We start from the raw sequence: 45,289 nt of genomic DNA, 5'->3' as shown, positions 1-45,289 counted from the left end.
GTCGTCCTCTGTCATCTTCGTGCTCATGTCGACCTCCAATCAGTCGACATCCCATGAATCAGACAACGCTCAGCCGGGGAATCCCATTTCTTCAAACTGCGGCAATCCGTCCACACCGCCTAGTGTGCCCGGCGATGTTTCATATTCTCCATTCGGGCGATCCCGTTGGGTTTATATTGCAAGCGGCGAGAGGACGATGAGAAACCGTAAGCCTCGGAGGCTAGAGCGACGTCAGTCCTTGAGGAAGGGAGCCGCTTTAAAATAAACTATTGAGTATGGGATAACTCCCACGCCGCCCATAAAGACAACAGCCTTTGCCATCGCCGAATAAAAAAGTGTAAAACCTCCAACCCAAATGTAGCAATAAGCCTCGTACACGCAGTTTCTGGATTTAAAATACGGATCATCGACTATGTCTGGATCAAATCCGCCCCAGCCGAAATAGACAGAGGCAGACATTAAGAGAAGAACGATCAGTATAAAAAAAACATGCCAGCTTCGCATACTGCGTCCGCGTTGACGATAGTGATTTACATTGGCAGCAAATTCGTCAACTGGCAAATATAGAACATAGAAAAACACAACCACGCTGCTTGCCAAGGCAGCCAGCAAAAACGCTGAAGTGACGACTTGGCCTTGAAGAATAATTTCAGGTGGATAGTCGATAGTTCCGAGCCGCCGTACTGATGGAAAGAGGAATTCACCCAGGTAGACAACGGCCTGTTTTGTCTTGTTAACAAATGGAAGACGCAATGTGGTGTGGGTTGCCGCAACGGCAATAGTCACTGCTGGCCACCAAAAAAGCAGCAAAAGCGACGCCGCTCGAGCTCCCTGTTTCTTAACGTAGGCGCCCGGTTCCGCTTCCTTCTTTTCTGCATCTGGTCGCGCAGCCTGAAAAACGGAAGCAATCATGACTCCTAAGCCCAGGAAAACAGTGACCGTTATGCTCAGCGCGGTCGTATTGTCTTTGATGCCCCATACCGGAAGCAGTATCAAACCGGCGAATCCTAGCCTTCTGAATACCTTGCCCAACGCTCTACAACCTCAGATGTATTTTCCCTTATGATCTGAGGCAAAGACGCTGCAAAAAGCAACCCGGTCTTGATGAAGACACCTTGAGAGCGGCCGTTCTGACGAGAGAGAACTCACACCGTCGCGATGCCCAAATTCTTGCCGGTGAGCTTGGAAAGCTGCTGCATGCGGCCTTCGACGCGTTCGCCGATGAAATCGGCATATTGGGCCGGCACCACCAGTTCGAGGTCGACATTGCTGTCCTTGCCGGGGAGGAAATCGAGCGCGCCGACAATGCCCGGCATCGAGGCGGAGAACAGATAGGCGACGCGCAGCAGCCCGCCCAGCAGTTTGGCGCGTTCGATCAGCTCCGGCGTGGCGATGGTGCCGAGACCATTGGTGTGGTCGTCGTCGCGCAGGCCCTCGAAGCGGTAGTAGTTCGCAAGCGCGATAAAGGCGCGGCCGGGATGGGTAATGCCCGTCAGCGAGGAATGCGCGATCACGTTCAGCGATTGCGGCCCGCGAAAATCGGGATGGGCGCGCCAGCTGATATCGGCCAGAAGACAGGCGGCCTGCCGGTAGCGCGCCTCCTCCGGCGTTTCCTCGATGCCGAAACGGCGCAGCATCAGACCGGTCCAGGCGGCAATCTCAGCGGCGTGCTTGGGAGAACGCGCGCGCAACAGCGCCAGCTGCCGGGCCGCAACCAGAAGCGGGTCCTGCTGCTGATCCTCGCTGCTGAGCAGCGAATACAGCAGCCCCTCGCGCACCCCTTGCGCGGAAAAACAGATCGACTTCGGTTCCATGATGCTCAGCACCTCGCGCATGGCGATGGCGCCGAAGGGGAGAAGCATGCGGCGATTCTTGGAAACGGCCTGCCAGGCCGGGTCCTTCTGTTCCTCGTCCTCGCCGATCCGGTCGAGGAAAGACATCATCTCCTCATAGCCGATCTCGTAGCCCTGCATCATGGTCAGCGGATAGCCGGTCATTTCCATGTGCAGGCGGGCGATGTTACGCCAAGTGCCGCCGACGGCATAAAAGGTGCGGCCGCGTCCCTTTTCGAGGAAGCCCACCTTCTTGACCTGTTTCTTGGCGAAATTGCGCGCCTTTGTCAGCGAGCCTTCCGACAATTCGGACAACCGGATACCGCCGAGCGGCAGGGTGATGCCGTCGCCATAGGTCTTGTCCTTGATATCGATGAGTTCGAGTGAGCCGCCGCCGAGGTCGCCGGCGATACCGTCGGGCTGATAGAAGCCGCTGATGATGCCGTAGGCGGAATAAAGCGCCTCCTCGCGCCCCGTCAGAACGCGGATTTCCTGGCCGAGGATTTCTTCGGCAGCGGCGATGAAAGCCGGACCGTTCTCGGCCTCGCGGGCCGCCGCCGTCGCAAGCACGTGCATGGTGACGGAACGGGCCTGAACGGCAAGGGCCTTGAAGCGCTTGAGCGCGCGGAGCGCGCGCTCGACCCCTTCCTCGTTCATCTTGCCGGTAGCGGCGATGCCGCGCCCGAGGCCGCAGAGAACCTTCTCGTTGAAAAGCACCGTCGGCGCGCGCGACAGGCCCTCATAGATGACGATGCGAACCGAGTTTGACCCGATATCGACCACGGAGACAGGGTTGATGCCCGGAAGGCGCCCCTGTGCTTCTGATTCGACCATAAATTACCGGCTTATTTATTGTGGCCGGACAACAGCCCGGCGATGAGCTTCGGCGCACTCGACTTCAGGGCTTCACCACGGCCGGAAAGGCTCGGATTGGTCATGAAGTACTCCTGCGCGTTGAACGGTTCCTCACCCTCGCGCGGCTCCACCCGTCGCGAGGTTCCGTCGGGCAGTATCTCGTAGCTCTGCTGGTTGTCAATGATATTGCCCAGCATGATCTGCGAAAGCACCTGCTCATGCACAGTCGGATTGGTCAGCGGCACGATGGTTTCCACGCGCCTGTCGAGATTGCGCGGCATCAGATCGGCCGAGCCGACATAGACATGCGCGTTTTCCGACGGGAGGCCGTGGCCGTTGCCGAAGCAGTAGATGCGGGAATGTTCGAGGAAGCGACCGACGATCGACTTGACCCGGATATTTTCCGAAAGTCCCGGCACCTGCGGACGCAGGCAGCAGATGCCGCGCACCACGAGATCGATCTGCACGCCCTCGCCGCTGGCGCGGTAGAGCGCATCGATGATCTTCGGGTCGACGAGCGAGTTCATCTTCATCCAGATTGCGCCCGGCAGGCCGTTCCTGACGTGCTCAATCTCCTCCTCGATATGCTGGAGGATGCGCGGGCGCATGGTCTTCGGCGAAACGGCCAGCTTCATGTTCTGCTCGAGCTCGCCATAACCGGTGATGAAGTTGAACACTTCCGCCACGTCATGGGCGATCTTCGGATCGCAGGTGAAATAGGACAGGTCGGTATAGATCTTGGCGGTGATCGGATGGTAGTTGCCGGTGCCCATATGGCAATAGGTTCTGAGGTTGCCATCCTCGCGGCGCACCACCATGGACAGCTTTGCATGGGTCTTCAGCTCGATGAAGCCGAAGACAACCTGAACGCCTGCGCGTTCAAGGTCCCGCGCCCAACGGATGTTCGCTTCCTCGTCGAAGCGCGCTTTCAGCTCCACAAGTGCGGTCACCGACTTGCCGGCCTCCGCCGCATCGATCAGCGCGCGCACGATCGGGCTGTCGTTCGAGGTGCGGTAAAGCGTCTGCTTGATGGCGAGCACATTCGGGTCGCGGGCCGCCTGGATCAGGAACTGGACGACCACATCGAAGGATTCGTAAGGGTGGTGAACGACGAAATCCTTCTCGCGGATCGCGGCGAAACTGTCGCCGACATGCTCGCGCACGCGCTCTGGGAAGCGCGGGTTGAAGGACTTGAACAGAAGGTCGGGACGCGGCGCCTTGGTAATTTCCGACAGCGTGTTGAGCGCCAGAAGGCCCGGCAGAACGGCAACGCGATCTTCCGGCACGCCGAGCTCGTGGATGACGAAATGGCGCAGCGACGCCGGCATTTCCGAGTCGGTCTCGATGCGGATCACCGAACCGCGCCGACGCTGCTTCAGCGCCGTCTCAAAATAACGCACAAGATCTTCGGCCTCTTCCTCAAGCTCGATATCGCTGTCGCGGATGACGCGGAAGGTGCCGTGGCCCTGCACTTCGTAGCCCGGATAAAGCCGGTGGATGAACATGCCGATCACATCTTCCAGCGTGATGTAGCGGATCGCGCCGTCAAGATCCGGCATGCGCACGAACCGGTTCATGGAGGGCGGCAGGCGCAGCAGCGCATTCATCGGCTCGCGACCGTGACGGCTGACAAGCTGCAGCCCCATGGAAAAGCCGAGATTGGGAATGAAGGGGAAGGGATGGGCCGGATCGATGGAGAGCGGCGTCAGGACCGGGAAGATGCCCTGCTCGAATTCATTGGTCAGCCAGGCACGGTCCTCATCCGTCAGCACGGTCGGCCTGATAATCATGACGCCTTCATTCGCCATATATTGCTGCAGCACGGCAAGGGCTGCCTGCTGCTCCATCTGAAGGTTGTCGATTTCGCGCAGGATATCGGAAAGCTGCTCGGCCGGCGTCTTGCCGTCGGCAGACAGCATGGTAACGCCCTGGCGCACCTGGCCCTCGAGACCAGCGACACGCACCATGAAGAACTCGTCGAGATTGGCCGCCGAAATCGACAGGAATCGGACGCGCTCTAACAACGGATGGGCCGGATTGAGCGTTTCCTCCAGAACCCGCCGGTTGAACTGAAGCCAGGAAAACTCACGGTTGATGAACCGCTCCGGGCTCCGGCTCAGGTCCTCGGCACCGTTGAGATCGCTTGCACCATCCATATGCGACGACAGATTTTCCATGATTTCAGCTCTTCCCTCTCATAGGCCTGGACACGATTTGCGGCGGGCCGCATCGGCGAGCCCGCTCTTCCTGCCGGACTATCCGAATTTGGCAACGAAACTGTGACAGGCGGCCAGAGTTGCGCAGTTTACAGGCGCTTGCAAGCACGCGCTTGCGTTTTTCGCAGGTGCGATGACGAGCCGTTTACACTGTTGCATTTTCGCGCCGGGCAAGAACCTCGGCGGCCAGTGCGCGCGTAATCCGCCGCCCGCGCGAAAGCGCGAGCCGGTCGATCTCATCGACGATCTGGCAGGCGCTGTCCAGCGACCGCTCCATGCGCGAGACAAGGTAGGACACGACGCGAGAATCCACCTCAAGTTGCCGGTCGGCGAACAGCTTGAAGATGACCTGCTCGAGAAGTTGATCGTCCGGCGCGCCGATTTCGACCACGGTCGCCGCCAGCAGCCGCGAGCGCAGATCGGCAAGCGCAACGGGCCAGAGGCCGGGTAGGTCACGCGCGGTGATCAGCAGGCTACCGCCGTTCTGGCGCACCGTGTTGATCAGATGAAAAAGCGCCGTCTCGTCAAAACCCGCGCGGTCGGCGTCCTCGAACAGGAAGGCGCCCTGACGATAGGGCACGGGCCGGCCGTTGCGCAGATTGTCGGTCACGTCCCGCGCCTGGCTCATCCCCCTCCAGATGGTGGCAAGGTGGCTCTTTCCCGAACCCGGCGGGCCGACCAGCACGACCATCGGCCCGCGCCAGTCCGGCCAGCGGTCGACGAGATCGACGGCGGGCGCGATCGAGGCCGAGACGAGAAGGTGCTCCCGGTCCGCGACGGGATCATGGCCAAGGGCCAGCGGCAGCTGAACGGTTTCGGTCTTCCTGGCCACGGCTCAGCCTTCTTCTTCCTTCACCGGCGTTGGCTCGTCGGTGTGGTGCTCGATCCCGTCCCAGTAGAGATCGCTGGTGAGATAGCGGTCGATGGCAAAGCGCACCAGCACGCCGACGGCGGCGGCCACCGGCACGGCAACGAGCAGGCCGACAAAGCCGAACAGCACGCTGAAGGCAAACAGGGCAAACATCAGCCAGACCGGATGAAGCCGCACGCTGCCGCCGACAAGTTTCGGCTGCAGGATGTTGCCTTCCAGGAACTGGCCGAACAGATAGATGCCGAAGACCAGCGCGATCATCCAGAAATCCGGCCAGAACTGGAACATGGCAACCCCCATGGACAACACGAGGCCGGATGTGGAGCCAAGATAGGGAATGAAGCTGACGAAACCGGCGAAAAGCCCGATCAGCGCGCCAAAATTGAGCCCGGCAAGGCTGAGCGCCACGGCATAATAGACGCCGAGGATCAGGCAGAGTGAGCCCTGCCCGCGCACGAAGCCCGAAATCACGCTGTTGATCTCGCGGGCGAGATAGCGCACGTCGTCGACCTGGCCGCGCGGAATCCACTGGTCGACCTTGGCGACCATCCGGTCCCAGTCGAGCAGGAGGTAAAAGGCGATCACCGGCGCCAGCACCACGAAGGAGACGACGTTGACGACGGCCATCGACGAGCTCCAGATGCTGCCGAACAGCGAGCCGGCGATGGAGGCGCCGCCTGACAGCATCTTCCCGACATTTTCGCTGAGATCGGTCAGCTGGCCGTTCGCCCAATCCACCAGCTTGCTCAATTGCGTCGTCTGTACATAGTGCTCCAGCGCAGCGATATATTTCGGGAATTGCTGGACCACCTCGGAGGCCTGCGAAACCAGAAGCGGAATGATGAGCAGCAGGACCGCGATGACGACGATCAGGAAGGTCAGCATGATCGTGGTTGTTGCCCACAGCCGGTTCATGCCGATCTTTTCCAGCCGGTCGGCGACCGGATCAAGGAAATAGGCAAGCGCCATGCCCGCCACGAAGGGCAAGAGAATGCTGCGGAACACATAAAGAAAGAGCGCCACGAAGGCGGCGAACAGGAGCCAGAAAATGACCTGTCTTCGAAGGCCTGCGCCGCTGATGCGTCTCGTCATTCACCACACTCCGTCGCAGGCAATGCTCGGTCGTCGAAAAAGCGATTGCCGTTCCTGTTGATCAAACCTCGTCCGGCCGGAACCCTGTCTCGGACAATTCAGGGATTACCGGCGCGCTTTGTTTGTTGGGCATTGCGGCTGCAGCGTCAAGGCCGAAGAATGGGGGGAAACAGTCCCCTCCCCGATATCCACTGAGGCAAGACGCCCCGAAAAGCTTGATTTCGGACTTCAACAACTGGCTTTATTGTCGATATCCCAAAGGGCGCCCGGCCTAGCCGCTTGCATCGGGCAACGACCCGTGCAATGCCCTCGTTTCGAATTGGCATGAGGACTGGCCCCATGAGCGACACCCGTAAGATGAGCGAAACCCGCAAGAACGGACTGACCTATTCCGATGCCGGCGTCGATATCGATGCGGGCAATCTTCTGGTCGAGAAGATCAAGCCAGCCGTGAAATCGACGCGCCGGCCCGGCGCCGACAGCGAGATCGGCGGCTTTGGCGGGTTGTTCGACCTGAAGGCCGCCGGTTTTACCGATCCCGTTCTGGTCGCCGCCAATGACGGCGTCGGCACCAAGCTGAAGATCGCCATCGAGGCGGCCAAGCATGACACGGTCGGCATCGATCTGGTCGCCATGTGCGTCAACGATCTGGTGGTCCAGGGCGCGGAGCCGCTGTTCTTCCTCGATTATTTCGCCACCGGCGCGCTCGACCCGGAGGAGGGCGCCACCATCGTCGAGGGCATCGCCGAGGGCTGCCGTCAGGCCGGCTGCGCGCTGATCGGCGGCGAGACAGCGGAAATGCCGGGCATGTATGCCAAGGGCGACTACGATCTCGCCGGTTTCGCCGTTGGGGCAGCCGAACGCGGCGGGCTTCTGCCGGCGGCAAACCTCGAGGAAGGCGATGTGATCTTCGGCCTTGCCTCGTCCGGCGTGCATTCCAACGGTTTTTCACTGGTCCGCCGCGTTGCAGAGATGAACGGTCTCGGCTGGCAGGCTCCGGCCCCCTTCGCGCCGGGCAAGACGCTCGGCGAAGCGCTGCTTGAGCCGACCCGCATCTATGTAAAGCCGCTTCTCGCCGCCATCCGCGAGACGGGCGCCGTCAAGGCGTTGGCCCATATCACCGGCGGCGGTTTCCCGGAAAACATTCCGCGCGTCCTGCCGAAAACCTTGTCGGCCGAGATCGACCTCGAAGCAATCACCGTGCCGTCCGTCTTCTCCTGGCTGGCGCGCGCCGGCGGCGTCGCGCCTGCGGAAATGATGCGCACCTTCAACTGCGGCGTCGGCATGATCGGCGTGTGCAAGGCTGAGGATATGGATGCCGTTCTCGAGGTTCTGACGCGCGAGGGCGAGACAGCCTTTGCCCTCGGCCGCATCATTGCCCGCGGCGAAGACATGGCGGGAACGGTCTACCAGGGCATGATCAACCTATGACGAAGAAGCGCGTCGCCGTTTTCATCTCGGGAAGCGGCTCGAACATGGTGCGGCTCTCAGAGGCGGCGCAAGCGGATGACTTTCCCGCCGAGATCGTCGCCGTGATCTCCGACAAGCCGGACGCGAAAGGGCTGGAAAAGGCCCGCACGCTCGGCATTCCGGCCCATGCCCTCGCCCGCAAGGATTACGACAGCAAGGCCGCGCATGAGCGGGCCATGCTGGACCTGCTCGCCGAGGTGAAACCGGATTTCATCTGCCTTGCCGGATTCATGCGGTTGCTCTCGGCCGATTTCATCCGCGCCTATGAGGGCAGGATCATCAATATCCACCCCTCGCTGTTGCCGCTTTTTCCGGGCCTCAACACCCACCAGCGCGCCATCGACGCCGGCATGCGGCTTGCTGGCTGCACGGTCCACTTCGTCACCGAAGGCATGGATGAAGGCCCGATCATCGGACAGGCCGCCGTCCCGGTCCTGCCGGGAGACGACGCGGAAAGCCTCGCCGCCCGCATCCTGACCGTCGAGCATCGGCTTTATCCGGCGGCTCTGCGTCGGCTCGCCGAAGGCGGTGTGCGGATGGAGGCGGGCGAAGCCGTCTTTTCCGATGACGCCGGTTTCGAAACGGATCAGACGATCGTTTCAGGCTAGCAGGCCCTCTCAAAGCCCCTGAATGAACGGATTGGTGCGCCGTTCCTCGCCGATGCGCCCGCCGGGGCCGTGGCCGCAGATGAAGCCGACATCATCGCCGAGCGGCAGAAGCTTGTTCCGGATTGAATTCAGGAGGGTCTGATGATCGCCGCCCGGAAGGTCGGTGCGGCCGATCGAACCGTGAAACAGCACATCGCCGACATGGGCGAATTTCTGGCGGCGGTTGAAGAAGATCACATGGCCCGGCGAATGGCCGGGCGTGTGGAACACCTCGAATTCATGCTCGCCGAAGCTGAGCACCTCGCCCTCGCTCAGGAACCGGTCGGGATAGGCGTTGCGGACCATGCCGGTCATGCCGAAACGCTCCGCGCTCTGCTCGATCGTCTCGAGGATCGGCTTGTCGTCTTCGTGTGGGCCGATGATCTCAAGCCCGAGCTGTTCCTTCATCTCCATCGCACCGCCGGCATGGTCGAGATGGCCGTGAGTCAGCCAGATCGCCTGCAGCTTGATGCCGTTTTCCTCGACCGTCTGGATGATCACCTCCGCATCGCCGCCCGGATCGACCAGCACGCCTTCGCGGCTTTCCAGATCGAACAGCACGGTGCAGTTCTGCTGCAAGGGGGTGACGGGAATGATCCCGGCCTGAAGCTGTGCCATGGTCTGAATGTCTCTCCCGTTTGCCGATCGTCCGCCGCGTCTTCCATTTCGCGGTGAACCGCACTAAACCTATTGCAACACCTATGTCAGACTTGATTTGATTGCAAAACCCCAAGCCGCCGGGAAATGCAAAACGGCGAAAGGACGCAAGGCTCCGTGCCGAAGAGCGAAGCGATAAGAAGAGAGGATCCGGCCGAGCCCGCCCGCAATGACGGCGAGGCGGCGTTCGAGATTGTCGAGCTCCTGTTCTTCGCCTACCGCGATTTCATCTCCGATCCGGACGCAATTCTCGACGAGATCGGTTTTGGGCGGGCCCATCACCGCGTGGTCCATTTCGTCGGCAGCCGGCCGGGCATGAGCGTTGCCGACCTGCTGGAGACGCTCAGCATTACCAAACAGAGCCTTGCCCGGGTTCTCAAGCAACTGATCGATGCCGGCTATGTGCGCCAGACGACGGGGCCGGACGATCGCCGCCAGCGCCGGCTGTTCCTGTCGGAGAAAGGCGAGAGCCTGCGCCAGGAACTACTCGCGCCACAGCTCGAACGCATCGAGAAAGCCTTTGGCGGCCTCGACGGCAACGCCCGCAGTTGCGTGAAGGCCTTCCTAGCGCGGATGTGCAATGACGACCCCGCGGCGCTGTGCGGCGCCCTGCTCTCCGCCCATGACGGAGAAAACCCATGACCAGGGATATCGCAGACGACGCGCCCCACCTTCTGATCGTCGACGACGACACCCGCATCCGCACGCTTCTGAAGCGCTATCTCGGCGAACAGGGCTATCGGGTCTCGACTGCCGGAGATGCGGCCGAGGCGCGGCGCAAGCTCGAGGGCCTCGATTTCGACCTTTTGGTGCTCGACGTGATGATGCCGGGCGAGGACGGCGTGTCGCTGACCCGCGACCTGAGCAAGGTCCGCCCGATCCCGGTACTGCTCTTGACCGCCAGGGCCGAGGCGGACGCCCGCATCGAAGGCCTCGAGGCCGGCGCGGACGACTATCTCCCCAAGCCCTTCGAGCCGCGCGAGCTTCTGCTGAGGATCAGCAATATCCTGCGCCGCGCCCAGGCGCCGAAGACGCCGGCGATCGAGCAGATCATGTTCGGCCCCTACACGTTCTCGCTCGCCCGCCGCGAGTTGAAGAAGGGCGCAACGCCGATCCGGCTCACCGAGCGGGAGCAGGACATCATGTCGATGCTGGCGCAAAAGGCCGGCGAGACCGTCGCGCGCTATGATCTCGTCAGCTCAGACGCCGAGATCAACGAGCGCACGATCGACGTGCAGATCAACCGACTGCGGCGCAAGATCGAGAGTGATCCGGCGAACCCGCGCTACCTGCAGACGGTGCGCGGCATCGGCTATCGTCTGAACCGGGAATAACGGGCCTTGAGACAGCTCAGCCAAAGCCTGAAAGAGGCCTGTGAGAAAGTGGCCGACAGCCTGCACGCTGCGTTTCGCGCCGTGGTCCGGCTGCCGGGGCTCAGGCATCTCTACTACGCCTACAAGACCGTGGCCCGCTGGACGCATCACCGCCTGCCCCGCGGGCTCTTTGCCCGCTCGCTGCTGATCATCATCATCCCGATGCTGCTGCTTCAGGCCGTCGTCGCGACGGTGTTCATGGAGCGACACTGGCAGATGGTCACCCATCGCCTTGCCGACGCGGTGACCGGTGATATCGCCGCCATCATCGACCTGATCGACACGACAGATCCGGACTATGAGGACGAGATCGTGTCCATCGCCGCGCGCGACATGGGGCTGAGGGTCGCCATCGAGCCCGGCGGCAAGCTGCCGCCGCCCCTGCCGAAACCCTTTTTCGGCCTTCTGGACCAGGTTCTGGCGGAGCTGATCTCGGCCAAGATCGGCCGCCCCTTCTGGATCGACACGCTCGGCGATTCGCGCTTCGTCGAAATCCGCATCAAGCTCGATGACGGCATATTGCGGATCTTCGCCCGCCGCTCGATGACCTATGCGTCGAACACGCATATCTTCATTCTGTGGATGGTCGGCACCTCGCTGGTGCTGATCGGCATTGCCACGCTGTTCCTGCGCGGCCAGATCCGGCCGATCCTCAGGCTCACCCAGGCGGCGGATGACTTCGGCAAGGGGCACCGTTCCTCGCGCCCCTTCACCCCGCGCGGCGCCATCGAGATCCGCCGCGCCGGCCTTGCCTTCATCCTCATGCGCGAGCGCATTGAGCGGCAGATCGAGCAGCGCACCACCATGCTGAACGGCGTCAGCCACGACCTGCGCACCATTCTGACGCGGTTCAAGCTGCAGCTTGCCCTGATCGGCGACAGTCCCGAGGTCGAGGCGCTCAACCAGGATATCGAGGAGATGCAGAAAATGCTGGAGGGCTATATCGACTTTGCCCGCGGCGATGCCGAGGAAACCACCGGCACGGCAAGCCTTACTGCCCTGTTCAAGCGCCAGCAGGAGGATTTCGAACTGTCCGGAAAGTCGCTGGACTACGTCATCGTCGGCGATGATGCGGTGACCGTGCGGCCCAACGCTTTCGCGCGGCTCGTCGCCAACCTGGCTTCAAACGCCAAGCGCCACGCAAACCGGCTCGAAATCACCGCCGAGCACGGCGATAAATGGCTGACGATCTCCTTTGACGACGATGGGCCGGGCATTGCCCCGGACATGCGCGAGGAAGTGTTCAAGCCGTTCCTGAGGCTCGACAATGCCCGCAACCTCGATTCTTCCGGCACCGGCCTTGGCCTTGCCATTGCCCGCGACATCGCGCGCGGACACGGCGGCAATGTGGTGCTCTCGGAAAGCCCGCTCGGCGGGCTCAGGGCAACCATCCACATTCCGTGCTGAATTGTTCAGTGAAGCTTCGCGCCGTTTTCGACCGGCTTGTCGATTGCCGCCAGCACGATGTCGCCATTAGCGTCGGCCATGCCCAGCGTCAGCACTTCCGAGCGGAAGGGCCCGATCTGACGCGGCGGGAAATTGACCACCGCCATCACCTGCCGTCCGACGAGGCTTTCCGGGGTATAATGCACGGTGATCTGAGCGGAGGATTTTTTTACGCCAATGTCAGCGCCGAAATCGATCTTCAGCTTGTAAGCCGGCTTGCGGGCCTGCGGAAAGGTCTCCGCCTCGATGATCGTTCCGGCACGGATATCGACCTTCAGGAAATCGTCAAAGGTAATCTCGTCTGTCATTCAGCCTGCCAGTTCGCGTGATCGGTTGCAGGCGGCTTCCAGCGCCCGGTCAAAGACCGGCTGCAGGCCGTCCTCGGCCATCAGCTGTTCGAGCGCTGCCGCCGTCGTGCCGCCGGGCGACGTGACATTCTTGCGCAACGTGCCGGCGTCATCCTTCGAGCCGTCCATCAGCGCACCCGCGCCGATCACCGTTCCGCGCGCAAGCCGCATCGCAAGCTCTTCGTCGAGCCCGAGCTTGCGGCCGGCCTCGGCCATGCACTCGACCAGATAGAAGGCATAGGCCGGACCACTGCCCGAAATCGCCGTGACGGCGTCGATATCGGCTTCCTTTTCCACCCACTCGACCTGACCGACGGCTGAAAGAAGCGTGTCCGCCTTTTCGCGTCCGACCTCGGTGACGAGGCCATTGGCAAAGGCGCCAATGACGCCGCGACCGACCATGGAGGGCGTGTTGGGAATGGTGCGGATCATCGCCAGCTTTCCGAGCCGCTCCTCGAAATAGGTGAGCGTCTTGCCGGCGGCGACCGAGATGACAAGCGTGTTCTCATCGATCACCGGGGCCAGCGTGTCGAGCACGGCATACATGACCTGCGGCTTGACGGCGAGAACCAGTATTTTGGCCTTGATGTTGTCCGGCGGCGCCACATGATGGCGGATGCCGCTGCGATCCAGAAGGCTTTTGATGCTGTTGGAAGGGTTTGGATCGATCACCGTGATCGCCTCGCGGCGCACGCCGCCTGCGACCCAGCCCGACAGCATCGCCCCGCCCATATTGCCGGCGCCGACCAGCACCAGTTCTTCGATCTCGCCGAGATCCGCCATTTCAGGCCTCTCCAACCGTTTCGAACATCACCGCCTTCATCGCGTCTTCGGCAGACATGCCGGACCAGACGACGAACTGGAAGGCCTGGAAGTAATTCTCGCACGCATCAAGCCCGTTGGAAAGCGTGCCCTCGACCTGCTGGTTGGTCGGCTCCGCGCCGCCCGCCAGAAGCAGCGAATGGCGGAAGACCACCACGTTCTCATGCGGCCAGAAATCGAAATGGCCCATCAGAACCTGGGAATTGACCCTTGAGAGCAGGCGCACGAGCTCCGTTGCCCGGTGGTCGGGCACGCGCAAGTCGAAGGCGCAGGCAAGGTGCAGCGCCTCATGCTGGCTCATCCACGAGAAGGAGACGTGATAGTCGGCCCAACGGCCGCCGACCGTCATCGCGATCTCGTCCTCGCCCGAACGCTCGAAACTCCAGTCATTCGTGGAGGCCACGAATTCGATCATGTCGACCGGATTGTTCAGACGTTCAATTTCCAAAAGACCAAGACCCATGAACCACCTTTTCCGGTCGATCGCTTCCGGTTCCGGCCATCACTCGGCCAGCCTCCCCGCGATGCACCCACCGGGTTTAATTTCGAATCATCTATTAAAATCAGTGTATAACGCGCATTGGCCAACGCCAGCCCCCAGACCGCGGCTTTGCCGTCATCCGCCGCTTTCGCGTTGTGAATTTGATTCAGGGGCAAGACCTAAATGATTCAGTGAATTGCCTTTTTTAACCATGTCCACAGGCTGGATTTTTTTTGGGGGGAACGTGCAGGAAGGGTGCGCAAACACCGTTTTCGGACATCGGCGCGACCAGGGCAGATGACAGCGCTGGCCTAATTCACAAAAAAAGCAGGCCATCGCGGGGCCTGCTCTTCCGATTTTCTGTCAGTCGAGAGCGTGGAAAAGCCTGGCTATTCCCCGGCCTTCTCGTTCAGCTTTGCCTCGAGCGCGTCAATGCGGGCGCGAAGCGCGTCATTCTCGTCGCGGGCCTTGATCGCCATGTCGCGCACAGCGTCGAACTCCTCGCGCTGCACGACGTCCATGCTGTTCAGCCAGCGTTCGACCTGCGCCTTGACCGCCGTTTCGAGATCCTTGCCGGCGCTTTGAACCGAGCCCGCGGCATCGGTCATCAGTTTGGCCAGATCATCGAGGATGCGCGTGGTGCCGGATGTCATGTCGGTATCTCCTTGGAAAATGCCGGAACGCACCGCCTGCCGGTGCTTTCCCCTGGAAGTAGTGGGCCTCGCCCGAAGGTGCAAGTCCGATCGCTGCGAATGTGCACGCGCCCCCGAGCCGGTCCAGCTTGACCGGACGGGATTATGTCGCCATCTTCCCGCCGATCATAGAGGAAACCACGCCTTGCTGCCAGACCATATCATGCTTGCCGCCATGCCCTTCCCCGCCATCGATCCGGTGGCGGTTCGCCTCGGCCCACTGCAGGTCCACTGGTACGGACTAGCCTATGTCGCGGGCATCTTGCTCGGCTGGCTCTATGCCCGCTGGCTGTTGAAGAACGAGGAACTCTGGCCCGGCGACAGGCAGCCGATGACGCTGACGCGGCTCGACGACTTCATCACCTGGTCGGTGCTGGGCATCATCATCGGCGGCAGGCTTGGCTATGCGCTGTTTTACGCCCCCGGCTTCTTCCTTTCCCATCCGCTGACGATCTTCAAGGTCTGGGACGGCGGTATGTCCTTCCATGGCGGCCTGATCGGCATGATCGCGGTGATGATCGCCTTCTCGCGCAAGCATGGCATCAGGACCTGGTCGCTGCTCGATCTGATCGCGACGGTAACGCCGGTCGGCCTGTTTTTCGGCCGGATCGCCAATTTCATCAATGCCGAACTCTGGGGACGGGCAAGCGACGTGCCCTGGGCCATGGTCTTCCCAGGCGCCGGCCCGCTGCCGCGCCACCCGAGCCAGCTCTATGAGGCAGGCCTGGAAGGCCTTGTGACGCTCATCATCCTGTTTGTCGCGACTCAGGCCTTCCGCACGCTGAAACGTCCGGGCCTGACGGCCAGCCTGTTCATCTGCCTTTACGCCTTGTCCCGCATTTTCGTCGAATTCTTCCGCGAGCCGGACCCGCAGCTTGGTTATCTTTTCGGCGGCTGGCTGACCATGGGCATGGTGCTGTCCACGCCGATGCTGCTCATCGGCCTCTGGGGCATCTGGAATTCCGGCCGCATGGCAAGGCGCAACGGCGCGGAAAAACCGTCGTGACCACCCCGCTTGGCGAAAAGATCCGGGCGATGATCGAGACCGGCGGACCGATGCCGGTCAGCACCTATTTCAACCTGTGTCTGGCCGATCCCGAACATGGCTACTACATCACCCGCGACCCGCTGGGGCGCGCCGGCGATTTCACCACGGCGCCGGAAATTTCCCAGCTCTTCGGTGAACTCATCGGCATTTTCCTGGTCCAGGCCTGGCAGCGCCACGGCTGCCCGCCGGAAACAGTGCTGATTGAGGGCGGACCGGGTCGCGGCACGATGATGGCGGACATCCTGAATGTCATCTCGAAGCTCACGCCGGAGTTCTATTCCGGGCTTTCCGTCGTCCTCATGGAGACGAGCCCTGCCCTGCGGGCGCGCCAGGCCGAGACGCTTGCGCGGCACTGCGGAAAGATCGGCTGGGTCGATGACCTTGCCGAAGCGCGGGAAGGCTTCACCCTGTTCGTCGCCAATGAGCTTTTCGATGCCATCGCCACGCGCCAGTTCGTCAAGGCGCATTCAGGTCTGTTCGAGCGCGTGGTCACGCTCGACGATGACGGCGCACTTTGCTTCGGCGTATCGCCGGCAAAGCTCGATCCGGCCTCCCTTCCGCCGGCCTGGCAGGCACAGCCCGACGGTGCAATCTTCGAGACCGCGCCAGCGCGCGAAGCGTTGATGGCGCGGCTCGCCGAGCGGTTGAAGGGAACCGGCGGCAGCGCGCTGATCATTGATTACGGCCACCTCGAAAGCGGTTTCGGCGATACGCTGCAGGCAATCCGCAACCACGCTTTCGATCCGCCGCTTGCTCATCCGGGTGAGGCGGACCTGACGAGCCATGTGGATTTTGCCGCTCTCGCCGCAGCCGCGCTTCAGGAAGGGCTTCATGTCCACAAGATGATGATGCAGGGCGCTTTTCTCGCCGGGCTCGGGCTCGGGCCCCGCGCCTCCGCCCTCGGTCGGGGCAAGGATCTCGCCACCCAGCAGCAGATCGTCGCGGCCGCCCGCCGGCTTGCCGGCGAGGGGGAGAATGAAATGGGCAACCTTTTCAAGGTATTGTGCATTACTCACCAAGCCTTGCCGCTCACTCCCTTTGACGGCGAGGATTGACAAATACGCTTCGCGCGCACCACCATCCGCCAAAAGGCGAGACAGGATAACACCATGCCCCAGTCCGGCCAGAGAGCCGAGAGCGACGACGCCCTTGCCCCGGTCCAAAGCCCGCTGCTATCCGCGCGGCTTGCCGGAACGGCGTTACGTCACGGCTTCTTCACACGCCGGGGCGGCGTTTCCTCCGGCATTTACGAGAGCCTTAACTGCGGTGCAGGCTCCGACGACCGGCCCGAAGACGTTGCGGAAAACCGCGCGCGCGTCGCCGGCTGGTTCGGTGAAGACGTCTCCCGTCTCGTCAATCTCCATCAGTGCCATTCGGCCGACGCGATTGCCGTGGACGCACCGTTTGCCGGCGAGCGGCCGCGCGCCGACGCCCTGGTGACGAAAACGCCGGGCCTCGTCCTTGGCGTGCTGACTGCCGATTGCGGCCCGGTTCTGTTTGCCGATCCGACTGCCGGCGTCATCGGCGCCGCCCATGCGGGCTGGCGCGGCGCGCTCGGCGGCGTTCTCGAGGCAACCCTTGCGGCGATGATGAAGCTCGGCGCGCGCCGCGAGGCGATCGGCGCATGCCTTGGGCCGTCAATCGGAAGGCGCGCCTACGAGGTCGGGCCGGAATTCGTCGCTCGCTTCACCGAGGAAGACAAGGTCTTTTCCCGCTTCTTTTCGCCTTCCGGAAAGGAAGGCCACGCCCTGTTCGATCTCGCTGGCTTCATCGGCCTCCGGCTTGACCGTGCGGGTATTGCGCACGACATCATGGGCCAATGCACCTATGAGAACGAGCAGGACTTCTTTTCCTATCGCCGTTCAACCCATCGCGGCGAGCCGGATTACGGCCGCCAGATCTCGGCGATCTCGATAGCGGCTTCATAAGCCCGAAACGTCAATCGCGTGCCCAGCACGCCCGGGGAGACAGATATGGCGCTGATCTTTGACAACGAGGAATATGCCGACAGGCTGGCACGGCTGAAGAGCGCGATGGCAGCCAAGAAGCTCGATGCCGTGCTTCTGTTCGCGCAGGAGAGCATGTACTGGCTGACGGGCTACGACACGTTCGGTTTCGTCTTCTTCCAATGCCTTGCGGTGACGGCTGACGGCAAGATGACGCTTTTAACCCGCTCGGCCGATGTTCGCCAGGCGCGCCAGACCTCCAATATCTCCGATATCCGCATCTGGGTCGATCGCGGTCAGACGGACCCGAGCCGCGACCTGAAGGAAATGCTCGCCGATCTCGACCTGCTCGGCTGCCGCATCGGCGTCGAATACGATACCCACGGCATGACCGGGCGCTCCGCCCATCTGCTCGACCAGCAGCTCTCGACCTTCTGCCAGCTTGAAGATGCCTCCTACCTCGTCTCCAATCTGCGCCTGATCAAGAGCCCGGCCGAAATCACCTTCATCGAGAAGGCCGCAACGCTGTGCGACGATGCCTTTGACGCGGCCCTGCCGCTGATCAAGCCCGGCGCCGACGAGGCGGAAATCCTTGCGGCCATGCAGGGCGCGGTGCTTGCCGGCGGCGGCGACTATCCGGCCAACAACTTCGTCATCGGCTCGGGCGAGAGCGCGCTTTTGTGCCGCGCCAAATCGGGCCGGCGCAAGCTCTCGGAAAACGACCAGTTGACGCTCGAATGGGCCGGCGTATCCGGACAGTATCACGTCGCGGCCATGCGCACGCTGGTGATCGGCGAGCCAAGCGACCGCCACCACGCGCTGTTCGGCGCGGCGAAAGCGGCGCTCGAGGCAATCGAACAATTGCTGCGGCCGGGCCACAGTTTCGGCGATATCTTCGACAAGCATGCGGAGATCATGGATGCCCGCGGCCTGTCGCGCCATCGGCTGAATGCCTGCGGCTATTCGCTCGGCGCGCGGTTCGCGCCGTCCTGGATGGAGCACCAGATGTTCCATGCCGGAAACCCGAACCCGATCCTGCCCTCCATGTCGCTGTTCGTGCACATCATCATCATGGATTCAGACAGCGGAACGGCGATGACCCTCGGCCGGACCTACCTGACCGGCGAGGGCGACCCCAAACCGCTTTCCCGGCTCAGCCTCGACCTTTACACAAAATAAAGCATGATCGCCGCGAGCGTTTGACAAGGCTGCGCCCTCTCCCGAAAATCGCAAGTATTTTCAACGGAAAGGGCGTGGTCAGATGATGCGGATGGCAAGCATTTTCATTGCTGCGGGCCTGCTTGCCGCCTGCTCCGCCAGCGACGTGATGACGGTGTCGTCAACGCCGCCCGCGCCTGTCAACGCGCCAGCCTATCAGACGACGCAGTCCCCGCCGCCGGTCGCCGCCGCGCCGCAGGGAAACGTCGCCCGCCAAAATCTTGCCGCCCCGGCTGCGCCATCCTATGGCAGCCAGACGACAGCGTCCGCCGCCGCCACCACGCTTGACGCCACGCCCGGACGAGGCCGCGCGCCATCGACTTTCGGCCAGCAGGCGGAACAGCTTGACCAGCCCGCCGCAACGGCCCCGGTACAGGCGACATCTGCACCGGCAAGCGCTGCCCGCCAGATCACGGCCGCACCAGCCCAAAGCCCGGCTACTGCCGCCCAGCGGCAGGCCGCCGCCGCCCCCGCGGCATCCGAACCGGCCGCTCCGCAGCAGACCGCAGCGCTGGCCGCCGTCCAGTCCGTCCGCTTCCTGCCGATCATCGGCGCGCCGTCCGACAAGCTCGAGCCGCTTTCGGCCCGGCTCGGCGACAGCGTGCGGGCGGCAGGCCTCACCATCGTGCCGACGGGCGAGACGACGGCCGACCTCTCGCTCAAGGGCTATTTCTCGGTCATCAACGAGGACGGACACGTCTCCGTCGTCTATGTCTGGGACGTCATCGGGACGGACGGCCTGCGTCTGCACCGCATCCAGGGCAGCGAAGCCGCGCCGAAAGGCGGCTTTTCCGGCGCCGATCCCTGGGACGCGGTGACGCCTGACATGATGGCCGATGTCGGCCAGAAATCCGTCGGGGGCCTCCTCGCCTGGCTCGACAGTCAGGGGTAAGGCCATCGGCGCACCGGTCTGCGGCCGATGCAAAAACGGGAAAGTCGGTTGAAACCGTCACAAGACCGTAACAACCGCCTTGCAATCACCGGCAAGCCGGTTAAAAAGCGGGCAGGAAGACGCAACGGGCGGTATGACATGAAGGTTTTCGCGGGCAATTCCAATCGACAGCTTGCCGAAGCGATCTGCAATTATCTCAATGTCCCGATGGGCAAGGCGAGCGTCAGACGGTTCGCCGATCAGGAAATCTTCGTGGAAATCCAGGAAAACGTGCGCGGCGAGGACGTTTTCGTCGTCCAGTCGACGTCTTTTCCGACCAATGACCACCTGATGGAACTGCTGATCATGATCGATGCGTTCCGGCGCTCCTCGGCGCGGCGCATCACGGCGGTCCTTCCCTATTTCGGCTATGCCAGGCAAGACCGCAAGCCCGGCCCGCGCACCCCGATCTCGGCCAAGCTCGTCGCCAACCTGATCACCCAGGCCGGCGCCAACCGCGTGATGACGCTTGATCTTCATGCCGGCCAGATCCAGGGCTTCTTCGACATTCCGACAGACAATCTATATGCCCTGCCGATCCTGGCCCGCGACATCAAGGCGCGGCGCAATCTCGAAAACGTCATGGTGGTTTCGCCCGATGTCGGCGGCGTTGTGCGCGCCCGCGCGCTCGCCAAACGGCTCGACTGTCTTCTCGCCATCGTCGACAAGCGGCGCGAACGTCCGGGCGAATCCGAGGTGATGAACATCATCGGCGAGGTCGATGGCAAGGAGTGCATCCTGATCGACGATATCGTCGATTCCGGCGGCACGCTCTGCAACGCCGCCGAAGCGCTTTTGAACAATGGCGCGCTCTCGGTGACCGCCTACATCACCCACGGCGTCCTCTCCGGCGCCGCCGCCCAGCGCATCGGCTCCTCGAAGCTTGAGGAACTGGTGATCACCGACTCGATCCAGCCGCGCGGGGAAATGGTTGCCGCCAGCAATATCCGCGTGATTTCGACGGCGGCGCTGATCGGCGAGGCGATCAACAGGACGAGCCACGAATCCTCCGTCTCGAGCCTTTTCGACTAGCGTTCTGGATCACCGGGCGGTGATTCATCTCTTTGTTTTACGCAATCGGGTTATGGAAAAACCGGGTTCCACTTGTTCTCCCGATTCTCTAGAGCGCTTCAGACCGAAATGGAATCGTTCTGCGGCAAGGAATTTGCGCCAGAACCAAGGGCTTTGGCGCAAGGCATAGCCGTAGCTATGTCCAAGCCGAAGGTCGCCGGTAATGGCGCAAATTCATGCCGCCCTTGCGGGTTTGCCGAAACCGGCCTTCCACTTTGTCGAAGCCCTTCGATATAGCTATGGCTATGCCGCGCGGGCTTCTTCGCGTGGAATGTCCGGTTTGGGCAAACAGAACGGATTCCATTTCGGTCTGAAGCGCTCTAGCCGAAGACACGACCGAAGATCAGTGTGCCGATGATCACGGCGCAGGCCATCAGGGCTTGCCCCCAACGCACGGCCCGGCAGCTCAGCACCCTGATATCCAGCGGCACCCCGCCGGCGCCGCCGCTGTCGCGCGCCGCCTGGGCGAGGCTCACCAGCAGGCTTTGCGCCGCGCCGAGCGCCATGTTGTTGTTGACGCAGAAGATTGCGTAGGCGCCGGCAATGGCAAGAATACGGGCCGTGCTGAAGCCATCGCCGCTGCTGTATGAGATGACATAACCAGCCACGGCCAGGCTGACGGCGGAAAAATAGGCCCACAACTTGTCGGCAGCATTGTTCTGCGCCTGAAAGGCATCCAGCGCCTCCTTGACCCCGAGCGTCATTGTTCCCTCCTTCGATCCCGTTGGAACAAGCATAGGCAGGGGCATGTCTTGAGGAAAGCCTCACCTCCCGCCAACCGTAGCAGGCGCCGCAACCGAGCAGGCTTTTGGGCTCACCGCCGTCAGATGGTGTTCTTCGCCTTTGCCTGCCCGGCTTCGGTTTCCGGCGCGCCGAAGACGCCGTCGTCATTGACGATGATTTCGATCTCGTCGCGCGGCTTCGGCTTGCCGAAGTAGTACCCCTGGGCGCGCGTACAGCCTTCGCGCCGCAGGAATTCCAGCTGTTCTTCGGTTTCCACCCCTTCGGCGAGCACGCGCAAGCCAAGGCTTTTGGAGATGATGACGGTGGAGCGGACGATCGCCGCTGACAGCGCGTCGTCCGGTAATCCGGAGACGAAGGACCGGTCGATCTTGATCTTGTTGAAGGGAAACTGCTGCAGCGTCGCCAGCGACGAATAGCCCGTACCGAAATCATCCATGGCGATCTTGACGCCAAGCGCCCTCAATCGTGCGAAGGTCTCGTGGGCCCGATAGACATTCTCGACAATGCCGCTTTCGGTAAATTCAAGTTCCAGACGGTTTGCCGGAAATCCGGTCTCGCGGAGGATATCGGCCACCTTTTCGGGAAAATGCAGGTCGGCGAGCTGCTGGGGGGCGACATTGACCCCGACTTGGTAAGGCTGTTTCCAGCGGGCGGCGTCCGCGCAGGCCTGGCGCAGCACCCATTCTCCGAGCGTGGTGATGAACCCGGTCCTCTCGGCCAGAGGAATGAAATCGTCAGGCGGGATCAGCCCGCGATCCTTGTGAAACCAGCGCAGCAGAACCTCGAAACCGAAGATCGAACGATCATTCGTCAGATGCTGCTGCTGGTAGAACAGCCGAAACTCGCCGTCCTCCAGCGCGCGACGCATGTCGAGCGCCAGGGCGTTCATCTGTCGCTCGCCATGGTCCAGGTCCTCATCGTAGAAGGCAAGCGCCCCGGCCGTGCCGCGCTTGGACCGCTGGAGCGCGGCATCGACCCTGGCCACGAGTTCATCGGCAATCCGGCCATCGCCCGGAGAGAGCGCGCAGCCGCCATGCAAGACGATTTCGATCCTCTTGCCCTGCCACTCGATGGGCTGCGCGATCTCGCTCATCACCCGGCGGCAGATCTTCAACACATCCTGACGATACCGGTAGCCGCGCAGCAGGACCGCGAACTCGTCATTTCCGGCGCGCGCGACGAAGGCATCGGCCGGCAGAACTCCAATGATCTTCTGGGCGATGGTTCCGAGAATATAGTCGCCGGCGGCATTGCCGTGCACGACATTGATTTCCTTGAAGCCACTGATATCGAGGAAACCGAGCGCAAAGGCCGTATCGCTTCGGCCCTGCTCCAGCGTCCGCTGCAATTCCTCGATCAGCGCACGCCGGTTCGGCAGCCCGGTGAGCGCGTCATGGGCGCTGGCGCGGTGGAGTTGCGAAGAGACCATTTCGCGGTTCTTTGCATCAAGCATCAGCAGTCCGAGACCGAGCACGATCACCACGCCCGCCGCCTGCGCGGTGAAGAAGGTCATGGTCTGCGGCTGCAAGCCGCTGTCGGGCATCAGGATGGTGCCGTCGGGGACGACCGTGAGGCCGGCAAGGCTGACCATGTGGACGGCGAAAATCGCCAGAACCACCAGAACGGTGGCCAGCGCCATGTTCCACCGCCCGGGAATACGGTTGGCAGCGGAACTGGAGATTAGGCCGATGACCGCCCCCAGAACGAGCGAGGTCACGACAAAATCCGTGGACCAGACGAAATGTCCGGGGACATTGAAGCCGGCCATGCCGATGAAATGCATCAGCACGATGCCCAGCCCGAAGACCACGCCGCCGGCTTCAACCAGCAGCGATTTGCCGCCGCTGCAGACGATCAGCATGCCGAGCGTCGTGGTGACGATCGCAGATCCGAGTGAAAGGAAGGTCAGGACCGGGTCAAAGGTGTGCGGCAGCTCCAGCCTGTAGCCGAGCATCGCGGCAAAATGCGTGCACCAGATGGTCATACCGCCGATGATGCCGGCCAGGATCAGCCACATCCAGGAGTGGGCCAGCGGCAGGGCGCGAACGCGGCCGACGATGCTTATCGCCAGATAGGACCCCACGATGGCGATGAACAGAGCGGCCGCAATCGAGCGGTTAGTGTGCCCGGCAGCAAGACATGATATAAGCGCGTCCACACGGTCCTCTCGAGCGAGTTTCCCTGGCAAAAAGCATCACTACGCGTATTAGTAACCTTTTGGATTAGGCCGGAACAGCAAAAAACGCCGGCCAAAGCGAGCCCATGCGCCCAATCTTCGGTCCGGCGCGCTCCGCACTTGCCTTTTGGCGACACCTCCTATATAGCCAGCGCGTTCGCGCAGACACCCTTGGAGGCAGCGCGAATGAGGGTTTGTCCCTCCGTTTTGGCGGCAGAAAGGCTGCCGGCACAACGCTCCATATAACCTGAAAGGAAATGCCATGAGCGACAAAAGCTCTCTGCTCACGGCCGAAGCGCGCGAACGGGTCGGTAAGGGGTCCTCCCGCGAACTGCGCCGCAACGGTCTGGTGCCCGCCGTCATCTACGGCGACAAGAAAGCCCCGGTATCGATCGCGGTCTCCCGCAAGGAAGTGACCAAGCGCATCTTCGACGGTGGCTTCATGACCACGACCTTCACGATCGAAGTCGGCAAGGACAAGTACATGGTCCTGCCGAAGGACTACCAGCTCGACCCGGTCCGCGACTTCGTCATGCATGTCGACTTCCTGCGGATCTCCGAAAAGAGCACCGTCACCGTTGCCGTTCCGGTTCACTTCATCAATGAAGACAAGTGCCCCGGCATCAAGAAGGGCGGCGTCCTGAACATCGTCCGTCACGAGGTCGAGTTCCACTGCCCGGCAAACGCCATCCCCGACAGCATCACGGTTGATCTTTCGTCCGTCAATGTCGGCGAGTCGATCCACATCTCCGCCGTTGACCTGCCCGCGAAGGTTACCCCGGTCATCACCGACCGCGACTTCACCATCGCAACGATTGCAGCGCCGGCCGGCCTGAAGTCCGAACAGGACGAAGCCGAGGCGGAAGAGGCAGCCGAGACCGAGGGCGAGGCTTCGGAAGAATAAGCTTCCGGCAGGCCAAGCCAAAAGATACCGAAGCCGCGGATTTGTCCGCGGCTTTGTTGTTTGCAACAAGGCCAGCGGAAGTTGCAGAGCGGAATATCAACGGCCGCTTGCTGTTCAATTCCGTTCACCGAACCCGGTTCGTTAGGGGTTTCTTATTGCAGCTCCGCTAAAAAGAGGGCATGCTATTCGAAAGCCGAAACTTACGCTTCTCCACGACCCTGGCGGGATCATTCACAGTAGCGAAACTGAGCGTGGAGAAGGGACCACGTACATAGACATGGTCAGACTGCGCTCCCACAAAGACCTTCTGATCGCCCTTTCCGGCGCCTGCCTTTCCGGCTTGGTCTTGCTGGCGGTATCCCTTTATTCGCTTTGGAACATCGAGACGGACCGTCTGCGGGTCACCCGCCATATTGCCCAGCTTGCCGAGATCAGCGCGCCGGCGCCGGCCGTTTCCATAGTTGCCGCCGACCATGCGACGATCGAGACAATTGCAACCGCGCTCGAGAATACGCCGGAAATCGAGAAGCTCGTGATCAGCGATCGGGCAGGTTCGCTCGACCTGACGCTGGAAGACGGACGGCTTGACGCGCGCCTTGCATCCCTCACCCGTCCGCTTGTCGCAGGCTTTGATGACGGCGCCGAACAGATCGGCCGTTTCCGTATCCATTTTGCAAACAAGACGGAAAACGGCATCGGATTCTGGTTGATGTCTCTGGCAGCGCTGCTGGCCGTCGGCTTTCCGCTGTGGGGCATCTGGCGGCTTCGCCGCTCGCTGGTGCCGGGCGCCGCGCAACCGGAGGCAGAGCCGGAAAGCGCTCCGGGAAACGCCAACGACAGGTCGCGACAAGGCAGCACATGGTCGACGCCGCAGGACACATCTCAATCGTTCGGCCACCTCTTCGAGAGCGAAACCCAGATGGCCAGCCTCATCTCCGACGAGGGGCAACTGGTCGATGTGAGCAAGGCCTGGCTCGCAAAGAGCGGCTATCGCCGCGACGAGGTGATCGGCAAGGACGTTGCTGAACTCATCGCCGACCCGGATCGGGAAATGATCGGCAAGCGCCTCGCGGACATGCGCCAGGAGCAGAGACCCCAGAGAGGAACGCTTCGGTTCCTGCTCGCCGACGGCACGGTTTCCGATATCTGGTTTGCAGCGACCGCCGTCTTCACCCCGGAAGGGGAAGCGTTCACGCTTGTGCTGATCCAGGATATTTCCGAAATGACCGGCAGGGCCGGAGGGGAAATCGCGGCCGAATTTTCCGACTATCTGACCGGCCTCGTAAACCGGGTCGGCTTTGAGAAAATGCTGGCTGATCTTATCGCCGACGCCGGATCCGATAGCCGGACCGCCTGCATGGTCGTCGATCTCGACCGCTTCAAGGCTGTCGGCGATCACCACGGTTACGCAGCCGCCGAGGAGTTGCTGCGTGCCTTCGTCAAGCGCTGCGGACCTGCGCTGAGCAAGGCTTCAATTTCCGCCCGTCTCGGCGGCGATGAATTCGCGGTTGCGGTGGCCGGAACGGATGCGAGGGCGGCGGCGTGGTCGATCGCCCGCACGCTTCTGCGCGCCACCGCCGAGCCATTCCAGATCGGTCCGGCCGCCATTTCCGTGACGGTCAGTATCGGCATTGCCTGTTTTCCGGATGATGCGGCCGACAACGAGGACCTCATCCGTTTCGCTGCCATCGCTGCAACCTCGCGCAAGGCGGAAGGCGGCAACGGCATAAGGCAATTCGAGCCGCAAATGCTTGCAAGCAGGAAGAAGCGGACGGAAACGGAAGCCGACATCCTGCGCGGCATAGAGGAGAACCTGTTCGAACCGAGCTTCCAGCCGATCACCTGTCTTCGAAGCGGCCAGATCATCGGCTTCGAGGCGCTGATGCGGCTGAACCATCCCGAGAAGGGACTGATCCCGCCCGGCGAATTCATTGCCGTGGCCGAAGAGACGAAATGGATCAATCACGCCGGCCGGCAATTGTTTTCCAAGGCCTTGTCAGGGCTTTGCGCCCTCAGCCGAGCGCGCGGCGACGACCGGCTCCACATCGCCGTCAACCTGTCTCCGGTGCAAATGACGCCCGAGAAGGTCGCCTTCATGGCCGACGAGCTCAAAGCATACGGTATTAATGCCAACCGCCTGACCGTCGAAATCACCGAGGCCGTCTTCATGGAGGACAACCAGCGGATCTCCGACAGCCTGCGCATGCTGAAGGAGATGGGTTGCAGGATCGCGCTAGATGACTTCGGTACCGGCTACTCCTCGCTTGCCTATCTCACACGTTTCCATGTGGACACGATCAAGATCGACCAAACCTTTACCAAGGGGCTCACCAACGCCGATCCGGCCCTTGCCGCCCGCAGCCGCAGGCTGATCGAAGGCATCGTCGCGATCGCCCGCAACATGGACTGCACCATGGTCGCCGAAGGGGTGGAGGACGCGCTGCAGGCCGAGCAGGTGCGCGCCATCGGCGTGGCCTATGGCCAGGGCTATCTGTTCTCGCGACCGCTTCCGCTCGAAGAGGCGCTAAAGCGCGTCTGAGCCTTCCGCACGCATATTGACATCGGCACGCAAACACGTTGGAACAGGGCCGATTTTCGAAAAGGACGGCAGATCATGTTCATCATCGCGGGTCTCGGCAATCCGGGCGGGCAATATGCCGCCAACCGCCACAATATCGGCTTCATGGCCGTTGATGCGATCGCCGAAAAGAACGGGTTCTCGCCCTGGTCCGCAAAGTTCAAGGGGCTGATTTCGGAGGGCAGTCTTGCCGGCGAAAAGGTGTTGCTGATCAAGCCGCAGACCTTCATGAACCTGTCCGGCGAGAGCGTCGGCGAGGCGCTGCGCTTCTACAAGCTTTCCGTCGCCGACCTTCTGGTGATCTACGACGAACTGGACCTGATGCCCGGCAAGGCCAGGATCAAGACCGGGGGCGGCTCGGGCGGGCATAACGGCATCAAGTCGATCGACGCCCATTGCGGCAAGGACTACCGGCGCCTGCGCCTCGGGATCGGCCATCCAGGCGACAAGGCCCGCGTCCACGGCCATGTGCTCGGCAATTTCGCCAAGGCGGACAGCGCGTGGCTGGAGCCGCTTCTCGAAGGGATTGCCAAAAACGCAGAACTTCTGGTGCGCGGCGAGGATTCGCAGTTCATGAACAAGATCGCGATCACCGGCGGAGGCACAGGAAACCCCGCGCCGAAGCCTGCGACCAAGCCCAAGGCCCAGTCCCACATCCACAAGGCGCGCCAGCGCGGACAGCAGAAAATGCCCGAAAGCGGCCCGATGGCGGACATGCTGAAAAAGATGTTCGGACAGAAGAAGGACTGACCCGGCAAGTCGCCGGCGGCTCAGTTCTCCGGCTCGGTGATGAACATCAGCGGGAAGCCCGCCTGCTTCGCCAGATCGATCGCTTCCTGGGCCTTGGTCTCGGCAATGTCGCGGCTATAGACCGCGACGACGCATTTGCCTTTCTGGTGGGCGGTCATCATCACGTTGTAACCCTGCTCCTCGCTCATGCGGAAGACGGCCTTGAGGATGACCAGCACGAATTCGCGCGGGGTGAAGTCGTCATTCACGAGGATGACCTTGTAAAGGCGCGGCTTCGCCACCTTCAGCCTGGTCGATGTCTTGCGTTTCGTATCCGAGCCCGTGTCGCTCATGGCCGACCCGTCCCTTCTTTTCAGCGTTCGAAAATGAAGAATGCGCGGCCGGCGCAAGGCGCACTGTTTGCGTCAGAAACTGACAAACCGCAATAGGCCTATTTTGCGCCCTCGGCCCGTTTTTCGCAAGAGCGCCCGCCAGAAAAGCCGCTCATTGGCGATGAGGCCTTGACCTCAGACGCCTTCATCGCCCATAGCCACGGGCCAGGAAACGAATTTTTAAGCAGGATATCCCCATGGGCTTCAAATGCGGAATTGTCGGCCTGCCCAATGTCGGCAAGTCGACCCTCTTCAACGCGCTGACCAAGACCGCCGCAGCTCAGGCCGCTAATTATCCCTTCTGCACGATCGAGCCCAATACCGGCGAGGTCGCCGTGCCGGACCCGCGCATGGCAGAACTTGCCGGGATCGCCGGATCGAAGGAAATCATCCCGACCCGCATCTCCTTCGTCGACATTGCGGGCCTGGTGCGCGGCGCCTCCAAGGGCGAGGGTCTCGGCAACCAGTTCCTCGCCAATATCCGCGAGGTCGACGCTGTGGTGCATGTGCTGCGCTGCTTCGAGGATGACGACATCACCCATGTCGAGGGGCGGATCGACCCGGTGGCCGATGCCGACACGATCGAAACCGAACTGATGCTCGCCGACCTGGAGAGCCTGGAGCGCCGCGTCGACCAGACCCGCAAGCGCGCGACCGGCAAGGACAAGGAGGCGCAGACCCTGCTGCCGGTCATGGAAGCCTCGCTGAAACTGCTTCAGGACGGCAAGCCGGTGCGCTCGCTCTTGAATGAGCTTGATCCGGAAGACATCAAGATCCTCAAGGGCCTGAATCTTCTGACCTCGAAGCCGGTGCTTTACGTCTGCAATGTCGCCGAGGGCGATGCATCGAAGGGCAATGCCGAGACCGAAAAGGTCGCGGCCATGGCCGCCGAGCAGTCCGCCGGCACGGTCATCATCTCGGCGGCGATCGAGGCGGAAGTCGCCCAGCTCGATGCCGAGGAAGCGGAAATGTTCCTCTCCGAAATGGGTCTTGAGGAAGCGGGCCTCGACCGGCTGATCCGCGCCGGCTACGAGCTTCTGGACCTGATCACCTATTTCACCGTCGGCCCGAAGGAGACGCGCGCCTGGACCATCCGCCGCGGCACCAAGGCGCCTGCGGCGGCCGGCGTGATCCATACCGATTTCGAACGCGGCTTCATCCGCGCCTTCACCATCGCCTATGACGACTTCATCGCCTACAAGGGCGAGACCGGCGCCAAGGAAGCCGGCAAGGCCCGCGACGAAGGCAAGGAATATGTGGTCCAGGACGGTGACGTCATCCACTTCCGGTTCAATACGTAGGCGAAAAGACATCAAGTCCATCGGTAAGGTCGGTCGCTCGCGAACCGGCCTTTCTTTTTTGCTTGAAGAGCGCGCTCCCCTGCCCCACCTATCTTCAACGATAGCAACAGCCGGGCGAACAGCACATGACCATCTACGATTTCTCAGCCAAGAGCATCGACGGCACGACCGTCGATCTTTCCCGGTACAAGGGCCATGTGCTCCTGATCGTCAACACGGCGAGCCAGTGCGGTTTCACGCCGCAATATGAGGGGCTGGAGGACCTTTACCGGAAATATCGCGAGCAGGCCTTTGCCGTGCTCGGCTTTCCCTGCAACCAGTTCGGCGGGCAGGAGCCGGGGGACGAGGACGAAATCGACTATTTCTGCAAGACCCAGTACGACATCGACTTTCCGATGTTCGCCAAGGTTGACGTCAACGGCGACGACGCCCACCCGCTGTTCAAATATCTGAAGAAGGAGCGACCGGGCTTTCTCGGCTCCGGCATCATCAAGTGGAACTTCACCAAATTCCTGGTCGGCCGCGATGGCGAGCCGATCAGGCGGTTCGCGCCAACCATCAAGCCCGAGGACCTTCAGGACGACATCAACGACGCGCTGGCTGTTGGCGCAGAGTAATGCTCCAGGAGGAAGGCCTCTATGGCCTCAGCGTGTTGACAAATTTATCCTCACACTCGGCGTCATGCTCGGACTTGATCCGAGAATCCAGGCCGCCTGGCAAGAACTCGCAACAAGTCTTTGTCAACTCAATGGCTCAAGTCGCCAGGATGCTCGGATCAAGTCCGAGCATGACTCCCTTGGGAAGGCCTACGCCGGTATCAGCTTGCATTTTCAAGGGTTCGTCAGCAGTCTGAGGCCTCAATGGCCCTCATACTGCACCAGCGAGCGAACTTCGACGCCCATGGCCTCGAGCTTCTTGCGGCCGGGCAGGTCCTTCAGGTCGATGATGAAACAGGCCGAGACGATCTCGGCGCCGATCTGTCTCAAGAGCTTGACCGCGCCTTCCGCCGTGCCGCCGGTGGCGATCAGGTCGTCGACCAGAATGACCTTCTCGCCCGGCTTGACGGCGTCGACATGCATTTCCATCTCGTCCTCGCCATATTCAAGCGAATAGGTCATGGAGACGGTCTTGTCGGGCAACTTGCCCTTTTTGCGGATCGGCACGAAGCCGGCGGACAACTGGTGCGCCAATGCGCCGCCCAGAATAAAGCCGCGCGCCTCGATGCCGGCGATCTTGTCGATCTTCATGCCGACATAGGGCTGCACCAGTTCATCGACGGCGCGACGAAAGGCGCGCGCATCGCCCAGAAGCGTGGTGATGTCGCGGAAGATGATGCCAGGCTTCGGATAATCCGGAATCGAGCGAATGGCATTGAGCAATTCAGGATTGGCACTCATCTCTTGACGTCCTTCATTTGGTCTTCATTCCAGGCATACGCCCGGGTCGCCCACTAAAAAGGCGGCCTCGGCCGCCTTTCCTTGTTCACGTCCCGAGGTGAAAAATCAATCGTGCTTACGGGCATAGACCGATTTTTTCGTGAGGAAAACCAGAACCGCCAGAATCACGAGGAAGACCATGACCACGAGGCCGGTCTGCTTTCGGTCTTCGAGCTTCGGTTCCGCCGTCCACATCAGGAAGGCGGCGATATCGCGCGAATACTGGTCTACCGTCTCCGGCGCACCGTCGTCATAAGAGACGATCCCGTCGGAAAGCGGCGGCGCCATGGCGAGCGAGGCGGCGTTGGCGAAATAGGGATTGTAGTATGTGCCCGCCGGGATCTCGACGCCTTCCGGCGGCTCTTCATAACCGGTAAGCAGCGCGTGGATATAATCCGGCCCGCCTTCCTGATACTGGGTGAAGATGTCGAAGACGAAAGTCGGGAAGCCGCGCGTTATGCCGCGGGCTTTCGCCATCAGCGACAGATCCGGCGGGGCCGCGCCATTGTTGGACGCCGCAGCCTGTTCGGGATTTTCGAACGGCGCCGGGAAATAGTCCGACGGAATGCCCGGCCGCATATACATGTTGCCGTCATTGTCGGGACCGGCCTCGATCTCGTATTCGGCGGCGAAGGCCTTCACCTGTTCCTCCGAATAGCCAAGGTCGGAAAGCGTGCGGAACGCCACCAGATCGAGCGAGTGACAGGCCGAGCAGACTTGTTTGTAGACCTTCAGCCCGCGCTGCAGCTGGCCGCGATCATAGGTGCCGAGAGGACCGGCGAAACTCCAGTCCATCTCCTCAGGATGTTCCAGCGGATAATGCGGCGTACCACCGCCCTCCCCCTCTTCCGCTGCGACGGCAGCGGAAAGACAGAAGGGCGAAAGAAGCGCCGAAAACAGAACCGTGGCGATAAGCTTTTTCATGGTTTTTCCCCTCTCGCCACGCATCAACCGTTGCTCTCGGCCGGCTTCTTGCGAAGGGCCTCCTTCTCGAGAACCGCTTCGGTGATCGAATTCGGTACCCGGCTCGGTGTTTCGATCAGTCCCAGAACCGGCATGATCACCAGGAAAAATCCGAAATAATAAAGCGTTCCAAGCTGCGACATGACCACGAACGTGCCTTCGGCGGGCTGAGAGCCCAGCCAGCCGAGCATCACCGCATTGGCGACGAACAGCCAGAAGAACAGTTTGAACCAGGGCCGGTAGGCGGCCGAACGGACCTTGGACGTATCCAGCCAGGGCAGGAAGAACAGGATGATGATCGAACCGAACATCACCAGCACGCCGCCGAGCTTCGAATCGATCGGTCCGATGTCGAAGGTGATCGCCCTCAGCATCGCGTAGAAGGGCAGGTAATACCATTCCGGCACGATATGGGCCGGCGTCTTCATCGAATCGGCCGGAATGTAGTTGTCCGGATGGCCGAGGAAGTTCGGCATGTAGAAGATGAACCAGACATAGGCGATCAGGAAGATCGTCACCCCGAAGGCGTCCTTCAGCGTCGCATAGGGCGTGAAGGGCACGGTGTCGCTCTTCTGCTTGACCTCGACCCCCGTCGGGTTGGTCTGCCCGGTCACATGCAGCGCCCAGATGTGCAGAACCACGACGCCGGCAATCATGAAGGGCAGCAGATAGTGCAGCGCAAAGAAGCGCTGCAGTGTCGGCTCGCCGACGGCAAAGCCGCCGAGGAGGAGCTGCTGGACCCAGTCGCCGACCAGCGGAAAGGCGGTGAAGAAGCCGGTGATCACCGTTGCGCCCCAGAACGACATCTGTCCCCAGGGAAGCACATAGCCCATGAAGCCGGTCGCCATCATCAACAGGTAGATGACCACGCCAAGCATCCAGAGGATTTCGCGCGGCGCCTTGTAGGAACCGTAGTAAAGCCCGCGGGCGATATGCAGATAGACGGCGATGAAGAAGAACGACGCGCCGTTTGCATGCATGTAGCGCAGCATCCAGCCGTAATTCACATCCCGCATGATCTTCTCGACCGACAGGAAGGCGGCGGAAGTGGAAGACGTATAGTGCATGGCCAGCACGATGCCGGTCACGATCTGCACCAGCAGCATGACCGAAAGCATGGCGCCGAACGTATAGGCGTAGTTCAGATTGCGCGGTACGGGATAGGAAACGAAGCTGTCATAAAGCATGCGGGGCAGCGGCAGTCGCGCATCCACCCATTTCGACACGCCATTCTTCGGCACATAGCTCGAGTGTCCACTCATGATTCAGTCTCTCCCCTCAACCGATCCTGATCACAGTGTCGGACGTAAATTCGTATAGCGGAATGGCAAGGTTCTGCGGCGCGGGGCCCTTGCGAATGCGGCCCGCTGTGTCGTAGTGCGAACCATGGCAGGGACAGAACCACCCGCCGAAATCGCCGGCCTGGCCGAGCGGAATACAGCCGAGATGGGTGCATGACCCGATCATCACGATCCAGTTTTCCTTGGATTCGCCCGCAGACCGGTCGACGTCCGTCGCCGGAGATCCGGCCGGCAGGTTCTCGTTGCGCGCTTCCGGATCCTTGAGATCGGAGAGCGGCACCTCCTTTGCCTCTTCGATCTCGCGCTCCGTGCGGTTGCGGATGAAAACCGGCTTGCCGCGCCACTTCACCGTCAGCGACATTCCGGGCTCGAGGCTGGAAACGTCCACTTCGACGGTCGAAAGGGCCAGCGTCGAGGCATCCGGCCGCATCTGGTCGATGAACGGCCAGGCGACCGCAGCCGCCCCCACCGCAGCGGCCACGCCGGTTGTCAGATACAGAAAATCGCGCCGGGTCGGTTCGCCGGAATGATCCGTCGAAACAGTCTCGTCTTGCACCGCTATCCCTCCATCAGCTGATGCCGTTGCCTGCGGTGACGTCCCTCCTTCGCCGTAACGAAAGCGCCTGGGCAACGTTCATATGATCGCCAAGTTTTATGCATGATTATTCAGGATGTCCAGTGTTTGACCGATTTCAATCACAGGCAATGGTTATCGCCGATGAACCGAGCGGAAACGGCCGGCCCGCCCCCTTGCCGTGCTGCAACCGCGAAACCGGAAAACGCCTACTCTCCGTCGTCGAGCTCGGGCAGGAAACCACCGGACTGTCGGGCCCAGAGCGAGGCGTAGAGCCCGCCCTTTTCGATCAGCGCCTCATGGGTGCCTTCCTCGACGATCCGGCCCTTGTCCATCACGATCAGCCGGTCCAGTGCAGCGATTGTCGACAGGCGGTGGGCGATGGCGAGCACGGTCTTGCCCTCCATCAGCTTCATCAGATTGGCCTGGATCGCGGCCTCGACCTCCGAATCGAGCGCCGAGGTCGCCTCGTCGAGTACGAGGATCGGCGCGTCCTTCAGCATCACCCGCGAAATCGCGATGCGCTGGCGCTGGCCGCCGGAAAGCTTCACCCCGCGCTCGCCGACATAGGCGTCCAGTCCCTTGCGCCCGCGCAGATCGGCCAGATCGGCAATGAAACTGTCTGCTTCCGCCCGCTCGACCGCCTCCCACAACATGTCGTCGCCGGCATCTTCATTGCCGAAACGGATATTATCGCGGATCGGGCGATGCAGCAGGCCGGTATCCTGGGTGACCATGCCGATCCCCGCCCGCAGGCTTTCCTGCGTCACATCGGCAATGTTCTGGCCGTCGATCAGGATACGGCCGCCATCGACATCATAAAACCGCAACAGCAGGTTGACGAGCGTGGATTTTCCGGCGCCCGATCGCCCGACAATGCCGACCTTCTCGCCGGCGCGCACATCAAGCGAAAAGTCGCGGATCACACCCTTGCCGCCGTCATAGCCGAAGCTGACATTGTCGAAGCGGATGGCCGGATTGCGCAGCACGAGCGGCACGGCGTCCGGCTTGTCGACCAGGCCGATCGGCTGCGCGATCAGTTCGGCGGAATTCTGGATGGTGCCAATCGCCCGCATGATGCCGTTTAGCTGCATCATCAGCCGGCCGAGCAGCATGGAAAGGCGAAGCGACAGGCCGAGCGTGAAGGCGACATCGCCCGAGGAGATATCGCTTGAAAACCACAGATGCACGGAAAGCGCTGCAATCGCCGTGATCATCACGCCCGATAACAGGCTGAGAGAGGCCCTGACCCCGGTGATCAGCCGGGTGAAGGCTTTAACGCGCGCGATCAGCCGCTCGAAACCGCCGCGCATATAGCCATCATTGCCCTCGTCGCTGCCGAAAAGCTTGAGGGTCAGGATATTCGAGAACGAATCGACCATCCGGCCCGACATCATCGAATTGGCTTCCGCCAGTTCCCGGGCGTTTTCGCGGATGCGCGGCACGAAAAACCGCGCCAGGACGGCGAAGATCGCGATCCACAGCGCAATCAGCGCCGCAAGCCGCCAGTCGAGGGCGGCAACCAGCGCCATGGTCGAGATCGCGTAGATCGCCATGAACCAGACGACCTGCAGGAGCGACGACATCAGGTCGCCGATGGACTGGCCGGCCGCCGTCACCTTGGTGACGATCCGTCCGGCAAAATCGTTCTGGAAGAAATCGAGCGATTGCCGCGCCACATAGCGGTACGACTGCCAGCGCACCAGATTGTTGAATCCGGGAACGATCGTCTGTTCCTCGATCAACATCTGCAGCGTGGTCAGCCCGACGCGGACGACCACCATGGCAAAGGCCATGCCGATCAGCACCCAGCCATATTCGGCCATCAGCCCCGACCAGCCCGCCTCACGCGGGGTGCCATCGAGAATGTCGATCAGCACGCCCATGAACCAGAAGGCGGCCGATTCCATGATCGCCACGCCACCGCCGACGATGAGCATGGCGAAGAACGGCCACTTCGCCTGACGCAGGAAATACCAGAGAAACGGTACAAGCTTCTCCGGCGGCCGCTCAGGCGTATGGTCGGCCAGCGGATCAATCCACCGCTCGAACAATTCTGCAATGCGCTGAAATATCATGATGGGAAGAGAGATACAGGGATTCGGCAGGCGCGCCAATTATCGTTTGATCAAAAGAGAGTGGACAGCCTGGCCGCCTTTCCACGTGGCAGGGACCGATTCAACTGCAACAAAGTCTTCCCGCACTGCACCTGCACCCCGCCTCAAGGCCGGGGTGACGGGAGAGGGTATTAGAGGAACAGGAGCGTTATCCGTTTACTCACCGACCAACCTTATCCGTCATCCCGGCCTTGAGCCGGGATCCAGGGCCACATGGAAAGCGCTTGCCTATTTGGACTCCTCATCAGAACATCCCGACATGAAAGGCTATGTCTACATCCTCGCCTCCAAACCGAACGGCACACTCTACACCGGCGTGACCAGCGACCTCGCGCGCCGCCTCGATGAGCATCAGCATGGCCTGACGCCCGGTTTCACGCAGCGTTAAGGCGTCAAAACGCTGGTCTGGTTCGAAGAGCATGAACTCGTGACCGATGCAATCAGCAGCGAGAAAACGATCAAGAAGTGGCCCCGGGCATGGAAGCTGCAACTGATCGAAACGAGCAATCCCCAATGGCGTGACATTTCCGACCATCTGTTGTGATCACGGCGAGGTTTCCCCGCATGGCCCTGGATCCCGGCTCAAGGCCGGGATGACGGGAGAGGAGAGGCTGAGAAAAAAGAAAGCGTGCCTGTCTGGTTGCTTTCTCTCCCGATCCTCCGTCATCCCGGCCTTGAGCCGGGATCCAGGGCTACACGGAAAGCGCTTGCGTCATCCAGCATTGTCCTGCGGGCTCGGGCAAGAGACAGCGTCGCAAAACCTGCCCCAAAGCCGAAACGGGCCCACCTTTCGGCGGGCCCGTCCATTTTCACTCAGCAGCCTCTCCGGCCACCGTGTCGTCTTCGGCAAGGAAACCGCCGGACTGGCGCTTCCAGAGAACGGCATAGACGCCGCCAGTCTCGACGAGTTCGCGATGCGATCCCGTCTCGATGATCTCGCCCCTGTCGAGGACGACAAGGCGGTCCATCTCGGTCAGCGTCGAAAGCCGGTGGGCGATCGCGATCACGGTCTTGCCTTCCATCAGCCCGAACAGGCTTTCCTGGATGGCCGCCTCGACTTCGGAGTCGAGCGCCGAGGTCGCCTCGTCCAGCACCAGGATCGGCGCGTCCTTCAGGAACACGCGGGCAATCGCGATGCGCTGGCGCTGACCGCCGGAAAGCTTCACCCCGCGCTCGCCGACATGGGCGTCAAGGCCGGTGCGGCCCTGCATGTCGGAAAGGCCCTCGATGAAGTCCCAGGCGTTCGCCCGCTTGGCCGCGGCAATCACGTCCTCGTCGGTCGCGCCCGGACGGCTGTAGGCGATGTTGTCGCGGATCGAACGGTGCAGCAGGGAGGTATCTTGCGTCACCACGCCGATCATCGAGCGCAGGCTGTCCTGCGTCACCTTCGAGACGTCCTGGCCGTCGATGGTGATCCTGCCGCCTTCCAGATCGAAGAAGCGCAGCAGGAGGTTCATCATCGTCGTCTTGCCGGCGCCGGAGCGGCCGACCAGACCGACCTTTTCGCCAGGCCTGATGGTCAGCGACAGGCCGGAGATCACGCCGCCCTCCTTGCCATAGTGGAAGGAGATGTCGTCGTAGACGATCTCGCCCTTGTTGACGACAAGTGGCCTTGCGTCATCGGCATCGACCAGCTCGTGCTTCTTCGCCATCATCGACATGCCGTCATAAACCGTGCCGATATTTTCGAAGAGGCCCGTGACCTCCCACATGATCCACTGCGACATGCCGCCGATGCGCATGACGAGACCGAGGGTCAGGGCAATCGCGCCGACGGTGATGCTGCTTTCCAGCCAGAAGCGGATTGCAAGCGCCGCCACGGCGAAGAGCGCAACCGCGTTGTTGATGTAGACCAGCGCCTGGAACTGGGTCACCCGCCGCATCTGGCGGTAGACCGTTTCCAGGAAGCCGTCCATGCCCTCGCGCGCGAACAGCTCCTCGCGGCCGGCGTGCGAAAACAGCTTGACGGTGGCGATATTGGTGTAGCTGTCGACCACCCGGCCCGTCATCAGCGAGCGCGCATCGGCCTGATCCGCCGAAATCTTGCGCAGACGCGGAATGAAGTACCAGAGCAGCGCGGCATAAACCACGATCCACACCAGGAGCGGAATGACGAGACGCCTGTCGGCCGCCGCGACGATGAAGATCATCGAAACGAAATAGGTGATGACGTAGACGAACATGTCCAGCGCCTTCATCACCGTCTCGCGGATCGCCAGCGAGGTCTGCATGACCTTCTGCGAGACCCGGCCCGCAAACTCATTGGCGAAGAAATTCATCGAGTGGCGCAGCACATAGCGATGCATCTGCCAGCGGCTGATCATCGGCAAGTTGCCCAGAAGCACCTGATGGATGAGCAGCGAGGAGAAGATCGTCAGCCCGGGCAACAGAACCAGGACCAAAGCGCCCATGAAGGCAAGCCGCCAGCCCTCGTCCGCAAGGAAGGTCTCGCGGTTGGCCGTCGACAGCCAGTCGACGATATCGCCGAGGAAGCGGAACAGATAGACTTCCCCGAAGGCGACCAGCGCCGCAATGAAGGCCATCAACGCCAGATAGGGCGCGGCAGGCTTCGAATAGTGCCACAGGAAGGGAATCAGCCCCGTGGGGGGCGCCGTGGGCTCTTCCACGGGATAGGGATTGAGGCGGTTTTCAAACCAGCGAAACATGATCGGACTCCAATGCCTCCCGGTTGTTCCTGTCAAAGGCGCAACATGTCCGCATGGGCGGATCCGGGACTGGAACAGCGACCGGTCTGCGCGGTCGCGTTAATTCGGATGATTAAATAGGAAAGAAGAAGGAGGTGTGAAAGGTCACACGTAAAGGCGCGGTGGAACGCGGAGCATTACAAAGCCAGTGATGTTCATCATGCCATGCTCCTTTCGCCAGTTAGAGAAAACGAAGGCCTTATACCCCCTCCGCTTCGGCGTGGCCACAGACATTGCCTGCAAAAAGGACATTTCACCCGAATATGTTGCCTCTCGGCAACGCTTGGTCGCGGCCCGAAGCGTTCTGCAGGTGCATTGCAGCCTTGCGCTGCCTGGCGCAAGACATGCTAGAAGGGCTGGGCAACAGACTTCGGAGAGGAACCAGGTGTCGCGCAGAAACGACTGGCTTCACAATCTCGCGCTGCTGAAGCCGACGCCCTACCGGCCGTGGCGGCATGCGATTCGCCTGTCACTCGGCACCGGCGTGCCGCTGCTGATCGGTGAACTGACTGGCCATCAGGGCCCGATGCTCTATATGGCGCTTGGCGGCTTCCTCGCTGCCGTCACCGTGCGACTCGACCCTTACCGCGAGCGGTTCCGCCAGCTTGGGATTTCCGCGCTGATCGGCGCGACCGGCTGCCTGATCGGGCCGGAGGTCGGCGGCCATGGGCTGGCGACGATCGCGCTTTTGATGCTGATCGGGCTGATCTCCGGCCTCATCAGCGGTTATGGCGCGGCCTTTTCCACCGGCGCGCTCAACATGCTGGTGCTGGCCGTGGTCAATGCCCATGCGCCATCGGCCGTGCCGTCATGGATGGTGTTTGTCTGTTTTCTCTCCGGCGCGGGATTTGTGGCGCTGATGCTCGGTATCGGCGCCCTGTTCGAGCGTGACCGGCCCGAACGGCGCATGCTGTCCGATATTGTCGGCATGCTAGCGGACCTTGCCCGCGCCTCGCAGGCGGTCGGCCAGACGCCGACGCATGAAAACCGGCTGCGCATGATCACCGCGCGCCGCGCGCTGGCGGATGCGACGAAGACCGCCTATGCGACGCTGATCGAAAAGCGCAGCCACGGGCGCGCCCGCACCCGCTACGTGCTGAAGACAGCGGCCGTGCTTTCGCTGGTCAATCAGCTATCCATGGCCATCGTCGCCGCCCGCGGAGACGCCCGGCTCCTGCCGGCGGCGCAGAAGCTCGATGCGTTGGCCCGCGCCTACATGACGCGCGCGAAGGAACCGCCGCAAGCGGGCGCAACCGAAGAGGAAGCCGGCGAAGCCATGCGCATCGCAGACCGCCTCGCCGCCGCCATGTGGCCTTCCTCCGCAAGCCCGGAGCAGATCGAGGACAGCCAGGCGAATGGTGCGAAGGAAACCGTGTTCTCGACAAGTCCTGCAACGCGCCTCGCGCGTCGACTGGTTCTTGGCCGAGAGGTGGTGATCTCCGCCCTGAAGCTTTCGCTTTGCATGGGGCTTGCCGTCGCCGTTGGCCGCTTGATCCCCGGCGATCATTCCTACTGGCTGCCAATGACCGTGGCGATCGTGCTCAAGCCGGATTTCGGCTCGGTCTTCCTGCGCGCCATCCACCGCAGCCTCGGCACGCTCGTCGGCGTGGCCATAGCGCTTGCTGTCGCCGCCCTTCTGCCGCGCGGCATCGCCTTCATTCCCGCCATCATGCTTCTTTGCGCCATCATTCCCTTTGCCGGCCTGCGAAGCTACGCGGTGATGGTGACCTTCCTGACCCCCGTCATCCTGCTGATGATCGACATGGTGGCCTCTGGTCCGGTCGCAAGCTACGACATCCAGCGCGTCACCGATACGCTTGCAGGGTCCGCCATCGCGCTCGTGTTCGGCTACCTGATCTGGCCGCGTTCGCAGGAGGAAAGCCTCGCAAAGGCGTTCTCGCAAGCCATGGAGAAGGTTGGGGCCTATCTTGCGGCGGCCACCGCGGCGAAGCCCGAAGATGATGCCGGGCTTGCGAAGATGCGTCAGACGCTCACCGATTGCGCCTTTTCCGCCTCGCGGGCGCTGTCTGACCTGCGCACCGTGCTCGGACGTCTCGTAGCAGAGCCGCCGCCGGCCGGACGCGAGGCGGCCGCCTGGTTTCCCGCCGTCGCCGGTGCCGAACGGCTTTCCGATGCCATCACCGTTTATGCCGAGGGCCGCAGGCTCGGGGATCCGCCGCCCGATCAGGACCGCGCGCTCAGAGCTGAACAGGCGCTCTCAGCCATCGCCGGCGGCATCCAGACGGGGACGGCAACCGGCGGACGCGAAAAGGATGACCGCTTCGGCGATGTCGAGGCCGAAATCGCCTGGATCCGAGCCTATCTCAAACGACGTCCGGGACGGAGGGCTGCTCAGTCGCCATCGGCCGAACCCGCCTTCAGATAGGATTGCGGCGGAACGCCGAAATTGCGCCTGAAGGCGGCGACAAAGGCGCTGGCGCTGCGATAGCCGAGCAGGCTGGCGATCTCGACGCTGCTCTTGCCGTGGCTGAGGTGATTGACGGCCTCCATCAGGCGCAGCCGGTTGCGCCATTCGGAAAAGCTCAGTCCCGTTTCTCGCTTGAAGAGACGCTCCAGCGTCCGGGCGCCGGAACCGGCAAAGCGCGCCAGTTCCTCCAGTTTGGCGCGGTCGTCGGGCTGCTCCAAAAGCCGGTTCGTCACCCGCACAAGGCGCGGGTCGCTTCCCGCGGGCAGGCTGAGCGGCGCCGTCGGCAGAACGGCGAGTTCGTCGATGATGACGCCGGACAACCGCGAAAGCCGGTCCCTGTTACCCGAGAGGCCGAGCGCGCGGAACCTGAGGAGAAGCTGGCGCATTAGCGGCGTCATGTAGAGCACCTCGCAATGCCTGCCGCGAAGGTCCGTCACCGAAGGGTCGATATAGATGAAACAGGTCGAAACATCGGTTTCCATGACCACGGCATGGACGACTTCGCCGGGGATCCAGACCGCATGGCTGGTTGGCGCCAGCCAGTGAGCGCCGCATGAATGCACCCTGAGAATGCCCTCTTCCGCCCATACGAGCTGGCCGCGCGGGTGAGCATGGGCGGCGCGGCCAACCTCGCCGGCCCGCCAGCGCTGCGCCCGCACCGTCACCGGCCGTTCGGCATCAATGATCCAGCCCGGCCCGTCTTCCGGCATGACGGATGGCGTAATTTCGATATCGTTTGGCATCATATAGCTGTTCCGTAATGATCTTCCTACCCTTAATATGACGACTGCCAGTTTCCAACACCGCTGATTGAACTCCATGCTGAAATACAAGAAGATCATCGTCGCCGGCCTTGCCGCATTCGCGCTCGTGCTCGCCCTTTATCCGCAGACAATGATGACAGACGATCAGGCGCGCACGCTCGGCCTCGTGCTGGTAACGCTCAGCCTGTGGGCGACATCTCTGGTGCCCGCCTATCTCGCCAGCCTGATCTTCATCGCCGTGGCTCTGCTGCTGAGGCTGGCACCGCCCGATGTGGTGTTCTCCGGATTTCACTCTTCTGCGATGTGGCTGATATTCACCGGTTTTCTGATCGCCGCCGGCGTGCGCAAGGCGGGGCTCAGCGAACGCATCGGCTCGGCCCTCACCGCCAGGCTCTCGCACAGTTTCACCCTGCTGATCGTCGGCATCTTCGCCGTCGCCATCGTCCTCGTCTTCGTCATGCCGTCCTCGCTCGGACGGTTCTTCCTGCTCTGGCCGATCGCGCTGGCGCTTGCCGAAAAGCTCGGTTTTTCCGAAGGCACCAGCGGGCGGGCGGCGGTTTCGCTCGCCACGGTGTTCGCCTGCCATATGCCGGGCTTTGCCCTGCTGCCGTCAAATATCCCCAATCTCGTCCTCGCCGGCGCGGCGCAGACGATCTACGGCGTCGACCTTACCTACGCCCAGTACATGGCCCTGCATTTTCCGATCCTGGGTCTGATCAAGGGCCTGATCATCATCGCCCTGATCCTGCGTTTCTTCCCTGACACGCCCCGTCCGCTCGCAAGCGAGGAGAAGGAAAGCGCGCTCGCCACGCCGCTCGTCTGGCGGCAGTGGTATGTCATCGCGGTGCTTGTCGCCACGCTCGCCTTCTGGATGACGGATACATTCCACGGCATCAACCCGGCCTGGATCGGCATCTGCGCCTCGATCGCGCTTTTGATGCCGGGCCTTGGTCCCGTGGGGCCGGAGGACTTCGACAAGAACGTCAATTTCGGCGTCTTCCTGTTCATCGCCGGCTTCCTCGCCGTCGGCGCCGTGGTCAACGCGACCGGTCTCGGCATCGTCATTGCCCATGGCATGGAACATGTCCTGCCGCTCAGCCCCGGGCGCGACTTCGTCAATTTCCTGTCACTCTCACTGATGGGCTTCGTGGTCGGCATCATCTCGATCCTGTCGGGCGTGCCGGCGGTGCTGACGCCGATGGCCTCGGAACTCTCCGCGCTGACCGGCCTTTCGCTGACGGCCGTGCTGATGACGCAGGTGATCGGTTTCTCGACCATCCTGTTTCCCTATCAGTCGGCGCCGCTGATGGTCGGCATGCAGGTCACCGAACAGCCGGTCGGCAACATGATGAAGATCCTGTTTCCTCTGGCACTGATCACCGCCTTCATTCTCGTACCGCTCGACTTCCTCTGGTGGCGGCTCCTCGGCGTCATCTGACGGCCGCCGGGGCTTGAGCGGCGGTGCATCAAAGCGTATGGAGCGCCCATGACCATGCGCATCGCCCTTTACCAGCCGGATATCGCCGGCAATACCGGCACGATCCTCAGGCTTGCAGCCTGCCTCGGGCTGGCCGTCGACATCATCGAGCCGGCGGGTTTTGCGCTGTCCGACAGGAACCTGAAACGGGCGGGCATGGACTATATCGCCAAGGCGGTGATGACGCGTCATGTCGACTGGGAGGCCTTCGACGCCTGGCGGCAGGAAAGCGGCAGGCGCGTGGTGCTCGCCTCCACCAAGGCGAGCCTCGCCTATACCGCATTTTCGTTTGAGGCAGACGACATCCTGCTGTTCGGCCGCGAAAGCGCGGGCGTTCCGGACCTGGTGCACGAAAGCGCCGACCATCGCGTCCGCATCCCGATGGTCAAGGGCGAGCGCTCGATCAATCTCGCCGTCTCCGTCGGCATGATGGCGGGGGAAGCGCTGCGGCAGACAGGCGGGCTCGCCAATCTCTCGTAAATTCGCTCAGTCGGCGGAAGACAGCCGGCGCATGGTGAATTCGATCCGGTCACCGCTTACGACGCGCCAGCTTTCGACCTCGGTCCAGTAGGCGGCCTTGGGGTAGCTGTCGAACCACTCGCGCGCCTTGGCGCGGGCCTCGTCGCGCGACAGGCAATAGCGCTCGCGCACGAACCCGCCGTCATTGCGGCGGTGTTCCCTAATCCGCTTTTTCAGCCCGTCCATGGACGGCGGCTTTGGAAGATTGGGCATCCCGCTATCCTTCACCTTGTAAAGAAGATAAGGTTTTCACATCGAATTTGCGAGTCAAATCAAAAGCCCGGCAAACCGGGCGCATGCATTTCAAGCGGAGCGCATCACATGGAACGGCCGAAACTGCCTGTTGGTCTGCCGGAGGATATCGAGGCCAGGAAAAGCACGGCACGGGCCTGGTTCGAGAGCCTGCGCGACACGATCTGTTCTAGCTTCGAGACCCTGGAAAAGGAACTGACGGGGCCGTTGAGCGACCTAGAGCCCGGCCGGTTCGAGGCCAAGGACTGGACCCGTGAAAACGGCGAGGGCGGCGGTCGCATGTCGGTCATGCACGGCCGCGTGTTCGAGAAGGTCGGCGTCCATACCTCGACGGTCGAGGGCGAGTTTTCCGAGGAGATGGCGAAGAACATGCCGGGCGCGGAGGAGAACGGACGCTACTGGGCAAGCGGCATCTCGCTGATCGCCCATCCCGTCAACCCGAACGTTCCGGCCGTGCACATGAACACGCGCATGATCGTCACCGGAAGCTGGTGGTTCGGCGGCGGCGCAGACCTTACACCGGTGCTCGGCCGGCGACGCCGCCAGGAAGACCCGGACACAATCCTCTTTCACCGCGCCATGGAGATTGCCTGCAACCGGCACCAGGCCATCGTCGACTACCACAGGATGAAGAAATGGTGCGATGACTATTTCTACCTGCCCCACCGCAAGGAACCGCGCGGAGTGGGCGGCATCTTTTTCGACTGGCAGCATTCGCCCGACGAAAAGGGCGGCATGGATGCCGATTTCAGGTTCGTTCAGGATGTCGGCCGCGCTTTCAACCTTGTCTACCCGCGGCTGGTGCGCTCCAATTTCAACCATGAGTGGACATCAGCCGACCGCGACGAGCAGCTGATCCGTCGCGGACGCTATGTGGAGTTCAATCTGCTCTATGATAGAGGCACCGTTTTCGG

The 45,289-nt window shown here is 62.0% G+C and carries 41 protein-coding genes and 1 pseudogene (1 of these 42 running past the window's edge); 21 read left to right on the top strand and 21 right to left on the bottom strand.

The annotated features are described in order from the left end of the window. Positions 1-231 precede the first annotated feature (231 nt). The 5 genes from FF124_RS05075 to FF124_RS05055 form a co-directional block, all read right to left on the bottom strand. Positions 232-1,032, bottom strand: a complete 801-nt coding sequence (locus FF124_RS05075; RefSeq protein WP_138747387.1) for a hypothetical protein — start codon at positions 1,030-1,032, stop codon at positions 232-234. A 113-nt stretch (positions 1,033-1,145) separates the two neighbouring features. Beyond that, positions 1,146-2,666, bottom strand: a complete 1,521-nt coding sequence (gene ppx / locus FF124_RS05070; RefSeq protein ID WP_138747386.1) for an exopolyphosphatase — start codon at positions 2,664-2,666, stop codon at positions 1,146-1,148. 11 nt (positions 2,667-2,677) lie between these two features. After that, a complete protein-coding gene (locus FF124_RS05065; protein ID WP_138747385.1) occupies positions 2,678-4,864 on the bottom strand; it encodes an RNA degradosome polyphosphate kinase in 2,187 nt (728 codons plus the stop codon). Positions 4,865-5,048: 184 nt separating this feature from the next. Next, positions 5,049-5,735, bottom strand: a complete 687-nt coding sequence (gene hdaA / locus FF124_RS05060; protein ID WP_138747384.1) for a DnaA regulatory inactivator HdaA — start codon at positions 5,733-5,735, stop codon at positions 5,049-5,051. Positions 5,736-5,738: 3 nt separating this feature from the next. Beyond that, positions 5,739-6,866 carry an AI-2E family transporter gene (locus FF124_RS05055; protein ID WP_138747383.1) on the bottom strand — a complete coding sequence of 376 codons (1,128 nt, stop codon included), beginning with the start codon at positions 6,864-6,866 and terminating at the stop codon, positions 5,739-5,741. 357 nt (positions 6,867-7,223) lie between these two features. On the opposite strand from FF124_RS05055, the gene purM reads away from it, so the two are divergent. Then, on the top strand, positions 7,224-8,297 hold the full coding sequence (gene purM / locus FF124_RS05050; protein ID WP_138747420.1) for a phosphoribosylformylglycinamidine cyclo-ligase: 1,074 nt from the start codon (positions 7,224-7,226) through the stop codon (positions 8,295-8,297). Further along, complete coding sequence (purN, locus tag FF124_RS05045; RefSeq protein ID WP_138747382.1) at positions 8,294-8,944, top strand: phosphoribosylglycinamide formyltransferase; 651 nt, start codon at positions 8,294-8,296, stop codon at positions 8,942-8,944. Before purM ends, purN begins: the two co-directional genes overlap by 4 nt. 9 nt (positions 8,945-8,953) lie before the next feature. Here the strand turns inward: purN and FF124_RS05040 are convergent, their stop codons facing one another. Further along, the gene (locus FF124_RS05040) at positions 8,954-9,601 is read right to left on the bottom strand and encodes an MBL fold metallo-hydrolase (protein ID WP_138747381.1); all 648 of its coding nucleotides are present in this window, start codon (positions 9,599-9,601) and stop codon (positions 8,954-8,956) included. A 126-nt stretch (positions 9,602-9,727) separates the two neighbouring features. On the opposite strand from FF124_RS05040, the gene FF124_RS05035 reads away from it, so the two are divergent. The 3 genes from FF124_RS05035 to FF124_RS05025 all read left to right on the top strand — a co-directional run bounded on the left by FF124_RS05035 (position 9,728) and on the right by FF124_RS05025 (position 12,420). Continuing rightward, the gene (locus tag FF124_RS05035) at positions 9,728-10,282 is read left to right on the top strand and encodes a MarR family winged helix-turn-helix transcriptional regulator (protein ID WP_138747380.1); all 555 of its coding nucleotides are present in this window, start codon (positions 9,728-9,730) and stop codon (positions 10,280-10,282) included. After that, positions 10,279-10,974: a response regulator gene (locus tag FF124_RS05030; RefSeq protein ID WP_138747379.1), complete on the top strand. Its 696-nt coding sequence runs from the start codon at positions 10,279-10,281 to the stop codon at positions 10,972-10,974. Before FF124_RS05035 ends, FF124_RS05030 begins: the two co-directional genes overlap by 4 nt. A gap of 81 nt (positions 10,975-11,055) precedes the next feature. Then, complete coding sequence (locus FF124_RS05025) at positions 11,056-12,420, top strand: ATP-binding protein (RefSeq protein WP_138747419.1); 1,365 nt, start codon at positions 11,056-11,058, stop codon at positions 12,418-12,420. A gap of 5 nt (positions 12,421-12,425) precedes the next feature. Here the strand turns inward: FF124_RS05025 and FF124_RS05020 are convergent, their stop codons facing one another. The 4 genes from FF124_RS05020 to FF124_RS05005 all read right to left on the bottom strand — a co-directional run bounded on the left by FF124_RS05020 (position 12,426) and on the right by FF124_RS05005 (position 14,762). Then, positions 12,426-12,767, bottom strand: coding sequence for a tRNA-binding protein (locus FF124_RS05020; protein ID WP_138747378.1), 342 nt, complete (start codon positions 12,765-12,767; stop codon positions 12,426-12,428). Then, positions 12,768-13,589 carry a pyrroline-5-carboxylate reductase gene (proC, locus tag FF124_RS05015; protein WP_138747377.1) on the bottom strand — a complete coding sequence of 274 codons (822 nt, stop codon included), beginning with the start codon at positions 13,587-13,589 and terminating at the stop codon, positions 12,768-12,770. It abuts the gene before it with no gap. Position 13,590: 1 nt separating this feature from the next. Further along, the gene (locus FF124_RS05010) at positions 13,591-14,091 is read right to left on the bottom strand and encodes a type III secretion system chaperone family protein (protein WP_138747376.1); all 501 of its coding nucleotides are present in this window, start codon (positions 14,089-14,091) and stop codon (positions 13,591-13,593) included. Positions 14,092-14,498: 407 nt separating this feature from the next. Beyond that, positions 14,499-14,762 (bottom strand): accessory factor UbiK family protein, encoded by a 264-nt coding sequence (locus FF124_RS05005; RefSeq protein ID WP_138747375.1) that lies wholly within the window; start codon positions 14,760-14,762, stop codon positions 14,499-14,501. Between the two features lie 202 nt (positions 14,763-14,964). Between FF124_RS05005 and lgt the strand changes: the two genes are divergently transcribed. From lgt to FF124_RS04975, 6 genes are all read left to right on the top strand, one after another. Continuing rightward, entirely contained in the window at positions 14,965-15,807 is an 843-nt protein-coding gene (lgt, locus tag FF124_RS05000) for a prolipoprotein diacylglyceryl transferase (protein WP_187326819.1), read from the top strand. Continuing rightward, on the top strand, positions 15,804-16,904 hold the full coding sequence (locus FF124_RS04995) for a class I SAM-dependent methyltransferase (protein WP_138747374.1): 1,101 nt from the start codon (positions 15,804-15,806) through the stop codon (positions 16,902-16,904). The genes lgt and FF124_RS04995 overlap by 4 nt, the downstream gene beginning before the upstream one ends. Positions 16,905-16,958: 54 nt before the next feature. Beyond that, positions 16,959-17,777: a peptidoglycan editing factor PgeF gene (gene pgeF, locus FF124_RS04990; protein ID WP_138747373.1), complete on the top strand. Its 819-nt coding sequence runs from the start codon at positions 16,959-16,961 to the stop codon at positions 17,775-17,777. Between the two features lie 45 nt (positions 17,778-17,822). Beyond that, the gene (locus tag FF124_RS04985) at positions 17,823-18,974 is read left to right on the top strand and encodes a M24 family metallopeptidase (protein WP_138747372.1); all 1,152 of its coding nucleotides are present in this window, start codon (positions 17,823-17,825) and stop codon (positions 18,972-18,974) included. A gap of 91 nt (positions 18,975-19,065) precedes the next feature. Next, positions 19,066-19,905 carry a flagellar biosynthesis protein FlhF gene (locus FF124_RS04980; RefSeq protein WP_138747371.1) on the top strand — a complete coding sequence of 280 codons (840 nt, stop codon included), beginning with the start codon at positions 19,066-19,068 and terminating at the stop codon, positions 19,903-19,905. Between the two features lie 138 nt (positions 19,906-20,043). Beyond that, entirely contained in the window at positions 20,044-20,976 is a 933-nt protein-coding gene (locus FF124_RS04975) for a ribose-phosphate pyrophosphokinase (RefSeq protein WP_138747370.1), read from the top strand. Positions 20,977-21,335: 359 nt separating this feature from the next. Here FF124_RS04975 and FF124_RS04970 read toward each other — a convergent pair whose 3' ends face one another. Both FF124_RS04970 and FF124_RS04965 read right to left on the bottom strand, forming a co-directional pair. Further along, the gene (locus tag FF124_RS04970; RefSeq protein ID WP_138747369.1) at positions 21,336-21,719 is read right to left on the bottom strand and encodes a hypothetical protein; all 384 of its coding nucleotides are present in this window, start codon (positions 21,717-21,719) and stop codon (positions 21,336-21,338) included. Positions 21,720-21,838: 119 nt separating this feature from the next. Then, entirely contained in the window at positions 21,839-23,917 is a 2,079-nt protein-coding gene (locus FF124_RS04965) for a putative bifunctional diguanylate cyclase/phosphodiesterase (protein ID WP_138747368.1), read from the bottom strand. 280 nt (positions 23,918-24,197) lie between these two features. On the opposite strand from FF124_RS04965, the gene FF124_RS04960 reads away from it, so the two are divergent. The 3 genes from FF124_RS04960 to pth all read left to right on the top strand — a co-directional run bounded on the left by FF124_RS04960 (position 24,198) and on the right by pth (position 28,167). Next, positions 24,198-24,839: a 50S ribosomal protein L25/general stress protein Ctc gene (locus FF124_RS04960; protein WP_138747367.1), complete on the top strand. Its 642-nt coding sequence runs from the start codon at positions 24,198-24,200 to the stop codon at positions 24,837-24,839. Between the two features lie 277 nt (positions 24,840-25,116). Next, positions 25,117-27,378 carry a putative bifunctional diguanylate cyclase/phosphodiesterase gene (locus tag FF124_RS04955; RefSeq protein WP_138747366.1) on the top strand — a complete coding sequence of 754 codons (2,262 nt, stop codon included), beginning with the start codon at positions 25,117-25,119 and terminating at the stop codon, positions 27,376-27,378. A 75-nt stretch (positions 27,379-27,453) separates the two neighbouring features. Continuing rightward, on the top strand, positions 27,454-28,167 hold the full coding sequence (gene pth, locus FF124_RS04950; protein ID WP_138747365.1) for an aminoacyl-tRNA hydrolase: 714 nt from the start codon (positions 27,454-27,456) through the stop codon (positions 28,165-28,167). A gap of 20 nt (positions 28,168-28,187) precedes the next feature. Here the strand turns inward: pth and clpS are convergent, their stop codons facing one another. Beyond that, positions 28,188-28,499: an ATP-dependent Clp protease adapter ClpS gene (gene clpS, locus FF124_RS04945; RefSeq protein WP_138747364.1), complete on the bottom strand. Its 312-nt coding sequence runs from the start codon at positions 28,497-28,499 to the stop codon at positions 28,188-28,190. A gap of 236 nt (positions 28,500-28,735) precedes the next feature. Between clpS and ychF the strand changes: the two genes are divergently transcribed. Continuing rightward, positions 28,736-29,839 carry a redox-regulated ATPase YchF gene (gene ychF / locus FF124_RS04940; RefSeq protein ID WP_138747363.1) on the top strand — a complete coding sequence of 368 codons (1,104 nt, stop codon included), beginning with the start codon at positions 28,736-28,738 and terminating at the stop codon, positions 29,837-29,839. A 125-nt stretch (positions 29,840-29,964) separates the two neighbouring features. Then, entirely contained in the window at positions 29,965-30,456 is a 492-nt protein-coding gene (locus FF124_RS04935) for a glutathione peroxidase (RefSeq protein ID WP_138747362.1), read from the top strand. A gap of 240 nt (positions 30,457-30,696) precedes the next feature. Here FF124_RS04935 and FF124_RS04930 read toward each other — a convergent pair whose 3' ends face one another. From FF124_RS04930 to FF124_RS04910, 5 genes are all read right to left on the bottom strand, one after another. Further along, entirely contained in the window at positions 30,697-31,236 is a 540-nt protein-coding gene (locus FF124_RS04930) for an adenine phosphoribosyltransferase (protein WP_138747361.1), read from the bottom strand. 105 nt (positions 31,237-31,341) lie between these two features. Beyond that, on the bottom strand, positions 31,342-32,199 hold the full coding sequence (locus FF124_RS04925) for a cytochrome c1 (RefSeq protein WP_138747360.1): 858 nt from the start codon (positions 32,197-32,199) through the stop codon (positions 31,342-31,344). A gap of 23 nt (positions 32,200-32,222) precedes the next feature. After that, the gene (locus FF124_RS04920; RefSeq protein WP_187326812.1) at positions 32,223-33,500 is read right to left on the bottom strand and encodes a cytochrome b; all 1,278 of its coding nucleotides are present in this window, start codon (positions 33,498-33,500) and stop codon (positions 32,223-32,225) included. 16 nt (positions 33,501-33,516) lie between these two features. Next, positions 33,517-34,095 (bottom strand): ubiquinol-cytochrome c reductase iron-sulfur subunit, encoded by a 579-nt coding sequence (gene petA, locus FF124_RS04915; RefSeq protein ID WP_138747358.1) that lies wholly within the window; start codon positions 34,093-34,095, stop codon positions 33,517-33,519. Between the two features lie 227 nt (positions 34,096-34,322). Beyond that, positions 34,323-36,191 (bottom strand): ABC transporter ATP-binding protein, encoded by a 1,869-nt coding sequence (locus tag FF124_RS04910; RefSeq protein ID WP_138747357.1) that lies wholly within the window; start codon positions 36,189-36,191, stop codon positions 34,323-34,325. A gap of 298 nt (positions 36,192-36,489) precedes the next feature. Between FF124_RS04910 and FF124_RS04905 the strand changes: the two are divergent. Then, a pseudogene (locus FF124_RS04905) lies at positions 36,490-36,774 on the top strand (GIY-YIG nuclease family protein). Positions 36,775-37,039: 265 nt separating this feature from the next. On the opposite strand, the gene FF124_RS04900 reads toward FF124_RS04905, so the two are convergent. Next, the gene (locus tag FF124_RS04900; protein WP_138747356.1) at positions 37,040-38,896 is read right to left on the bottom strand and encodes an ABC transporter ATP-binding protein; all 1,857 of its coding nucleotides are present in this window, start codon (positions 38,894-38,896) and stop codon (positions 37,040-37,042) included. A 424-nt stretch (positions 38,897-39,320) separates the two neighbouring features. Here FF124_RS04900 and FF124_RS04895 point away from each other — a divergent pair, with 424 nt between their 5' ends. Continuing rightward, entirely contained in the window at positions 39,321-41,321 is a 2,001-nt protein-coding gene (locus FF124_RS04895; protein WP_187326811.1) for an FUSC family protein, read from the top strand. Here the strand turns inward: FF124_RS04895 and FF124_RS04890 are convergent. After that, a complete protein-coding gene (locus FF124_RS04890; protein ID WP_210237434.1) occupies positions 41,288-42,109 on the bottom strand; it encodes an AraC family transcriptional regulator in 822 nt (273 codons plus the stop codon). The genes FF124_RS04895 and FF124_RS04890 overlap by 34 nt on opposite strands. Before the next feature lie 73 nt (positions 42,110-42,182). On the opposite strand from FF124_RS04890, the gene FF124_RS04885 reads away from it, so the two are divergent. Both FF124_RS04885 and FF124_RS04880 read left to right on the top strand, forming a co-directional pair. Beyond that, a complete protein-coding gene (locus FF124_RS04885) occupies positions 42,183-43,565 on the top strand; it encodes an SLC13 family permease (RefSeq protein WP_138747354.1) in 1,383 nt (460 codons plus the stop codon). Positions 43,566-43,613: 48 nt separating this feature from the next. Further along, a complete protein-coding gene (locus tag FF124_RS04880; RefSeq protein WP_138747353.1) occupies positions 43,614-44,084 on the top strand; it encodes a tRNA (cytidine(34)-2'-O)-methyltransferase in 471 nt (156 codons plus the stop codon). A gap of 6 nt (positions 44,085-44,090) precedes the next feature. On the opposite strand, the gene FF124_RS04875 is transcribed toward FF124_RS04880, so the two are convergent. Then, complete coding sequence (locus tag FF124_RS04875) at positions 44,091-44,336, bottom strand: hypothetical protein (RefSeq protein ID WP_138747352.1); 246 nt, start codon at positions 44,334-44,336, stop codon at positions 44,091-44,093. A gap of 108 nt (positions 44,337-44,444) precedes the next feature. Here FF124_RS04875 and hemF point away from each other — a divergent pair, with 108 nt between their 5' ends. Next, positions 44,445-45,289, top strand: the 5' portion of a protein-coding gene (gene hemF, locus FF124_RS04870; protein WP_138747351.1) for an oxygen-dependent coproporphyrinogen oxidase. 67 nt of this gene lie beyond the right edge of the window; the window shows 845 of its 912 coding nt (coding positions 1-845); the start codon lies at positions 44,445-44,447; the stop codon falls past the right edge of the window.

Source organism: Martelella lutilitoris, assembly GCF_005924265.1.
Lineage (GTDB): Bacteria > Pseudomonadota > Alphaproteobacteria > Rhizobiales > Rhizobiaceae > Martelella > Martelella lutilitoris.
This window is presented reverse-complemented; position numbering and strand designations above follow the sequence as displayed.

Bases quoted from the DNA above. Each gene is read 5' to 3' on its own strand.
- FF124_RS05065 (WP_138747385.1), bottom strand. From the start codon at position 4,864: ATGGAAAATCTGTCGTCGCATATGGATGGTGCAAGCGATCTCAACGGT.
- proC (WP_138747377.1), bottom strand. From the start codon at position 13,589: ATGGCGGATCTCGGCGAGATCGAAGAACTGGTGCTGGTCGGCGCCGGC.
- FF124_RS04875 (WP_138747352.1), bottom strand. From the start codon at position 44,336: ATGCCCAATCTTCCAAAGCCGCCGTCCATGGACGGGCTGAAAAAGCGG.
- FF124_RS04925 (WP_138747360.1), bottom strand. From the start codon at position 32,199: ATGAAAAAGCTTATCGCCACGGTTCTGTTTTCGGCGCTTCTTTCGCCC.
- FF124_RS04955 (WP_138747366.1), top strand. From the start codon at position 25,117: ATGGTCAGACTGCGCTCCCACAAAGACCTTCTGATCGCCCTTTCCGGC.
- FF124_RS05030 (WP_138747379.1), top strand. From the start codon at position 10,279: ATGACCAGGGATATCGCAGACGACGCGCCCCACCTTCTGATCGTCGAC.
- FF124_RS04920 (WP_187326812.1), bottom strand. From the start codon at position 33,500: ATGAGTGGACACTCGAGCTATGTGCCGAAGAATGGCGTGTCGAAATGG.
- ychF (WP_138747363.1), top strand. From the start codon at position 28,736: ATGGGCTTCAAATGCGGAATTGTCGGCCTGCCCAATGTCGGCAAGTCG.
- FF124_RS04935 (WP_138747362.1), top strand. From the start codon at position 29,965: ATGACCATCTACGATTTCTCAGCCAAGAGCATCGACGGCACGACCGTC.
- FF124_RS04880 (WP_138747353.1), top strand. From the start codon at position 43,614: ATGACCATGCGCATCGCCCTTTACCAGCCGGATATCGCCGGCAATACC.
- FF124_RS04980 (WP_138747371.1), top strand. From the start codon at position 19,066: ATGGCAAGCATTTTCATTGCTGCGGGCCTGCTTGCCGCCTGCTCCGCC.
- purM (WP_138747420.1), top strand. From the start codon at position 7,224: ATGAGCGAAACCCGCAAGAACGGACTGACCTATTCCGATGCCGGCGTC.
- FF124_RS04985 (WP_138747372.1), top strand. From the start codon at position 17,823: ATGGCGCTGATCTTTGACAACGAGGAATATGCCGACAGGCTGGCACGG.
- FF124_RS04910 (WP_138747357.1), bottom strand. From the start codon at position 36,191: ATGATATTTCAGCGCATTGCAGAATTGTTCGAGCGGTGGATTGATCCG.
- FF124_RS05055 (WP_138747383.1), bottom strand. From the start codon at position 6,866: ATGACGAGACGCATCAGCGGCGCAGGCCTTCGAAGACAGGTCATTTTC.
- FF124_RS05010 (WP_138747376.1), bottom strand. From the start codon at position 14,091: ATGGGTCTTGGTCTTTTGGAAATTGAACGTCTGAACAATCCGGTCGAC.
- FF124_RS05040 (WP_138747381.1), bottom strand. From the start codon at position 9,601: ATGGCACAGCTTCAGGCCGGGATCATTCCCGTCACCCCCTTGCAGCAG.
- FF124_RS04970 (WP_138747369.1), bottom strand. From the start codon at position 21,719: ATGACGCTCGGGGTCAAGGAGGCGCTGGATGCCTTTCAGGCGCAGAAC.
- FF124_RS05005 (WP_138747375.1), bottom strand. From the start codon at position 14,762: ATGACATCCGGCACCACGCGCATCCTCGATGATCTGGCCAAACTGATG.
- ppx (WP_138747386.1), bottom strand. From the start codon at position 2,666: ATGGTCGAATCAGAAGCACAGGGGCGCCTTCCGGGCATCAACCCTGTC.
- clpS (WP_138747364.1), bottom strand. From the start codon at position 28,499: ATGAGCGACACGGGCTCGGATACGAAACGCAAGACATCGACCAGGCTG.
- FF124_RS04890 (WP_210237434.1), bottom strand. From the start codon at position 42,109: ATGATGCCAAACGATATCGAAATTACGCCATCCGTCATGCCGGAAGAC.
- FF124_RS04960 (WP_138747367.1), top strand. From the start codon at position 24,198: ATGAGCGACAAAAGCTCTCTGCTCACGGCCGAAGCGCGCGAACGGGTC.
- FF124_RS04930 (WP_138747361.1), bottom strand. From the start codon at position 31,236: ATGAGTGCCAATCCTGAATTGCTCAATGCCATTCGCTCGATTCCGGAT.
- pgeF (WP_138747373.1), top strand. From the start codon at position 16,959: ATGCCCCAGTCCGGCCAGAGAGCCGAGAGCGACGACGCCCTTGCCCCG.
- FF124_RS04900 (WP_138747356.1), bottom strand. From the start codon at position 38,896: ATGTTTCGCTGGTTTGAAAACCGCCTCAATCCCTATCCCGTGGAAGAG.
- pth (WP_138747365.1), top strand. From the start codon at position 27,454: ATGTTCATCATCGCGGGTCTCGGCAATCCGGGCGGGCAATATGCCGCC.
- lgt (WP_187326819.1), top strand. From the start codon at position 14,965: ATGCTTGCCGCCATGCCCTTCCCCGCCATCGATCCGGTGGCGGTTCGC.
- purN (WP_138747382.1), top strand. From the start codon at position 8,294: ATGACGAAGAAGCGCGTCGCCGTTTTCATCTCGGGAAGCGGCTCGAAC.
- FF124_RS05020 (WP_138747378.1), bottom strand. From the start codon at position 12,767: ATGACAGACGAGATTACCTTTGACGATTTCCTGAAGGTCGATATCCGT.
- FF124_RS05035 (WP_138747380.1), top strand. From the start codon at position 9,728: ATGCAAAACGGCGAAAGGACGCAAGGCTCCGTGCCGAAGAGCGAAGCG.
- FF124_RS04885 (WP_138747354.1), top strand. From the start codon at position 42,183: ATGCTGAAATACAAGAAGATCATCGTCGCCGGCCTTGCCGCATTCGCG.
- FF124_RS04975 (WP_138747370.1), top strand. From the start codon at position 20,044: ATGAAGGTTTTCGCGGGCAATTCCAATCGACAGCTTGCCGAAGCGATC.